Raw genomic sequence first — 46,869 nt, forward strand, 5'->3', positions numbered from 1 at the left:
CCCCTAAGCCGAGTTTTCAAGGTGCTGCGCCGTCCACTTGGTTTTCGAGACTGGCCTTTTAATTCTAACGTAAAGCCAACCTAGAACGGCGGGGTTTCAGACCCAAAATTTCCGATGATTAATAATAAAAGCGCGGCTCAATCTCAAAAATCTATGCAGTGGGAAGAATTAAAACAGCTTTATGATCAGGACTTTGTTTTGTGGATTGAGCGAACCACCGAACAAATTCGAAGCGGGGAGATGAAAAATTTAGATTGGGAACATCTTTTAACGGAGATAGAAGATTGGGGGAGAGAACAAAGAAACCAAGTGGAAAGCTATCTAATTCAAACCGTTAAACATTTATTAATGTATCAGTATTGGCTGATTGAAAAAGGTAATTGTGGCCGGGGATGGGCCGATGAAATCGATAATTTCCGTCTAGAACTAGAAATTTTATTCCAGTCAAAAACCCTCTACAATTATGGGGCTTCTAGGCTAGATATAATTTATAATAAAGCCAAGCGATCGGTGAGCAAAAAAACTGGTTTATCTTTGGATACGTTTCCGCAAGTTTGTCCTTATACCTTTGCAGAAATTATAGATTTTGATTTTTTACCAGTTTAGAACACGAGAATTAAAGGCAAGAAAGAAAATTATCGTTATAATGAAGTTGTGGCTTATTCTTGAATCGGCTTATTCTGTCAGCGATAGAGTATTATGGGTCAAAAATCTTACGAAGTTTTCCAAGCAGTGGAAAATAAAGCTAACCTTCTAGCGGGTTATTGGGGTGACTTCAAAACGGAGATTATTCAGCATTTGCCTGAATCCTATCATGGTGAAATACACGAACTTTCTAGTAACCTAGAGAAAGCTTTAGAAGTGTTAATCAATGAATTGCGCCATCCTACCCTGATTTTAGCGACGACTGGCACGACGAGCAGTGGTAAGAGTACCTTAGTTAATCTCCTGTGTGGTGCTGATATTGTACCGATGGCACAGCGAGAAATGAGTGCAGGAACAGTTACCATTGAGTATAGCGAAGAAAAGACTTTAATTATTGAAGAAACACCTGGAGCATTGTGGGAATGCGGGAAATGGGAAAAGATTAGCGATGAAGATATTTATAGTCGCTTAAAACAGTTAATGAAGGCTTATATTAAAGCCAGAAAAAAACAACCTGATTTAGCTTATCCTCGATCTATTATTTATTATCCTTTTAGACTGGTTAAAGATGAAAGTTTCTTAGAATTGCCTAAAGGGGTTAGAGTTAAGTTATTAGATTTACCTGGGTTCTCTTATGTAGGAGATGAGGGAAATCTTGGGATTATAAAACAATGTCGTGAAGCTTTATGTTTAGTAACATATAACAGCGCAGAAACAGATCCTTACAAAGTTGATAATTTGTTATCAGAAGTTGTTAATCAAGTTAAAGATTTAGGAGGCTCTCCTGCACGAATGCTATTTATTTTAAATCGAATTGATATATTCAGATCAGATGATGATTGGCAAGAAAGTGAAGGTGAGTTTATTGAAGAAACGACTGAAAACATTAAGGAAAAACTGATCGAGAATTTAAGAGAATATACAAAAGATATTGAAAATTTGAGAATTGTAAAACTGAGTACATGGCCAGCCTTATTAGCTTTACAAATTCAGGATAATAAAAAATTGCTTCAGGAACTGCTAGAGGAATTACCTAAGAGAGAAGAAAATTGGTCAGAGCATGATCAAACTAGACTTGAGAAAGTCTTAAAACCCTATGAGCAAGCCATAGATAACTTTCAAGTTTTAATTAAGGAAATGATGAAGCGAGGAAACTTAAGTCTTGATCCTAAACAATGGACTATCTCTCAACAAGAACAAATTGCTAAAGAGTTATTCAAACAATCCTATGCAGAAGAATTTGAAGACAAACTAAGCAAGCACATAGCAGAACATTTTCCTAAATTAGTTATTCCCCAAGCTCTAGAAAAATTTAATGTAGCGGCGGGAAATAGTATTGCACAATGGGCAGTACAAACTACCACGGCAATTCTTAACAGTTCGGAAGAAAATTATCAACAGGAAATCGAAAAAATCTCATGGATTAAATCTTCCTTAGATCAATTTCTTCAAGTGAGTGATGCTAATTTACGAAAGCCTTTTGAAAAAATTAAACAAAACTGTGAGGAGTATTTAAACCAACAAACAGAAGATGATCCCCTTTCTATATTAACAGAAGCTATTACCGATCTTCAATTTACTGAACCTTATAATGAAATTGAAGAAAAATTAGTCCCTCTCTATGATTGGAGAAATGCTCTGGGGAGAGGAGTTGACCAGATTTTAGAAGCAGTTGCAGAATCTTTAGAAAATGGCATAGTTACGCTAGACCATCCTAATTTTAGAAAAGCCAGCATTGCTAATGTTAACTTGCTAGAGCGTAATCTGAGAAGATTAATCCAACTGGGCTATAGTCATTATTTCGCCAAAAATGGACAAAATGTAGTTACAAAAACTCAGGAAGAAAAAGAGAATCTTAAGCAAAAAAATTATGAACTTAACGAACTGTCTATTCATCTTAGTCTGATTATAGCGCAAGTGTTGGATAAAATTTCTACCCAAGAGATTCAGCGAATGTATGAAGCAGTAAATGAATTATTCATCTGTCATCTTGCTTATTTAGAAAAAGGTTCTAATGAACGCGCTCCTGATATTGTGATTAGATTTCCAGAATCCGAGTTAAACAAAGTTACAAATGATCTAAAATTTGATTTTGTTAGGCTTGATTCGGACTTTGAAATTAAAGAAGAACAATATACCGAAAAATGCAGAACTTGGAAACATTGGTTATGGATAGTTCCCAAAAAGGAAAAACGATCCAGTGAAAATGCAAAAATTCCAAGTATAGGACAAATTTTAGCCGACTGGAAAAAACAGTTAAAAGAAGTTGAACCTGAGATGTTAAAACAAGTAATAGAATGGCTATTAGCACAAATTGACGATTTAAAAAAAAGTGTAGATAAAACTCAAAATGATATTCTTGATCAGTATCGAGATAGACTAGAAAAAGCTAGACAGGAGATTACTTTTGATTATGAAAAACAGCAAAATGTGTGGCAACCTATGCAACAAAGAGCGAAAAGATTAGAAGAGGAATTTTCTCGACTAGGAAATTTTGAAAAGGAGGCTGATTCCAGTGGTAGTTGAATACTTTGAAACCAGATATCAGCAAATTTTTGAACAAGTTTTTCCTCACATTAAAAGTCAGGAAGTAGGTACTTTAAGCTCTGTCATTTATTTGATTTTAGATAATAAAAGCCAAGCCCAGGAACTTTGTCAAGAATATGATATTAAAAAAAAGGCTTCTTTAGATGAAGATTTAGATTTATCTGATGATATTATATATACAATTTCTATCAATAAACAAAAACCTGTTAAAGAATTCTCTATCCTTAAAATGGGGGGAGAACTCGTTAAAAATGTCTCCAGACCACTTCGTAAATCAGTAGATAATGATAAGGACAAAATGGAATTAATTGTACTCGCTGCTGTTATCTTAATCGGAACATATTTTACTCAAAAATTGTTAGGGGATTCCCGCAAACAAAACACAATTCATCCTGTACTTCCTAGCCAACCCATTCCTACAGCGATTTGTCTAGCTGTTCCTGCATCAGCAGTTTATGGCTTAACTGTAGGAAAGCGGATAAATAGAGAGAAAATCATTGAACTAATTGAATCTGCCCCAGAGTTTTTATGTATTAGAACAGAGGAAGCTGAACAACAAATGATAGATGTTATTAATCAAGAAATTTTACAAGACAGCCAACTTAAATTTTATATTAGGATTGACATACCCAATGGACAAGATATTATTGGTGCAGAAACTAAATATGTTATTAAAAGGGATATACCTAAGGATACAGAGGGTAAAATTATACAGCTAGGTCGCTTGAGAGATGCGTCTGTTCTCAAATCATTCAACCGTATTTAAGGAGTTAATTTAATGGATTGGAAATCTGCCTCATCCTACTATGAAACCCGTCTCAGTGATGTCTTAAATATCCAACATTTTGCTGTTGACTTAGCCAAACTTCCCCAAGCTGAAGTTCCCTCTCAATTAACAGAAATCCTCATGCAAGAGGCAATACCTGCTAACCGTCAACTCGAAAGACTGAGAAAAAGAGAATTTCGTATCGCTGTTGTTGGCTTAGAAAAGGCAGGAAAAAGTACCTTTATTAACGCCTGGTTAGAATGTGATTTACTTCCTGCCAAAGGAGGAAGATGTACCTTTACCACCACGCAAATTTATTCCGTTAAAAGCGAATCTGAACAAAGATTAGAAGTGCAAACCCGCACCCAAGAACAATTTATTCATCTCCTCAAAGAATTAGAAACCGTTGGCGCAAAAGAAGACTTAAAAACCATTAGAGAAAACGAAATCACCCTACAACAAGTCAGAAAGGAAGGTAATTTAGTTATTCCTTTTACTCGACTCGAAGACATCCGAGAACAACTAAAAAAATACGTTGCCGATGAAAAATACGCCCATGCAGTCCTAGAAGCCCGACTTTATACTAATAAACTCGCTCAAGCAGAAGGAATCGTCTTTTATGATGTTCCGGGTTCAGATTCTGGGTTAGCCAAGCACGTTGATGAAGCCCAACAAATGTTATCCGACTGTGATGCAGTCATCGTAATTCAGCGTTTTCGCAGTATTAGAGAAGCCGAATTAGAAATTATTAAATTTACCGAACAAGGTGATAAGAATGTCACCATTGCTGATAAATTATTTGTCTTTTTAAGTCATATTGACTCTCTCGGTAGCCCAGAAGCCCTTAAAACTCATATTACAGAAGCCTCTCAGGATTGGTTAAAACGCGCTAATTTACCTGTTAATCGCATTGTTTCTGGTTCAGCAGGAGCTTATTTAATCTTAAATAATCTAGCGGAAGAACATACTCAATTAGAAATCGGACAAGCCAGCAATATTCAAGATAAATTAAAAACTTTAACTGGAATTATAGATGATGAAATGTTAAAAACTCAAGCTACAGGAATCCCTGAAATTAAAGAAAAAATCTTTAATTATATTAATACTGAGCGAGTGGCAATTCTCAAGAAACGCTGTGAAGCTTCCATTGATAAAATTGTCAGCACCTCAGAGGACATTCATCATCTTGTCAGTCAAAGATTTCCCGAAAATCCTGAGGAAGCACAACGCTTTGAAGAAGAAAGAAGAAGAATTGATTTTTCAGAATGGTGGCATAGAAAATGGGAACAGATAAAAGCTGATTTACAAAATTTTTATGAAACATCTGTCATTAACAAACCCTTAGAAAAAGTTAATAACGAATCTTCCAGTAGTATCGAAAAATTCAAAGACCGCTATGGCCAACTTTTAGCCAGTGAAATGGCAAAATTAAGACAAGAAACTTTAAGAAAAAAAGAAATTATTTTTGACGCAAATTCTTTTCCAGACTTCGACAAGGTAAGAGCTAATTATGCTTGGCGGGATGACTTGTATGGGGATGTTAGAACATTTTTGGCTGCGCTTGCTCGACAATTAGCGGCAGAATTAAAAGATGAAGCCTTAAAATTAGTCGATTATATGTCCTCTTTATTATGGGGAAGTTCTCAAGTAAAAGAACGACTTATTGGTTATTCAGAACAGGAGTTTTTAACTCGCTTAGAAAATAGTTTATCAGTGTTATTTTTAAGATTTGCTCGTCCCGTTGCTGAAGCATTAATTCGCGGTCCTGTTAACAGTGATACCCGCAGCCAAATTGTCAAATTATTGGGGGCTGATGTGGAACTGATTGATAACTATTATCAAGGAGATGAACCGGCTTTTAGGGTCTTAAAAAAATACGTTAAATATGGTTCTGATTTACTCTTTAATCCTAGTCTTCGTCAACAGGTGTTAGGTGTAACAGAAATTGCCAAAAACTTTATCGGAATGACGGTAGATACAGTTATCGATTTAGCCGACCAATTAACCCCACCCAGAGAGGTTGTTACCTTTGAAGTAACTAATGATATTAACGCTTTTGAAGAATATCTACGCAATGGTATTTTTGAAGCCGCAGGATTTGAGTCCTACTGTATTCAAGAATTAAGAGGATTAGTGGATATTTTTCGAGAAAAAGAAGGAACATGGGCAGGTGTCGCTCAAAACGAATGGTATAAAGAGAATCCTCAGCTTGTAGCAGAATTACCCGCTAATTTGAAATCTCAAGAATTTAATTTAGAAGTTAGTGAACGACTGAGACAATTAGCAATTGCCTTGAAAAGAAATAGTTCCTCTCAGTAGCGTTAGCTATAGCAAAGCACCGCTATTATTGCGACGATACTTCATACATATATACTATAATAACCAAAAACCCTTATCCATCAATGGATACACCCATTAACTTTTCTGTATGTACCCATGTTTATTATAATATTTTTTAATATAGCAATTTCCATAGTTGTGAGGTACAGAGTCTTAGGTTTTGAGGAGCCGGTCGTCAGGAGTTGAGATTTTGGTGTACCTCATGAGATTGGGAAACGCTATAAACAAGTGGGGAAAGTTTAGGGGAAAATTCCCTAATCGTAATTCTCCTCGGCAACAAAAGGCGTTAGATTTATTAGGGGTTTCCTTGATTTGTACCCAGTAACGGCACATTCAGATACGGCACGGGTTATGGTCTTTTGTCAACGGGGAAGTCCAGCTATAGCAATCCTAAATAAATAGATCACTTATGATAATACCCGCTTTTTATTGACTTTATTAGCTATGAAGTCTTAGATATAGCGTTTTTAAATATTACTTCTAGCTTGAACTTCAAGTTTTGCCATGATATCCTGAACTTTCACATAAACATCTGCTGTTTGTGTAGTATCTTCAAGACGTACAACTACTGCATAAGGTACAGGATTAGGATTTTGACGACCCCATTTTTCGTATGCAGCAATAGCTAATGTGTAGCACTGTTGGCTATATTCAGATTTGTGTTTTTTCCATTCGCAGATTCCATGTTGAACTGTTCCTCTAGAACGTAGAGTGATACTAGGTTCAAATTTTAATTCTTTGGGATTTTCTACAGTCTCCTCATCATTACTTTCTTCCTCTGCTGACATGGACTTGATAACTTCTTCTTGAGCCACGTCTCCTCTAAACATTCGCCATTTTAGCGTTGTTCCCAAATAATTTTCTAGTCCCGATCGTTGAACTTCAGGAGCATAAACCACGGTAACGGTTAATCGTTTTACTCCTGTTTGTGATGTTTCTGCTAAACACTCAGGAACAGGAATATCAAAAAACTTTATTATATTGGGTTCAAATTTTTCCTTAATTTTTAAGGGTTTAATTTCATCCTCAAATATTAAAATTGCCGTGTATTTATCGCATTCCGTAGCTTGCAGTAAACTATTGACAACTCGTTTGAGTTCCCCTACATCATTAGGATCATCTCGATTCTTGCCCACTGCGTCAACTTCATCTAAAAGCAGTACCATTGGAGTTGTGTTAGCTAAATTAAAAACACGCTGGAGATGAGAAGCAGTATCTCCTAAAAAACTAGAAATAACAGCACTTAATCTTAATAAACCTACTGGAAGCCCAAGTTCATACGCCAAATATTTTGCGGTAAACGTTTTACCACACCCCGGAGGCCCCCAGAAAAGAAGTTTAGTCTTTGGTAAGTATCCATACTTAGCTAATTTTTGTCGTTGACGATGCTCATCTAAGACTCTCTCTATTTTAGCTTTAGTTTCTTGATTAAAGACAATTTGAGTTGAATCTATAGAGCTTTCTTCAAGTATAACTAAATCCTCGCCACTGCGACGATCTTTAGGGAGTAATCTTAATCCATTCTGTGGAATCTGTTTCAACGGTTGCTTTCCTAAAACTTGCTGTAGCTCTTGAGCAAGAGCATGATGATTAGCGGCTAATTCATCGGCAATAAGAGATTCCGCCGCTCTGTAAAAAGCAACATCGTCACGCTCTTTGAAGGCTTGAAATAGCCTTTTAAGTTGTTTTTCAGCTATCATCATCTCATGTCATGGCTCAAGTTTACACTCAGAGACTCGCCCAACAAGCCAAATGTGTCTCCGATTATCTAAAGGTTCTCTCCACAAGTTATATTAAAGTCGCCTGTTTAAAATTTATTCAATCTTAATAATATTATTGTACTAACTCTAGACCTTCTAAAGCAGCTGAGGTAAACTGTAAATTAATATTATGCCGTGAGACTGTGATACACCTCAAACTTAAACAAGTCTCATTTTTTTTTATTTGTTAATCTTTTCTTTTGCCTAGACAGGTTTAACTATATCTTTTTGTCGAAAATGCCACTAATTACTTTTTGGGATAAATTTACCCTTTACATAGTAACTTTTATATTCTGACTTTTTCAGCCAACAATATGTAACCCAATTAATTGAAGACGGGTTGACTGACCGAGAAAATGACAGTGAACCGCATCCCTAACCATCGATCGCCTCGCTGGGTTTCTAGCTCCTCCGCTTATCCAAAAAACGATTTCTGTACCGGACAAATAAAAAAAAGGGAGGTCTAAGAACCCCCCTCAATAGTTAATAATTAGATGACAGCCAAATTAGTAGCGGCCAGCATTGGGTTTATGAACAATAAAGCTCATGGTTTGACATTGTTTGATGTTATCAAAAGCGATAACGCGGATGTAGCAATCAGAATATTCAGTGCGGCACTCGCGAACTTCATTAAGAACTTCTTGGGGACTAGAAACAGAGAATAAAGGCAGTTTCCACATCGTCCAATGATAATCCGCGGGTTTGGGATCTTTTTCAAATTCCACAGCAGGAATATAACCCTGATCGATCATGTATTGAATTTGTTTAGCAATTTGTTGATCGGTGAGGGGGGGTAAGTAGGAGAGGGTTTCGTAACGCTTCTCTTTAGGTAAAGTTTTCATGGGTTTCTTGATTCCTTATGGGTTGGGTAGATCATCAACATCGAGATTTAATTCCGATGTCTCTGGTTGACTTATAGCAGTACGGGTGAGACGTTCCAAAAGTTGCCGACGATGTTCGGTATTGTCATTAATAATTCCCGTTTTTACCATCTCTGGCAAGAACTCTAAAACCTGTTCGGCTAAATGTTCTCTTACCGTCATGATCCGCAAAACTAACTCTTTATTCTCAGTCATTAACCCCGCAATATAGGCCTCGCCATCCTGAATGGAATGGCTAGAAGTATAGTGACTCAGCCAAATAGCTAAAGTCGGATTAGTTTCTGACAATTGATCGATAATCGTGCGAACCGCTTGGTAAGTTAGGTAACTTTGTAAGACTTTCGCGGTATCTTGAACAACTTTTTTCGGATACATTTTATACAGTTTTCAGTTATTGGCTAGGCAGTTATCAGTGTTGAAATTCTAACCACTGCTTGCCGATTTTGGGCAAGTCCCCGGCATTATTTTCCACCGATAACTGCTAACAACCTTCTGAATGGCTGTATTAAAGGGTATCCATAGCCTCGAACTCGAATTTGATTTCTTTCCAGAGTTCGCAAGCGGCAGCCAGTTCAGGACTCCAACGGCAAGCTTCCCGGATCACGTCGTTACCTTCGCGGGCCAAGGAGCGACCTTCGTTACGAGCTTGGATACAAGCTTCCAGAGCCACACGGTTAGCGGTTGCACCCGGTGCGTTACCCCAGGGGTGGCCGAGGGTTCCACCACCGAACTGTAAGCAGGAATCGTCACCGAAGATTTCCACCAGCGCGGGCATATGCCAAACGTGGATACCACCAGAAGCAACGGGCATTACCCCGGGTAAGGAAGCGTAGTCTTGGGTGAAGAAAATACCACGAGCGCGATCTTCTTCTACATAGTCTTCACGCATCAGGTCAACAAAACCCATCGTGATTCCGCGTTCACCTTCGAGTTTACCAACAACGGTTCCAGAGTGGAGGTGATCACCACCAGAGAGACGTAAGCACTTAGCTAAAACGCGGAAGTGGATACCATGATTTTTCTGACGGTCGATAACCGCGTGCATTGCCCGGTGAATGTGGAGCAGTAACCCTTTGTCGCGGCAGAATTTCGCCAGGGTGGTGTTAGCGGTGAAACCACCGGTGAGGTAGTCGTGCATGATGATCGGGGTTTTGATTTCGGCAGCGAATTCAGCCCGTTGCATCATCTGCTCGCAGGTAGGAGCGGTTACGTTTAAGTAATGTCCTTTAACTTCGTTGGTTTCTGCTTGGGATTTAACGATCGCCTCCTGGACGAAGAGGAAACGATCGCGCCAACGCATGAAGGGTTGAGAGTTAATATTTTCGTCGTCTTTGGTGAAGTCTAAACCACCGCGGAGACATTCATAAACGGCACGACCGTAGTTTTTAGCGGAAAGGCCGAGTTTGGGTTTGATGGTGCAACCGAGTAGGGGGCGACCGTATTTGTTTAATTTGTCCCGTTCAACGGTGATACCGTGGGGAGGACCTTGGAAGGTTTTGATTAAAGCGACGGGGAAACGGATATCTTCTAAACGGAGACCGCGTAGAGCTTTGAAACCGAAAACGTTACCAACGATCGAGGTGAGGATGTTGGTGACGGAACCTTCTTCAAATAGATCTAAAGGATAGGCAACGAAACAGAAGAATTGGTTATCTTCGTTGGGTACGGGTTCGATATCATAACAACGACCTTTATAGCGATCGAGGTCGGTTAAGTTATCGGTCCAAACGGTGGTCCAGGTACCTGTGGAAGATTCCGCCGCTACTGCCGCACCTGCTTCTTCAGGAGGAACTCCGGGTTGGGGTGTCACCCGGAAGCAAGCTAGTAGATCGGTATCTTTGGGGGTGTAGTCGGGGGTGTAGTAGGTCAGGCGGTAGTCTTTTACGCCGGCCTGGAAACCTTTGGATTTGGCTTGCACCATTGGGATTATTCCTCCATAAACTGCATGATTAGTCGCACCTGTAAAATCTCGCCGTCAACCGACATAGATTTTTCTTAAGCTCCTTTCCCCTGCTGCCAAGAGCGAAGTTAGGGAGCAATTTTCACTAATGTTTTTTTCAACTGATCATCTTAACACGAACTTTATCCTATTCTGATCATTTTTTTTCCCTATCTCTAAAATTTTGATTGTTTTTTTTTCTCGGGGGGATTAGTTTCTTTAATCTGTCGTCATCTAACTTTGATAATCTCTACAAAAACACAAAAAAATCAACAAAAATTTACCTGATTGACACGCAGAAACTTCTGCTCATCAGGCTTTGAGCGATTAAAACTACTCTTTAATTGAGGAAGATTATCAATAATTACAACCTCAAAAAATTGTCGGCAATCGCTAAATATTAACTGGATTTATAAGCAATTATACCCAGTACCTAGAGGACAGTTAGACAGCAGTGAACTCTAGATAAATTAGGTCTAATTACTCAGTAATTATTGTTGAGATTTTTGGCTTGTGAACGATTATTTTCCCCTTCAAGAATTATGGTTATTGTTGCCATTAAAACGATGACGTTCTGGAAATAGCGTGACCAATAACTGATTGATATAGACCTTTCCCACCACAGATGCTTGATTCGGTCGGTTAGTAGTAGATGCTTGTTCTCTGGTTTCTGGAGGACTGGCCTCGGCGACCATTTCCTCGCTATCCCAAGGACTGACCACGGTTTCGGCCACCGCTTCCTCCACTGACGGCACTGGGGACACTTGACTGACTACGGGTTGCGGTTCCGGTAGAGGGGGTCTTTCCGGTTCCGATGGGGTCGCTGACACCTCGATGGTAATTTGACGGGAAGTATCTCCGATCAGGGAACCGGACGGCACGATCGACATCGCTGCCACAGAAGCATTAAAAATCGTTGTGGTTGACCCAATACAGGCATTCTCACCGATTTCACCCTGACCGACTATTAGAACTCCTGTACCTAAAATTGCTCCCGCACCGATAGCAATAACACCCTGATAGGCGGTTAAAATCGTTCCCATACCCAGGCAAGCACCCGCACCGATAATTATTTGGCTATTGGGGGCTGCTCGGAGAATCACCCCCGGAGCCACGATCGCACTCTCATCAATGGTTACATCACCATTGACATAGAATTCCGAGCGGCTAATAGGTTGAACGGGGGGTAAGGACATAATTGACAGTGATCAGTTATCAGTGATCAGTGATCAGGGGTTAGGGGGTAGGGGTTAGAGTTTCGGGGATTTTTCCCGATCCGCCAACACCTAACACCTATCTCCCTTCACCGATCGCCGAGTCCTGAAATTAAGGGCGTTGAATAATCGATTCGAGAACACGGCGTTTCGCTTGGGAGTCAATCCCGATCAGACGGACGTATTCCCCTTGATGGTCGCGCAGACAGGTTTCTAAAGCGGCCACCACATCGGATTCGCGACTGCTATCGATCGGGGTGCAGCTTTGCCAAGAACTGGTTTTAAAACGACGTTTATCCGCGTGTTCACTGCCAATTTTGTGACCTTGGTTCAATAAAGAACGTATTTGAGCGATCGTTTCCGCCGTTAAGGTACTGGTTAAAGTGGCAGTACCGCCGCCGGAGGAACCGGCAGCATAGCTTTTGAAACTCGGTTCAGCAACGGTGGCGGTTTTACCGTTGCCATTACTAGCCACCGAACCATCGGGGCGCTGGATTACCGTTTCTAAAACCCGTTTTTTGGCTTTAGCATCGATACCGAGTAAGCGGACATATTCGCCGCTATGTTCCCGTAAACAATCTTCCAAAGCAGTAATTACATCGGATTCGCGATTACTTTCGATCGGGGCGCAACTCTGCCAAGAACTGGTTTTAAACCGGCGTTTATCCGCGTGTTCGGTGCCGATTTTGTAGCCTTGGGCGAGCAGGGAACGAATTTGAGCGATCGTTTCCCCACTTAAGCTACCACTGCTGCTATAACTGGCTCCGTTACTGGCGGGGGTGCTGTAGCTGCTGGCTTTGCCGCTGCCGTTACTAGCGGGGGCGCTGCCGGGGCGGTGAATAATCATTTCGACGACGCGTTTTTTCGCTTGCGGGTCGATCCCGATCAGGCGGACGTACTCATCGCTATTTTCAGTCACGATCGCTTCAATATCGCGAATGATGCCCGCTTCGCTCTTGGTTTCGATCGCCGGTCCAGTTAACCAAGAACTGGTTTTAAAACGGCGTTTATCCGCGTGTTCAGTGGCGATTTTCAGCCCTTGGGCGAGCAGGGAACGCACTTGTACGGACAGGTCTGAATTGCCGTTACCGTTGCCATGACCGCCGTGGACGGCGGTGGTGGTGCGGGCCGGTTCTCCCGGGGTGTCTTCGGGGCGTTGGATAATCATTTCCAGTATGCGCCGTTTAGCGGCGGGATCGACTCCGATCAGGCGGACGTATTCGCCTTGCAGGTCTCTCAGGGAGGCTTCTAGGGATTGGGATACCTGTTCTTCGCGGCCGCCGTCGATAAAGCCGGCACTTAACCAAGAACTGGTTTTAAAGCGGCGTTTGTCAGCGTATTCGATGCCGATCTTGTAGCCTTGGGAGAGGAGGGAGCGAACCTGCGCTCGAATGTTTGTATTTAAACTCATAGGTGTCACCGAATTTCTATATAGCGTCTCATTAGCGATGTTTATAGCGGCTGCCGGTGGCGGAGTCGCTGGTCCTTGGGCTTTGACCGGGACGCTGGGGGCGAGGTCGATATCGACAATGTGACGGGTGAAGGCTCGATCGATCTCTGTGACATCGGGTAAGCGATCAGCCTGTTGTTGGCTGGTGATCACGGAACCGGATGGCACGAATTTCCCGGCGGGGATTTCCACGTCTTGAACGAGGGCGTGCATCATGACGATGCAATCAGCCCCGATGCGGGCGTTAAAGACGGTGGAGCGAAAACCGATAAAACAGCGATCGCCCACATAGGCAGGCCCGTGAATGAGTGCCATGTGGGTGATGCAGCTGCCCCGGCCGATCCACACCGAATATTCTCGGCCGTCATCTCCCACCACACGGCTTTTTTCTAAACCGTGGATGATTGCTCCGTCCTGAATTTTGCTGTCGTCGCCAATGTGAAAGGGGGTTCCTTCATCGGCGCGGATGGAAGTCCCCGGAGCAATCACCACTCGCGCCCCGATCTCGATAGCGCCACTGAGGTTAGAGAAGGTGTGCACTTTGGCACTCTCGTCTATGTGCGTTTCCTCTGGGGATTTGGTCCGCTTTTTCGGACTAGCCGCCGTTGTGCGGACGACCATAGTTAGTCTTCCTCCATACTGAATTTGGCTGGCTGGTTGTTAATTAACTGTGTTTGGGTCCTATCGATGTTTAACCAGATTGGCGAAATTCGTCTCTCTTGCTGTAGAGGGTGCGATTTTCTACGGTTATCGTGTCAATAATCCCCACCACCATCGCGTCAAGGGGGCGATTGTTCTGTCCGTCTTCGATACGGGCGGCTCCTCCCCGGGACACTAGCACCCATTCATTAATCCCTGCTCCGACAATATCACCCGCTACTTCGTATTTAGGCAAAAGTTGCCCTTGCGCGTCGATGAATTGCAAAAGCAGAAGTTTCACTCCCGTCATACTGCGCGGTTTCAGGGAGCTAACGACGGTGCCGCAAACTTTGGCAATTTGCATGGAATTTGTTTACACTAAAAGTTAGTTGCGCTCTAGATTCGTCTTAAAGGTTGCGGGTTAACACTTTCACGAAACTGTTCCACGGCTTCTGTATAACGGATGGGAAGAACGTATTCGAGGTTTTCGTGGGGACGGGCGATGATGTGGGTCGAGAGGACTTGACCACCTTTAACACGATTAGATGCCGCTTCTGTCCCCGCCGATACGGAAGCCTGTACTTCCGAAACGTCCCCCCGGACGATGACGGTGACGCGACCACTACCAATTTTTTCGTAACCTACTAGGGTTACGCGGGCGGCTTTCACCATGGCATCAGCCGCCTCGACGACGGCCGGGAAACCCAAGGTTTCCACCATGCCCACTGCAATTGACATAATATTTTTGTCTCCTAATGGTTGGCTTTCTTCGACTCTATAGATGCTGACCCCGATCAACGGTGTTTAATAGCTGCGGAATTGCTCTACTTCTTCGGTGTAGCGAATGGGCAGCACGTATTCGAGGTTTTCGTGGGGACGAGCGATGATATGGGTAGATAGCACTTGTCCTCCGTTAACCCGGTTGGCGTTTTCCACTCCAGCGGCCACAGAAGCTTGCACTTCTGAAACGTCTCCCCGGACAATGACAGTGACGCGACCACTACCGATTTTTTCGTAACCCACTAGAGTCACCCTGGCGGCCTTGACCATGGCATCGGCCGCTTCCACAACGGCGGGAAATCCTAGAGTTTCAATCATTCCTACTGCAATTGGCATTTTTTTGTTCCTCGCTTGTCAAGCCAAACTAAACTATTAATTTCGTTAGCGTTATCAACTTTGTTTCAGTCAAATTCTTTCCTTGTTACTTTTCCTGCTCTAGCTTTGGTGGCAGTCGGGATCGTGGCAAGGTGGGTAAGACCATCCTGAATTTTATCTCGATCGTGACCGTTTTCATCCACTATTTTTATTTTCTAGGGCCGGTTGGTAAAAATTTGACGAGTCAGGCAAAATTATCAACCTAAAAAAAGCATAGGAAACTATGACACCTTTGACAATATAAAACATTATGATTATTTCTCATCTTCAGGTTAACGAAAGTTAATCATTCCTTGATTTCGCTCATCAGCCTCAGCAATTCTCAGGAGATTTACCGCCGAAACCTTTGCTATGAGCCGATTTTCGCTTTAACTTCTCCCTTGGCGGCTTGCTTGTCTCTGCCAGATTTATTGGCAGATAAAAGCCTTATTTTCCCTGATTTCGCCTTTTTTATAATTTTTTTATACTATATCTGCACTTCCCCCAGACAGAAATACTAAAAAATTGACAAAATCCTTACTGCAGGTCGCTTCTAAGAAAAAATTGACTCACCACTAGGTACATTTTCTGCTTGAAAGTAGAGCGATCTTGTTAAATTGTAGCTTTTGATACTGTTGCGGATGTGATAATGTGTATTGTTGTGTTCAATCGCCCTTGGGGTTAACTACAGAAACCAAAAATCTACCTAAGTTATTGCTCCAATCACCAGTACGGTTAAAAAATACCCAACCAGAATCCCGATTGATCAAAAAAATGTGCAAGGCAGTATTGCCTTAGACCAAATTAGAGCGATTGACAAAACCAGAATCGTCGCCCAAGTTAGCCATCTCGACGAACAAATGGCAATGTTAGTGGCTGATCGCTTGGTTGAATTTTTTCACTACTAATTTTGGGATTATAGTTCGCAAAGAGGAAATATCTCAATTGTCCCAGGTGCATCCCTAGTTAGGGAGAGGAATGTAAAGATTTATTAAATATAGAGAAATTGCGGCATGAGATATGATTGATATGGTTGCCTATTAGTCTAAGTCAAATGAACATTGAACAAGTTATCATTAAAAACCTAAGAAAACTTCCCTTAGAAAAACAACAAGAAGTGTTATCCTTCACCGAATCTCTCACCTCAAAAATTTCCCTCCCTTCCCCAGATTATAGTCTCACTCCCCAGGAAAAAGCTCAAAAATGGCAGAAAGTAATCGCTAAACTTCCTAAAACAAGTGCGAATTTACCTGATGAAGCTTTACACCGTGACACTATGTATGAAGACTAATGACTCAATATTTACTGGATACTAACATTTTGCTTCGGGCGGCTGATACGTCTTCAGCAACTTATTCTCTTGCTAATAATGTAATTACTCAAATCGTTGAAACAGCTAATGAATGTGTTATTATTCCTCAAGTTTTAATTGAATTTTGGGTAGTTGCAACCCGACCCCTTGATGTTAATGGTTTAGGTTCGACTCCAGCACAAGCTACAAATTATGTCAATGATTTATTAGATAACTTTACATTAATTGCAGAAACCCCGGATATTTTTCCCCTTTGGTTTCAATTAGTCACCATCTACAACATTAAAGGAAAACGCACCCATGATATTAGGCTTCTTGCTGTCATGAAAGCTTCTAACATTACCCATTTATTAACCTTTAATCCTGATGACTTTATCCCTATTCCCAATATTACCATCGTTCATCCGCAAGATTTGATTAATTCCCAATAATTAAGCAGCAAATCCGACATACCGCACCACAATCCCTCCCGGAAGCGGATAGGTCGCCCGAGCAGGAGTAAAACAGGGGAAAACACCTGAAACTCCTTCCTCTGTGAATCACTGTTTTATGGCGAAAGGAGAAACAGCAGTCTAGAAAAGAGTTCTGGTATTATTTATAGACATCGCCGCGAGGTTTAATAGTTGTAATGACGTATAGATTGTTATCTCTATCTTCAAAAAACAACACTCGATACTTACCCACTCGCAATCTTAGTTCATCTCTTCCGTAAAGGGGTTTAATATCTAATTTTGTAGAATCCGAAATCAAAGTATCCAAAGCTTCAAGAATACGAATTTGGTCATTTTTTGGCATTCTTTCTAAGTAGCGTTCTGCTTGTCTAAGTAGAATATAATCAGCCAAGTTTATCTCCAAATAGTTTGTATTTTAATTCTGTTGAAGTGATTCCAGTATCTCGACCAGATAAATAATCTTGCCATGCTGCTTGGCTTTCAGCAAGTTCTTCGGCTGGAATGATCTCATCGTCATCTTTTGGCGCTAGGGTCGGCTTGATGATAGTTTTTAAATCCTCTAAAAGTCGCAACCTATCCGTAAGGGGAAGATTCTCTATTTGGCGGAGGATTTCATAGTAAGTTGTCATAGACCTTGATCGTATCAGATAATCCGAACACACCTCGAATAATACCACATCCAGATACTAACCAAAAATGGTAAAAGCGGTGGGCTGTTCACAACCGACTTGGTTCTGCGGTTTCTTTATCGGGATTAAGAAAGGAATATAAAGATTTATTAAACTGTAGCTTAGAATACAGTTGTGGGGGGGGAATGTGTATGGTTTTGTTGTCTGCCTTTGGGGTTGGGTTGCGCTGTTGCTTGACCTAGCTGCGAGGGGGGCGATTACCTACTATTCTTTATTTAGAGATTACTTTATGTCATTAAGGCCTTTATTTGTTGTACTAGCTACAACTTCAACTGCATTAACTACCTTAGTAGCTTTTCCTCAGTCTAGTTTTGCTGATATTAAGGATACTGTTCCCCCTGGTGGTAGTATATTCTTTTGCTGGACAGAGGGAAGATATACGCCTGGTCAGCCAGTTGATTGTCATAGGGATTATTTGGCAGATTTCATAATCAATCCAACAGGTCAACCCAAACCTGTTACTTTCCGGCAACCTAACGATAGAACAATTACGGATTGGCAGCAAGTAATTACAGATTCTAACGGCAAATCAAAAGTCTATGGAGGAAATATTAAACAACAAAGTACTTGGGAGTTTCAACCTCTTTTAGACTTACCTAATATTTCATGGAGGATACCGGATATAGCCCCTTTTAATGCTCCTGATACAACGATTTATACAGAGGTCAATCTGGATTTATATTTGTCGAGCAATCCTAACGGTTTCCTGAATGGTAATTGGTCAATTGGACAGACGCTTGATGAACTGGGAATTAACATTATTAACGGTCAAATTTCAGGTGTTCAAGGAATTTACTTTGCAACATCAGATTTTACTTTTGATCCAAACTCTCCTACTGGATGGATTCCCATTGGTGGCGATTCAGCATGGTTAAACTATTCATCTCAAACTCCTTCTAGTATAACTTTAGGTATCCAGGCTGAACATGATGGAGTACTAATCCCAGAGCCATCTTCAACCCTCAGCCTCCTCGCCCTCGGCACACTAGGAGCAGCCTCAACTCTCAAGCGCCAAATAAAATCATCTAAATCCACCGAAAAAGAAACCACAAAAGTAGGCTAAATTGCTTCTAAAAATACCATAAATGCCCCTTCATTTACTCCCTTGAAGGGGATTATTTTTTCCTTCATCAACAATCTGTAAAACACTGCTGTATAAAGGTGCAGCAACCCAAAATCCTGCTTGATTGATCAAAGCGTCTAGCAAGGGTTTCACCTCAGAGATTAACCCTCGATTTTTAGCCTCAACCAAAATGCCCAGAATTCCTGTGTATCGAAGATTAAGTCTAGTAGCAATTCTACGACCACGACGCTCATCAATCAAAACTTGATCTGCTCTTAACTCAAGTGCCAAAGCAATAGCCTCAGCTTCTCCCCTATCAAGTTCATCAGCAAGAAATTCAATGACTGTGCGGTTAGTTACGGTTCGAGTTTGAATCCAATCTAAGGTTTGGACTTCTATTGAACCTGCTACCGGAAAATCAGGCTCAGTTAATTCTCGATAAACTGCTTCGGGAATAAAAACTATTTCGTAAAGTTGTTGTAGTAGATAAAGTTGATTAATAGCTGCAAGATTGTTGATAGGCGATGTATCACTGACAATAATCACAATCTACCCATCTCCCGCAAGTTCTTAATATCCTGTTCAAAATCTTCGACATCGTAGTGTACTGGAATTTGACGACTTGCCAGTAGGTGTTGAAAAGCAATACGATTCATTCGGGCAAATCGACTCGCTTGAGCAAGGGTGAGCTTCTCTTTTTGAAAGAGCATGACCGCAATTTCCTGCCTCATCTCAGCTTCAGTCATGCGTGTGGCACTGAGAATTTCATCGGAGATATCAATACTCATGGCTATAACCCTATCTATCCCTTCCTATTGGAATAATATCATAACCTCCTTCATTTACTCCCTTGAAGGCGATTATTTTTTGCTCTCTTCCTAAACTATAAAAATTTCTGATTTCACAGCTTATCGCTTATTTAAGATGGATGATTATTAGGATTTTCCATCAGCAATCCCTCACTGATCACAGCGACATTCAACTCATTATCTGCCGAAACAAAAGTTATAGGGGGTAAACCACTGGCTAGACAAAGTATATTAACAGCACGACCTGCTGCTAACTGGATTGCGTCATAACCTCTTAAACCATAAGTTTCCGCTAATACCATTCCTGAATTAATTATACTTTCGGTAATTTCGATGACTTGATAATCTTTAAGCGAATCCTTTCTCAACTGATGAACTATTGCTGTTGCATCCGTAACGCTAATACTTCCAGTGCGGGATCGTCGCGTAATAGCAGCCACAATTTCTACCTTGGCGATTGCGGCAATAAATATTTCATTATTGAAAGCAGCAGCAAATAATCCCAATACCCACACTGAACCAGTTTCGCTGATATAACGCTTGACCAAGGCACTACTATCTAAGAAATAAAGTGCCATTTAACGGCGTTCCTCAATAATCGTTTCTGAAATAGGTTTGCCCTCGATTTCAATCAATCGTCGCTCAGTTATCGGTTGAGATGAAGGACGCTTAATCTGCTTCACTAATCCGGCATCAAGAAGAGATTGATGAAATACCGCTTGTTTGTCAGCTTCTTCTTTATCCATAAGATACTGTTGAATCTTCTGATTAAGCTGCTGAAGTTCTTTTAGCTCAAGAGTCTCAAGCTGATTCAAGATTTGAGTAAGGATTGCCTGTGTCATAATCTGCTACTTTTTTGGCTGAATCTCTTATTACCGGGGATGAAGACTTGTTAGTCCTGAACCCATTTAGAAACATTAAAATCATCACCGCATTAGCATTTTTGGATACTTATTCCATCAGTTGATTGGGTTTAGTTTTTTGCCTACTTTCCTGGCTACACCAAGATTAAAACGTAACTCAAAACACCATGCTATGGAACAAAAAACTATAGAAGGAACTTGGGAGGAAACTTTACAATACCTACACCTGTCAGGCGCGGAGAGGGGAGAATAAATAAAAATAATCTCCTGACTCCTGACGACCGACGGTTCAAAAACCGATAACTGATTCTAGCGATCGATCTCGCCTTCGTAGGGTTGGACACCGATCGAGGGATAATTATCGTGGTTAGGACTGAAAACTTCTAACACTGCATGAGCTAACTTTTGGAAAAAGTCGGGACTCTCGTGCAAGGATTTGAGCGCCGCTTCTAATTCAGGACGGGAGAAATCGAAGCCTTGCGAGCGAGCTATCTCTAGTAATTGCTGAGGATCTTGGGTTGAGCGCATTTTTTGACCCAATTCTTCGTTTTTAGCGGCTAAGGCGAAGAAGTCGAACACTTGATTTTTAGACATATAAATACTTTTCCTTTGATGATTAAAGGTGTGGCCTCGGCGGCATCGAGGCTAAACTGCCTAGTATGGTTTATTTTTATCCTACCAGTCAGGAGATATCCTCAAAGCAAAAGTTTCGTTTTTCTTTGCTTGTATGGCTGAGTATGCTTTTTCTGGGAAGTGGGGACGTGGGGACGTGGGGACGTGGGGACGTGGGGACGTGGGGACGTGGGGACGTGGGGACGTGGGGACGTGGGGACGTGGGGTGTGGGGACAATAAATAAAAATAATCTCCTGTCTCCTGTCTCCTGTCTCCTGTCTCCTGTCTCCTGTCTCCTGTCTCCTGTCTCCTGTCTCCTGTCTCCTGTCTCCTGTCTCCTGTCTCCTGTCTCCTGTCTCCTGTCTCCTGTTTCAAGTCAGAGGATAAATAGCCTAAAATAGAAACCTGCACTCTTGTTTCTGTAGCCAGCATCATGAATAAGTCCCCACGTCGTTACCATATCACCACCTTTGGTTGTCAGATGAATAAAGCTGACTCCGAACGCATGGCGGGTATTTTAGAAGATTTGGGGTTTCAATGGTCTGAGGATGCCAACGAAGCCGATTTAATCCTCTACAATACCTGTACAATTCGCGATAATGCCGAACAGAAGGTGTATTCCTATCTCGGTAGACAGGCTAAACGCAAACAAACTCAACCCGATCTTACTTTAATTGTCGCTGGCTGCGTGGCTCAACAGGAAGGGGAACAATTATTAAGACGGGTTCCCGAAGTGGATTTAATTATCGGTCCCCAACACGCAAACCGCTTGGGAGACTTATTACAACAAGTTTTTGACGGTTCCCAGGTGGTGGCCACCGAACCCATCCACATCATGGAAGATATCACCAAACCGCGCCGGGATAGTAATATTACCGCTTGGGTGAACGTTATCTATGGTTGTAATGAACGCTGTACCTATTGTGTGGTTCCGGGGGTGCGCGGGGTGGAACAATCTCGCACTCCTGCGGCAATTCGAGCAGAAATGGACCAATTAGGACAACAGGGTTATCAAGAAATCACCCTTTTAGGTCAAAATATTGATGCCTACGGACGGGATTTACCCGGAGTGACGGCAAGCGGCCGAAATCTGCACAATTTCACCGATTTACTCTACTACGTTCACGATGTGGCCGGCATTGAACGTCTCCGTTTTGCCACCAGTCACCCCCGCTATTTTACCGAACGTTTGATTAAAGCTTGTCAGGAATTACCTAAAGTTTGTGAACATTTTCATATCCCTTTTCAATCGGGGGATAATGATATCCTCAAGGCCATGAAACGGGGCTATACTCAGGAAAAATACCGACAGATTATTGCTAATATTCGCGATTTAATGCCGGATGCTGCCATCAGTGCCGATGCGATTGTCGGATTCCCCGGAGAAACAGAGGCACAGTTCGAGAATACTTTAAAATTAGTCGATGAGATTGGTTTTGATCAATTAAATACGGCTGCCTATTCTCCCCGTCCCGGTACTCCGGCCGCTATTTGGGATAATCAATTAAGTGAGCAGGTAAAAAGCGATCGCTTACAAAGATTAAATCATTTAGTGGCCACAAAAGCTGCTGAACGTTCCCAAAGATATTTAGGCAGAATTGAGGAAATTTTAGTGGAAGACGTTAACCCTAAAGATGCTGGTCAAGTTATGGGAAGAACTAGAGGTAATCGCTTAACTTTCTTTACGGGAAATATTGAGGAATTGCGAGGCACATTTGTTAAGGTTAAAATTACTGAAGTCCGTCCCTTTAGTTTGACGGGAGTAATATGTTAATAGTTAACAGTGACCTCTCAACAGTGAAAAAAGGCAATAGCTATCGGGAATAATTTGGTACTTTATGGATATTATCGCTATTTTGCAGCAAGATTATCAAAGATTTCCCCTCGATCAAACCTATGACATTTATGCTGATAACGTTTATTTTCAAGACCCTCTCAATCAATTTCGGGGGATTAAACGCTATCGGGAAATGATTGGTTTTATGAGTCAATGGTTCCAAGCTATCAAGATGGATGTCCACGCAATTGAACAGCAGGGAAATATTATTAATACCCGTTGGACATTGCACTGGACAACCCCTTTACCTTGGCGGCCCCGCATCGCTATTTCTGGACGCAGCCAATTAACTCTCGATGACAATAATCTGATTATTTCTCATATCGATTATTGGAATTGTTCACCCTGGGATGTGCTGCGTCAGCATTTACCTTTTTCCAGTTCTTAACTAGATTTTTTAACCAGAAAATGCCGACCAACGAGCGCTCGTTTGCTTGACAAAATCCTGTAAAAATGCTAGGCGTTGATTTTGTTCCCAGACCTGTTTAACTTTATTCTGCAAACTCGTCCAATTCCAATCATTATTCAGCTGCTCGTTAATTTCCTGTTCTTGGAAATATTCAATTAAACTTAAACCAGCTAAACGAGTTAGATAGGCTGCTCCAATTCCCTGCACTGTACCACCGGCAATATAAGTAATCGCATTTCCCTTGAGAATCGTTCCTAATGCCTGGGTGGTCACTTCTACCATGCCCAATTGTATCATCATTTTCCCCAGGGTAGTCATGGCTGTTTTTGCTTGTTCAAGGGACATTTTTTGTTGATAAATTGCCCCTAAATCCACTAACATTTGAGCGTTAGTGGCTGCCGCTAAAACTAAATCTAGGGCCGCAAGAGGATTAGCAAAAGTGGCAGTAGCGGCTATCCATTGGTATTGTTCGATAACAGGTAAAGCCTTTTTGCGTCGGGATTGATTAAGTAATTGTTTGGTTTCCTTTTCTAATTCTAGCGCTTGTCTCCAGATAGTTCCCAGAACTAATTCGGACCTTTCTCGCTCGATAATTTGTTGGAGATGATTATCTAAAGGATCGATAACTACCGTTTGGGTTTCCGTCCATTCCTTGATTTCTCCACTGCTTTGATGTTGACGAACTTTTAGGGGTTCAGGGGCAGCGGCTATGGCTAAAATATGATGAGAGGGAATAGTTTCTTTCAGTCTTTGTTTTAGGGAAAGGAGAATTTCTTCTCTGGTTTCGACGGGTAAACGATCCTGTTTATTGAGTAACAGGATAACACGCTGGTGCATTCGATCGAATTGCTGGAGGATTTGCCATTCGGAATCGGTTAAATCCCCATTGATAAGATACAAAACTAAGTCGGCTGCTAGGGACTTTTTCCGGTTAGCGGTAGAGTCGAGAGTCAGAAGGGGTTCCGTTTCCAGAAAAGCGATAGATTCTCCAAAGTTGCCGCTTTCTAGTAGTTTTTTTAAGGCAGTTTTACCGGTTTTTCTAGCGCCGGTAATGGCAATTTTCAGGTCTTGGCGACTAAATTCTTGGTTTAATTGGGTTAAAGTGGTTTTAAGTGGGGTTAAGTCTTGATTGGGGTCTTCTTTGGCCAGATAATTAATTATCTTCTCGGCCTTGCTAATCGCTTGTTTAACCTTTTCTAGACTCAGGGGAGTGGAAAGGGAAAAATCGATTTTCGAGTTGGGTTTTTGCCAAAACCAGATACCGGCACCAAGGACAAACGCACCTAAAATACCCCAGGAACCGATTTCGCTCAGTCTGCTATTGAGAGTTTCCCCCAGGGTGAAAGCGATGGTAATGCCTATCCCCGTCACTAAAATCGGTTTACCCAATCTTACCGTCATTTTTCCTCATCCTCGCCAACTGCTGTGATTATTCTAGCTTTTTTGTGCTGGATTTCATCCCAAGCCAAACTTTTTAGCCGACAATTCCCTGCGTTGCCCTGGCCGCTCTTGCCTAAAAAGCCCTAGATATGTCATAATGATCGATTGCGTGTAAATTTACCCGATCCCCTGTTGTTATGGCTAGTAAAAAAGGCGTTCGCCTGATCATCACTGTAGAATGCACGGAATGCCGCAGTAATCCCGATAAGCGTACCCCCGGCGTTTCTCGCTACACCACCAGCAAAAACCGTCGCAATACCACCGGCAGACTGGAAATCAAGAAATACTGTCCCCACTGCAATAAGCACACCGTCCACAAGGAAATTAAGTAAGCACACTTTAGTTAAAAAGTCAAGTAATCTTTACAAATCTATGAGCTACTATCGTAAACGTCTCTCTCCCATCTCCCCCAGTCAACCGATTGACTACAAAGACACCGAACTCCTCCGCAAATTCATCACCGAACGCGGCAAAATTCTGCCTAGACGTATCACCGGTTTGACTTCTAAACAACAGCGAGATTTAACTGAAGCGGTGAAACGCGCCCGTTTAATGGCTTTATTACCTTTTGTCAACCAAGAAGCCTAAATTCAGTGATCAGTAATCAGTAATCAGTGAACAGTGATTACTGAAAATAACATATATAGTTAACTAATTACAGCAGTTATCTTAAATGGTGAGGTAGGAAGTTCTCCTTTTGGAGAGCCGGTCGTCGATACCAAATTAGGTCATGCGTCATCTTGATGAGAAACGCTGTAATTGAACTCTGATAAGTAATAGGACAAAATTAACTTCTTGGTGAGGATAGGCACTCATACAATATGTGTAATTAATTGTGTCTAGCTACTTAACTTAAAACTTAAACCTGATCACTCATAACTGATAAGCGATCTCAGTATATTGGGGTTGCTTTCTCGTTTTTGCAAAGAAATATATCAGAATCGGCAGCGGATAGGAAAATTCGTGCGAGAATCTTAAGAAATTGTTAAATCGCTCTAGGAGTAGCCAACGATTTTGTGATTATCGATCCAAATCCACCAATTAGCACAATGGGAGGCTCTTATGGAAAAGCAGCCATCAGCAATCGAGACCGAGTTAGATGGACAGCTACAAGAGGAGGATTCCGAGCAGTTTCTGCGTAGTATATTTAATTCCGTGCAAGCGTCGATTTTTGTAGTGGACGTGCTGGAAAATAGAGATTTTCGCTATGTGGGAGCAAACCCCGTTCATGAACGCTGGACAGGACTGCGCTCATCAGATATTAAAGGCAAAACTCCCGAACAAATCCTTCCCCCCGATGATGCGCGTAGTGTGCGGCAACACTATAGTGATTGTGTACGTTACGGAACAACTATTTCCTACGAACAGTATTTACCTTTTCAAAATATACCCTACTGGTGGCTAACAACTTTAACACCCCTACGGGATAACAATGCGCGCATCTATCGTTTAGTGGGAACCAGCACCAATATCACCGAACGCAAACAGGCCGAAGAAGCTTTAAGATTGCAAGCAGAACGAGAACAACTGCTGGGGGTAATGCAGGAAAGAATCCGGCAATCATTGGATCTTGATCGCATTCTGCAAAGAACCGTTAAAGAAGTGCGACAATTTCTCAACTGCGATCGAGTGTTAATTTATCGTTTATTCCCCGATCATAGTGGCATGATTGTGGTGGAATCCCATACCCCGAGGATTAATTCTGTCTTAGGAAACAGGATACAGGATCCCTGTTTTAATTTATCCCCAGAACGTCTGGAAAATTATCGTCGCGGGAGAATTCAAGTTATTGAAAATGTCCATAATTCGGGACTTGATCCCTGTTATCGCAGCCTACTAACCTCTTTGCAAGTACAGGCTAACTTGGTGGTGCCAATTATCTGCGATAACCAACTCTGGGGGTTACTAATTGCCCAAAATTGCCAAAAAACTCGCTCTTGGCAATCCCAAGAAATCGATCTGCTCAAACAATTAGCCATTCAAGTGGGAATTGCCATTCAACAAGCAGAACTGCACCAACGGGTAAAATGCTTGAATACTGCCCTAGAATCGGAGGTTCAGCAAAGAACCGCCGAATTGCAGATGAGTTTGAAGTATGAAGCATTAATCGGACGGATTACCGAAAAAATTCGCGATAGTCTCGATGAAAATCATATTCTGCAAACCACCACTAGGGAATTAGTCCAGGTTTTACCCGTAGAACGCGCCCAAATTGAGCTTTACGATCCCAGTCGCAGCAAAGCCACTATTGTCCATGAATATACCACTCAAAAGCTTATCTGTCAGGGAATTACCCGTCAAATTAGCGATTTTCCCGAAATCTATCAACCGCTGCTGCAAAAACAAATTTTACAATTTGTCGATCGTCTTCCCCTTGGCAATCCGCAAATTGGTCGTGTTAACCGTTGTGCTTGTCCTATCTTTGACGATCAGGGTTTTTTGGGCAATCTTTGGCTAATTCGACCAGCTAATCAGATTTTTAACTCCTTAGAAACTAATTTGATTCAACATATTGCCGCCGAATGTGCGATCGCTATTCGACAGGCGCGACTTTACGAATCTTCCCAAGCACAAGTGCGGGAATTAGAAAAACTGGAAAGATTAAAAAGCGAATTCCTGAAAACCCTTTCCCATGAACTGCGAACCCCGATTACCAGCATTCGTCTAGCGGTGGAAACCCTGGAAAGTCTCCTAGAATATCAAGGGATCGAGATTGATCCACAGGATTCGATCGGTCAACTGTTGCAAATTCTTAACATTGAATCTCAACGTCAGAGTAAGTTAGTTAATGATCTCTTGACTTTAACCTATCTGGATGCCGAAACCGAACCCCCGGCGATCGAAGCAATCGACTTACTTTCGTGGCTACCCTTATTAGTGGAACCTTTTCGTCATCTCACCCGCGAGCGACAACAGCAGTTAATTTTAGATATAGATGGGGATATACCGGAGATTAACACCAGTCTGTGCGCTATCGAGCGCATCATAGCGGAATTACTGACCAATGCTTCTAAATATACCCCAGAACGAGGAATAATTAGGGTAAATGTCAGGCGTGCGGGCGAGCAAATATTAATTAGTGTGAGCAATGGGGGTGTAGAAATCGCCCCAGAGGAATTATCAAGAATATTTGCCCCTTTTTATCGCATTCCTAACCACGATCCCTGGCGCTACAGTGGTACCGGTTTAGGTTTAGCTTTGGTCTGCAAACTGATTAAACCCCTGAATGCCACCATTGATGTCACCAGCGCCAACGCTGTCACCACTTTTACCCTCACCTTGCCAATCTAGTCGAGCAGAAAACTTTTTAGAAAAAAACCTTGCAATTATTTAGAGAGGGTGCTATATTGAGAAAGGACTGAAAAACGCCGAGATAGCTCAGTTGGTAGAGCAGAGGACTGAAAATCCTCGTGTCCGCGGTTCAAATCCGCGTCTTGGCATCAGAAAAACACTAAATACGGACAAGGTTTTGAGGTACACCCCTAAATGTGGAGATGTCCAAAAGCGCGCCTAAACTTAAAGCTTTTAAGGAATTGGCAAGGTTAGTCCAGTTTTAGCCTATGAAAATCAGAGGTCATTATTTATGCCAATGGATAGAAGCCGATATCCTAAAAATTGGACATCAATCGCTTTAGCTATCAAAACTCAAGCACACTGGCAGTGCCAAGAATGTGGACTTGATTGCACACCTACCCCGATAGCCGACCGTTCTCTTAAAGCGAGAAAAACTTTGACGGTACACCACCAAGATTACAATCCCGGGAATAATCACCCCGATAATTTGATAGCCTTATGTTCCGCTTGTCACTTAAGGAAGCATTCAGGCAGAAAAGGCAATATAAACATCGGACAGTTAGCTTTATTTACATATGGATCTGATTAAAAGACGACTTGAGGAAATCAACCGACGATTAAACGTGGCAAGGATCGGGGTCGCTTTGGAGATTAGGGGAAAAAGGCTTTATCTCCGGGGAACTTTCCCCCCTAAACCAGGTAAATCTGCTTACTCTCAGCAGAGAATAAGCTTGGGAGTTTACGCTAACAGTGATGGGTTAGATTTCGCTGAATCAGAAGCGAAAATTATCGGGGGATTACTTGCTCAAAACAAATTTGATTGGTCGCATTTTTTAGCAGAGGAAACCCCCCCAGTATGCTTGGTCGGGTATTGGATTGATCGCCTAGAAAATAATTATTTTTCCACTCACCAAAGGAATCCTACCAGCGAGCAGACTTGGAAAATTGATTATTATCAACCTTTAGCAAAATTGCCACAAGACCAGCAACTATCAAAAGAACTACTAGAACAGGCTTTATTCTCTGAGACTAGACCAAACACGAGAAGCCGGCGGCGATACGCTCTCGCTTACGCCTTACTTAGCGATTTGGCAAAAATCGATCACCGCTTTCGGGAATTGGTGGGCAGCTATTCTATCAAGGCAGTCTCACCGCGATCACTCCCTGACGATCACACTATTGCTGCCGTTCGAGATTCTTTTGATAGCCCATCGTGGCAGTGGGCTTACGGAATGCAGGCGACTTTCGGGCTGAGAAATCATGAAATATTTTTCACTGATCTGGATGACTGGCCAATTGCGTATGTGAATCGGGGCAAAACCAGCGAGCGCTATATGTGGCCGCTTTTCCCCGAATGGGCTGATCGGTGGGAGTTGGGAAATATTCTCAAGCCAGAGGTCAATGGAAAAAAAAATAGCGACTATGGCAGCCGCGTGACCCAAGCTTACAAGCGGCTAGGCGTACCTTTTTCGCCTTACAACCTCCGGCACTGCTGGGCTAGAAGGTCGATCGAGTTTGGCCTAGATGTTTCCCTTGCCGCTTCTCAAATGGGTCACTCGATTGGGGTTCACACGGAAGTCTATCGGCTCTGGATTGATCGGAAAACCCACGAACGGGCTATGAGTTTAATTCTAAGTAGGGCGGATCGGCCTTTACCTCCTAATATTTAATCTTGTTGTACCAGAAATCTTCTTCATCGTAATCATCAGAAGAATCACAACTGACAAAACCTTCAATTATTTTTTTACCGTCAAAATTTGAAAAATGCAAATTTTCTAACCATTCCTGAAAAAGCTTGTCAAATTCGCTGTTAACTTCAACAGTCAAAAAATAGCATTTTGTTTCTTCCATGGACAGTAATTAGAAAGCGACTAAAAAAGCTTTTAACATTATACACGATAGAATGATTTTATCGACTAAAAAACGAATAAAAGACGGCTTAAACCGTCTTTTTGATTTAACTGTCTAGGTTTGAGTTTACCCACTTTTTTTCTAAGGTCACGGTTTTCCACTTCGAGAAGCCGTGGGGATACCCCAATAATTCCAGTAATTTAAAAAGATCGTTCCATCTGGCTTGACCACGATAGGAAGCTTCAATTTCCGCTTTGCTCATCACTCTGGTTTGAGGGGGAGCCTTGTAAATTTTCAACCTGTTGGGGTCATCATGGTACTTTCTACCATCCCAGAAACCCTTGATCTTTTTATCCTCAACCAAAACGACCCCATAGAGATATTGGAGAACAGTGTCGGGGTGATCTTCTAATGACTTACTTTCGCGGTGTGGTGTGTCACTTACTTGGTGACTCACCAGTGACTCACTTACTTGGTGACTCACCAGTGACTCACTTACTTGGTGACTCACCAGTGACTCACCAACGAGAGAAGAAAGAAGCTCGATCGCCTTTTGGAGAGTTTGGCGATCGAGCTTTTCTTTGAAAGTTGATTGATCAAAAAAGGAAATCAGTATTTTTTCCACGGACTGACTCACCGATAAACCCTCCGACTTAGCAAAAGACTCTAGGTACTCAGACAAGGGTTTATCTATATAAGCTTGGATTCTGTATTTATTGGTAGTCATAGGCTTTATCCTTTTTACAGGTACTTTATAGGTTATATACCTATACCTATACTAACACAGGTAGTTTTAGAGGGCAAGGTATTGACCATAGGTAGTTTATAGGTATAATGATTATAGGTATATCATAGGTATTCAAAATGCCAACGTCTCCAAACAATTTACAGTTCTCTCTCTCTAGCGAATACCTAGAGAAATTAAAGACTCTCTCTAAAGATAGAGAATCTTTAGGCTTGACAGCAAAAAGGATTTTAATCGAAGCCCTTGACGGTTCCAGTGGTGGGGAAGGGGTCAGCAACGATCATGATTTGCGACTGACCGCTCTAGAGTCGTCATATCAAGATTTAAAAAATGAAGTCGAGGCACTGCGGCGGTTGTTTTACCAGTCAACCTCACCAGTGAAAAAAAGATAGGTCAGGTGTTGGGTCTTGGGTGTTGATCGATCGCTGTTTAGCGATCGTTTTTTTTTTGCGTGTGATTTAAAAAAAGTTTTTGGACACAAACGGAGGATCAGGATGATCATCTTAATGATCAAAAAAAAAAAACAAGTAAGAGTAAGGGTTTTAAGGGTGATCGTTTAGGTGATCCTCTGGGTGATCCTCTGGGTGATCGTTTAATTATTACGATCACCCGTTTGTTTGTACTAAAAAAAAGCCCTCTACAGGAGAGGGGTTACGAGGTTGTTGGGTTAAATTATGAGGTGCGTTTGGCTTGAAACTTCGCACCGATAAGGCTGGTTCCTGGGTAGAGTAACAAAATTTAACAATTAGAGATCGTCGGGTAGGTCTTCAATATCTAACCCAATTTGTCTCATTGCCTTCTGTAAAGCTTTTATCTGTGCCAGTGACAACATGGCCTTAGTTTCCCCATTTTCCCATCTGACAACAGTTTTTTGGTAAGTACCCAATGCTTCAGCAAACTTTCGCTGACTCATTCCTAGTGCTTGCCGAATTTGTTTCAAAGCGTTTTCACCTTCAACCAGCTTGACTTTTGCTACAGGTTCCATTGTACAATAATGATGTCTGTCTGACATCACGTTAGACATATCAAAAAGAGGACAAGTCGCTTTAGTTCCCTAACTGGCTTGTCTCTCTCAAAAGCGATCGCATCTTCTAGGCAAAGTGTGATCTATCTCCATCTTGAATGATGATTACCACTTGTGAAGCAGTCGGAGGTATGAATATGGCGTAACGACCATTGGATTTATTTGGGTTTTCCATCTTTTTAGTGGCGATTTCTCCCAGTCGCCACTTTTATCCCTTCCCCCTCCCATCAGGGTTATCCTTTCGCTTTTCCTTCTGAGGTGAAATGAGCTATTTCTATTTGATCGAGGTCGAGCCCCGGAGTCCTTTTGATATGGATATCCAGAGCAAAATATCGGGGGCCGTTTACGGACAAGGCGAGCGAGGTTATAGAGATTACTATCGGGTCACGGCTGACAGTATTCAGGAAGCTGTGGGCAGAATCTTGATTAACGATCGGTTATTAGTTCAGCGTCAATCCGATTTAAGTTCGGTCGATCTGACTCAACCTTGGAATATAGGAGAGTTAGAAGAATGAAGGCACTAGAAAAGTGTCTGACTTGTGACCGGCGATTTCTTTGGATTGAGGAGCTTAATGCCTATGTTCCTTTGACCATAGCCAATTGCAATCATGATGATTGCTTGTACGGTGATAGATTCGACGATTTGGAGATTGATGAGGAGATTAATTATGATCCTGAAAATTATCAATTATGAACAATAAGGGCAGTAAAACACGGAAGACAAGCAATAAAGATAACAGCTTTTTGTTTGCTGAAAAGGAATCGCCGCGGACAGAAAGCCATATTATCCTTGAGCTTCGCGAAAAACGCCGTCGTGCTAGTGATGCTTTTGATCGGCTCAATGCAGATCATCGAGCGTATGTAGCGAAATTTGGTAGAACTTGGTTAATGGGAGGTTAGTTATGCGTTTTTTGTTTGATCATGGGTGGTTTTATGGGAAGGTTGAGATTTGTTTCTCCCGTCACGAGATTTATTGTGAGTGTACTTTTGGACGCGATGTACTTGCTTTTTTTAATGGTGGGCGTAGAACGGAATCTGGTAGTGGGTACTCCTTTCTCAGTAATGCCGGCTTGTTACACTTTGCTTTCTTGATTGATCAGATGAATTATCCCTATGTTGAATGGCTGTTAAGGACAAAGTTTTCCTGTAATCCGGCCAGTTAATCAAAAAAAGGACAGCAAAAACGGTTTTGCTGTCCGAAATTAATCTATATTTCATTTATTAATTATGAATCATTTTAACACAAAATCGCTAACTTATCCATCTCCATGCCCTCACTGTGGCAAGAAAAACGAGAATAAATGGTGTTACGAGTACACTTCCGAGAGTGGGGTGCTGTATGGGGTGTGCAAGCGAGAGTCCGAACCAGCTGCCGGCTGGGAATCGACTGAATATTTCGACAAGGACGGAACGAGGAAATATCGAATGATTCAGGAAAGATTTACTAAGCAGGTTTGTCCGAAAGCATCAAGATCCTGGACTTATTACGATATATCCGGTAAAAGATTAATTTTAGTCAAACGAACCGATGATGGCCAAGGTAAAAAATCCTTTTCTCAGTGGCATTACTCGGAATCGGGGGAGTTGGCTAGGGGAACTGGCCCGATCGATCGAGAAACCGTGCCAGTGTATGGGTACTCGGCAGTAAGAAAAGCTATTGAGCGAGGTGACACTATTTGGATTGTCGAGGGGGAAGCTTGTTCTGATGCCCTTAATCGACTTTTCCTTAAAAGTGGGCATATTGCCACTACTAATTTAAGGGGGGCGGGGAAGTGGTCGGGCTTCAATACGGAAAATTTGATCGGGGCCAAAAAGGTGATCATTTGTCCCGATCGAGATGTACCGGGGAAAAAGCACGGGGAAAAAGTAGCGAAGTCGCTCCAGCAGGCAAGTATTCCCTTTTCGTGGTGTTTTCCCGATTTTTCTAATTGGGAGTGGATTGATCTTCCTGATTCAAAGGGGTTTGATGTAGCAGATTGGCTCAAACAAGGATCGAATAGTCTTGATGGATTAATCGGATCGATCGTAGATCGTCCAATTTGGGATAAGCCCATTAAGTCCGCGATCGATCTTGAGGAAAGAAAGCTGTCAAGAGGTTTTGATCTTGAGGATACAGACAATTCAGAGCCGTTGCTCAGGTTAGACGTTAGAAAATTATATCAGTACGTTAGTTCGACTTTTGGATCAAGATTGCGTTTTAATGAAATGACCAGAGAAGTTGAGTTGGATCGAGAAGAGTACGATCTTGACAATGCTTATTTAGAGCTAGGAATTCATCACGGTATTAAAGCCTCTAAAGCCTTGGCCTTGGATGTGTTTATGTTGGTGGCTAAGGAAAATTCGTGGCATCCCGTCCGTTCTTATTTGGAGGCTGTAGCCAACAAGGTTCCTCCGATATCTTTAGATAATTTGGCCGAAAGATACCTCGGTACAAAGAATCCTCTATACAATATTTTTCTGAAAAAAACCTTGATCGCTGCTGTGGCTAGGATTTTCGAGCCGGGCTGTCAAGTTGATACCGCTTTAGTTCTACAAGGTAAGACCGGTGTTAGAAAAAGCAGCTTTTTTAAATACTTGGCCGGTCGCGAATGGTTTAACGACGATTTCAAGACTGGGGATACTAAGGATGAGCTTTTAAAGTTGCATCGAAACTGGATCATTGAATGGTCGGAAATTGAGTCGGTTTTGAATAAGAAGAAATCAGGAGAAATTAAAGCTTTTATCACTTGTACATCCGATTGTTTCCGGGAACCCTACGGGCGAAAAACGGCTAATCATCCACGGCATCAGATTCTTGTGGGAACCACTAACGAGGGTGAGTTTCTGTCGGACCCGACGGGGAACCGGAGATATTGGGTTATTCCCGTGGAGGTCGAGAGGATTGACACTGATCTTTTGATTCAAGAGCGCAATGCTATCTGGTCAGGGGCGGTAGCAGCTTATGCGGCGGGTGAAAAATGGTACTTAACCGATGAAGAGGAGCAACTAGCCAAAGAGAATAACGAGCATTTTCTAGAGACAGACACATGGGAAGAGGTTATACTAGAATGGCTTGCTGCGGGAGAAAAAACTCAGGTAACAATTCGGGCGATCCTATCAGAAGCCTTAAATATTGATATTTCGATGCAAGACAAGCGGGTACAAGGCCGGGTTGCTCGGTGTCTGACTAAGAACGGATGGGAACGCAAAATCGTTGGGAAAGCGCGTCAGCGAGTCTGGGTAAAATCTTTAAGCAGTACAGATGAACAGGTGATCGTTCCCATAAAAGAATTAACCGATCACCCCACGATCACCCTAGTGGATCACCCTCAAAACGGTCATGGTGAGCGGGTTTCAGGCTTGGGCGATCCACCTGATCCTCTGAATTCGGGAAATTTAGAAAAAAATATTTCTGATAATTTTCCCTCTCCACAGCAAAAAGAACCACCAAAAAGCGATCGGCTAGAGATTGGCGATCAGGTTGAATACAAAGAGATACTTTTTGATGAGCTACGAAAGAGCGAAGTGATAGGCATTAGGGAGGGAACTGTCACCGCTACGGGAGAGACATGGACTCTTTACCAGTTAGCCGACGGGTCCACTTATTCTGGCGAAAGTTTAAGGTTCATCGGGAAAAAGCCTAAATGGTATGAGAGTAATGGCAATGGGCATAAAGTCAAGCGGGAATGATCGTCGCTACACCCTGATCCACGACGACCCGACTATTGGCGTGGATCAGGACTCCATTAGGGGGAAAGAGCAAGTTGGTCTCGTGGACTAAAACACTGCGATAGGGTGTTTTGGCCTCGATACTCGAAACCGAAAAATATTTGCCAGTAGCGACTACGCCAAAACGCCGTAAAAATATAGGCTTGGCTTGATAATGGACGATCACAAAATCGTCAATTAACCCGCTGGCTTTAATAACTGGGTTAAAGTCTAAAGTGATTTTGCTTCCTAAAATCAAGTGTCCTAAGTCATTCTGCCATTGAGAAACAAAAGTGTTAGGAGTTTTTCCGTTAGTGATTATTTGTGAAGGCATTATTTTCCTTGTGGATAAATTTAATAATTGAATCTTAGGCTTTCAAACGAGTGCGTTAAGATTTTTCCGGTTAATTTGTAGTTTATTTATCTTCATCTTCATCTTTATTTTGGCTTACCGACCATGCAGCTAATCCTCCCCCAACTACAGCATTGGGCGAGACTAAAGCCATAGCTAACTTTTCCTCTGACAGAATTACACTCAATACGATTCCAGTAATTAGTCCGGCCAAAATAAGAATTAAGGCAATTTTATTGTTTTTTGAAATTCTTGACATAATAAAAGAAAGATAATAAAGGAAAGACAAGAGATAACAAAATAATAATCATTTTAATTCATTAGTCTGTGACTAAAGGACGACGATTTCTAAACGGGTGATCGGCTGCCAAAAGACCTTGCATATTCCACTCGTGCATTAAATATCCCTCCGCTTTTTGTAAATTCTTCATTGACAAAGCAGTGGAAAAACCCAAAATTTCCCTAACTTCTATATTACTGGCGTAATTATTTATATCGTTAATCCACGAGCCAACAGAAAACCCGTTACCTGTTGGGCTTAGCATCCCCCCACCACTAGGGGTATAACTATTATTTCTCCCATCTCTACCCAAAAATACATGGCTTCCCCCCGACAAGGCTGTATTCCACATCTCAAAAAGATGAAAATCTCCCCCAATATCAGCAGAATAATTTGATGTTAAAATGTCGCGGAACCATCCATACATTCCTAAAGTTGTCGCGTTGTTTGCTCTATAAAGGCTTCTTATTCCTCCCGTGCCATCTCCACCAAAAGCAATCGCTAAGTCGTCTCTCCCCCCACTAACAAACCGAAAAACTGCCAAAATCGTGACATTAGCCAACCCTGCTGTTCCGGTAGTCGCATTCCTTAAGATATCATCAACGCCATCAAATCTTAACAATGGCAAACCATCAATTGCTGATGGAACCCACAACGGTCTGTTAGTTGCGGCAGGAGCGGAAATATGTCGGTCATAGCCACTTTTATCGCGCCATTCCTGTGCGTTCGATCCGTTTAAAATGATGCTACTGCTATCTTTGACGGTAAACCAAAAAGCTAAGGATGGACCAATATCACGAGGGAAAAAAGCACGACCCACAGGATTGATAATAAAAATTTTAGTCATTATCCTATTGCTAAAGAAAGTTTGATAATTCCTTTTAGAAGTAACTCTTTGATTAAAGAATCGTCGGCTAATTGAGAAGCCACAGCATTGTGGATATCATTTTCACCGGGAGGGATTAATTTACCTTCGGGAGATAGCTGTAAATTAATTTTAGGATTGCTTCCTATCACGGCTTCTCTCATCGCCAGTTCAGTAATTCGATAGGGAATCACTTGGTCAAACCGTAATAAATCAGCCAGTTTAGCCTTGGCTGCAGCCAAGAAAATGGAATCAGGAGAATTAAGATTAGGCTGGATTTCTGCCAAGAAATAAGCAGAAGTATTAATTGCTTGAATAAATTCTTGACAAACACTCTGTAAAGCCAAAAGATAAAGCTCTTTTACTATGGGAGTATCTTCCCCAGAAATAAATTTTCTAATTGAGTCTAAAGTATTAGCAGTCATAAAGCCTCCGAAATATCTAAGCGAAAAAATAAATTTAGTGTACCCGTAATTGAGGTAAAAAGAATCCTAATTCTATTACCTAAAGGAATAACATTATTAGCTGAAGCTATTTGATCAGCAAGTTCCGACGTGGTGCAGGCTAAAGTGGAAAGCCCTGTAATGTTAGTAAAGCTAGTAATTCCATACTGAATAGTAATAATTGCAGTTCCTGAAGATAGAGTATTAATTAATCCTGCTAATTTGGATACAGTGGTCTGCCTACCTAAAGCTCCCGTTATCGTCAGTGTTTTTGGGAACGATGCTCCTTCTAATCTTGGATCGTTTTCTGTTAGTGCGAAAATAGGAAAGTGCCAAGACTCAGAAGGGGGTAATCCAGGTAAACCTTGCAGACCTTGTGGGCCTTGAATCCCCTGAATACCTTGAATACCCTGCGGACCAGTAATACTAGAGAGAGAGATTAAGTTAGTCCATATTGAATCACCGATTAATCTCCATTGAATATGAGTAGATGTAGTCTGTAATTCAATATTCTTACCATCAATCCCCGGAAGTCCTGGTATTCCTTGCGGGCCTAGTGGTCCAGGTAAGCCAGACTCTCCTGGTTTTCCAATGGGAATTAAGTTTATCATGGTTAATTGGGATCATAGATAAGTGATGGATTTACAGTATCTAGCCAGCATTCACGCCCAATTAAGTAGATAATTTCCACTGGGACATTTGCTTGTGCTTTAAGCGCGAGACCTTTTTGAATGATCGTTGTAGGCGGTGAGTAGTTTGCCCAAGTATTTAAAGAATCAATTTGTTGCGCTTGCAAATTTAAAGTTAACGTCGGCGAAAAATTATCACCAGAAATTACTATGTTAGACAAAAAGTCAATCTTGCTCGATTGTGTCGGAATATTGGCAGTTTTAACCCAGATTGATAAAACTTCAAAATTCACGGGTATTTCCCACACTACCCCCTGATTGGCAACTAATAGATTAAAATTTGATAGCTGAATGTAAGATTCTATCCCCTGCGCTTGTCTAAAAATATTATTTTCTTGATAGCCTCTTAGGGTAACTTGCCCTGCAGGAATGATTGAAGGAGTAATAGCCATATGAATTTAAGGGGGAAACAGTGGGGTGTTAAATGTTGACTCGTCTGTCCCAACAATGTTAGACCGCTTTAATACTTCGCTGACAATTTCTTGCACTAAAGATGCTGATAAAGGACGAATTTCTCTCTCAAAATCGGGTAAGGGCTGAAATTCTTGGATGGTTAAGGAGTACCTAGAATCAATATTAATCCCGTTTCTTAAATATTTGTACCACTTTAAAGCTTGAAATCCTCTCACCACTTTTTGCGTTTTTAGTTCGTCAGGAAAATCAAAAAAAACAATTTCAGAGCCTTGTTTGGGGAAAAGCCGAAACCATTTAGACCCAGGGACACTAAACCCAGACCGATTGTAAATGGCGCGTAACTGTACACGGCTCCGAACATCGCTCAAGTCGCCGCTCCATGCTATTCGAAAAACAGACAACCCTTGTTTTGCTTCTCTAGGGAAATTTTGCCAGTCACTATCTGGCAAAATCGTACCTAAATCATTCCAGATTCCGAGATCGTCCAAGAGGGCAACCATAAGCCATAATCATCCTCCTCTAATTCACTTTCGTCATCGTAATCGTCTAACTCATCAGCGTTTATAACTTGAAGAATTCCATTATTATCAGGAACAAGATAAGCAATGTCGCCCTTAATATTATCCCGCCAATTAGGAGGAGGGCTCGAATGAAGAATCGCCCAAAACTCAGGATGATTTGATGTTATGATAAATCCATCCATGATTGTTAAATAAGCCTTTCTTGTGTTATCCTCTTAAATCCTCCGCCAAGTGGAGCGTCGTGTGAGCAAAAAGTACTGAAATCAGACCCGTTTTCTAGCTTAAGCTTCGCCTTTCCTGGTTTAGGAAGACTTGATCCTATAACCAGTTTTTGTCGTTCTGCATCAGTTGTAAGTGACTCTGGACCTTCTAAACCTAACGGAGTCTTGTACGTTTCAAAATCCCTTTTGTTTAAGGAAAAACCGTATAAAACGCCATTAGAAAGCTTTGCGATTGCTGTAACTGATTTAGGGCCAATTTGAGCCCCGGCTGCACGACCAGGTTTAACAAGGTTCCAACCGGCCCTCAAAGATGCTGATAAGGCATCAGGCGCGCAAAAAGTAGAAATACTCCCCTGTACAGTAGGCTCTTTGCTCAGTTGTTTGCTTACGCGCGGAGGTTTTGGAGCGTTTGCTCTTAGAAATACTATGGAAGACTTTGGAATTCCTCCCCCGTCATTGCTTATTTTTACGTGCTTTAGCACTGCCAGGTCTCCCTCGCCCACACCAGGAACCTTTGATAGGTCTTTAGTTTTAAATTGGTAATAAACTCCTTTAAACAGCAAAACTGCTACATCTTGATCTCGCTGTTTACCTCTTGTGTATTCTGGCATAGCTTCTTCTCCTTAATTGTCAGTAGGATTAAACGATCCGCACGTCAAATGTTTGTGATTGTTCGTTCAATAAATATTGAATATTGAACGAAATTGGTTTAACATAAATATCGTTTGCGGTTGTTTTTTCGGGATCGAGGCCTGTAGTTGGGTTAGTTGTTGCGAGAGCATTATCGGCTAAAGTAAATTCGACAATATCTCCCAGTGTTTTTGTGATTACAGCCGAAGACGTTGTGTTTACTACCCGTGCGGGGACTTTGTCAAACAAATATCGAGCAACGGAAAGAAACCACTTTCGAGATTGAGAGTCATCATCTGGGTCGGTTGCGGATTCTGCCCCATAAGAATTTATATCGCTGTGAGGAAGTAAAATTCCCGCTTCAGAGATTGCTCCTGCGCTCGCTATAGCGATAGCGTCGGGAAAAACATCCGTAATTTTCAATACGCCTTTTCCGATATTCGTTCCTGTGATAGGAACTGGAATCGGGTAAAAACTATCTGTGCTGTGATCGATGACATTCGCAGCACTAATCGTGAAAAGCTGATTGAAAATTCCAGGGCTAACTCCAATAGGATTACCCTTTGTGACGGTAAAACCTAATGCAGTCGCCAAAGAACTAGGAACAAGTCGATTAGAGGCAATGGTTGACTGTAAAGTAGCCAAGAAACCAGCTAAAAATTTGCATTGTTTGTTTATTTCGGGTTCCGAGGATGCTAACTCAGTAGATGCCGTCAAACCAGCAATATTGTCGCGAGGGATAAAAATCCCAGCAGATGCGGCTGTGCCAGCAGTGTCAAAATAAGCAATGGGCATAAAACACTTCCTTGTAAAACGTCAGGCTCAAACTTGCCTGCTAACCGTTATAGCCCGCTTAAGGGTTCGTTTGCAAGAGGGTTCGGGGATGTTAGGGTGAAAACAGAACCATAGGTGATGCTAATTGCACATTGCATCAAAAAATATGCTCTTGATCTGCTATTCCAGAATGAATCTCCGAAGCCGTCGGGCTATTTTGCGGACTCGCAAACGATGGGGACATCCTGTGAATTACAGCCCGCGACGTGCTTTGGTAGAAAGATTAGCTGACGAATTAAATTTGCCCACAGAGGCTGTGCTAGTCCAATTGCAAAAAGAACGAGAATTTCTGTTGAAGAATATTCGCTATTTTCGCTAAGGACTGTTAGGGATTGGCTCCCCGTGTAGATAAAATCTGGGTTTTAATGTCGTCAAAGTCTGGGGGAGCGTCATTAGTCCATAAAGGGATGCGAAAGCGACGCTCTTTATAAACACCAGAGAGAGTCGCCCTTCCTTGTTCTTCTAGCAGCACTTTTTCTCGGTTAACAATGGTTAGAAAAGCAGGATAAACTCTAGTCGTTTCTTTGTATAAAGCCTTATCAAACTCGCGTCGTCTTCCTTCTTTTTTTTCTTCTGCAATTGTTAGAGTGGCAATTTCTAGGTCAGTCAGATCAATAAAAGCCTTAGCTCTATCTTCCACTTCGCCACTGGTAGCACCATAAATTTTTAAATTAGGAACTCCAGTTTGCTTAAACCTGACAGTCGCTAAAAATCTCCCCCATAAGTAGCCATTTGTCCCACCACAAGCAAGCTTGATCACTTCCCAGTCTAATTTACTTCTTTTAATCATAGGAATAGTATAATTAACTCGCTTGCTAGTGCGGAATGGCGGTTCTTTTTCGCCGCGAAAGTTAATCTTAATTGCAATACCTTCAATAAAATTTTTAGTCATGGATTCTCGATGAATTTCACCGACAAACTGACCAATATCCCGGTTATCAATTAACTGATGTTGGGTAACAATATTCACTAATTGCGTTTTAACTAATTCCATTGGTCCAGCGACTAAGACTCGCTCTTTTTCGGCTTCCCTATTGGGCGTGACCTCTAATACGGTATCATCACCTAACAATTGATTTTTTGCTAATCGCTGTTCAGCGTACCAACTATCCAAGCTTTGAGCCACCACGAAACCAGCCTCATCGCACCCTTCTAAGAAGCCTTCATAAAAATTCTCTACAAACTCCTCAATATATCCATCGGGAAGGCTTTCGATTGCCTCTTCTACGGCAATCGCAAAAGACCACGGCTTAGAACTGGGAGCGCCCCAAGCTCGTATCCAATTATTAAAGTTAGAGCCAAAAATGGCTTGAGCAGCTTGTGATTGCTGACTGTTAGGATTTCGGAAAACCTCTTTAATTGTTCTGCGAATATTTTTATAAGCGCCATACATAATATGAGCAGCAATCGTGCGAGTAGTTTGAGATAGTAATACTCGTAAATTTCCCATTAATTCATCAAAAGCTTCTTCTGAGACTTCTTTTAAAACGTAAGCACCTAATGGTTTATTAAATTTGGCAATAATTAACCCAGGGATAACACCACAAGCAAGAAAGCCGATAAAATTACCAGCAGTTTCTCCCATCTGTCCAACTAGCATTAGTCGCATTTGTTTAAGCTGCTGATCTATTTGTTGGTCGGTGATATTCCAATTAAAATTATAAATAAAACTAATGCCACTTCTAAGCCAATTGTAGAGCGTGACAAAACTAAATCCTATCGCTCCTAACGCACCAATAATAAACCCAGTAAGACCGGTGATGCCCCCCCAAATAGATCCAAGAATATTGGTAAACCAATTTCCTTGATCAGGTTGAGACCTAGTAATCTGCCGAGTTCGACTAGCCCCTGCGATAGCTGTACGAACTTGTTCTGATTTCAAGGCGGATCGCGCTAAATTAATTACCCCCATTATTGCCTCCATTGTTATTGCCAATTTTACGAATTCTAGGGCGCTGGTCGCGTGGGCGACCATAAGGATTAGCTGAGTCTATGATGCCTGTTTCACCAGTAAATCCTTCTTCTACTTTTTCAATAAATTCGTTTAGCTCATTTTCCTCTGTTTCTTTATCAGTAGAAAAAGCGTCAACTAAATCTTTATACTCCTTGACAAAATTACCCCATTTAGATAAGTTATTCGGATTGACTTTTTCGTAGAGTGCTGTTTGGATAATTGCGGCACTAAAAAGCAACTGATCAAGTTTTTGCTCAAAAGACTGCTTTTCAGTGCATTGTTCAATATCGACATCAATTTCAGTCTCTTTGAGCATTTCTTCAAAATTGGGTTGTTCGCCTTCTGTTATGTCATACTTAGGATTGTAAAGAAATCGGATTTTTTCTTTAGATTTTTGGTTTTCAAAGCCAAGATAATCAATAATCTCCTCGACCATTTTGTTAGTACTATAACCTTGTAATTTAGTACTACCTTGTTCATTTAATAAACGGAAGTTAATGTTGACCAACAAATTGAGCATTGCCTCATTAAACAAGGTTTTGCCCGTCAACTCTGCTAAGGTTTCCGCAAGGTTAGGGAGTTCTATTTCTAGCGGGTCGTCTCCAGTTTTTATTAAGTCATTATCCTCAATTTTAATCTTGATGGGGAACTGCCCAAATAAGGCATCTAATTGCTTGAATCGCCACTCTTCAAATTGCGATTGATAGCTAATTTTTTTAATAGTATCATCGGCAACTTTTTTAGTTACATCTTCTACGACATTAAAGGGATACTCTTGAAGTCCAGACCTAAAATAATTACACGATAAAAATCCCGAAACTACATCGATAATATTTCTCAGTTCTAAATTTTCGGTTTCTTTTTCCGCTTCTAATCCCCATTGGGACTTTATTAAATTTCTGATTCTTTCTTCAATATTTAATGTGATACAAGGGGTATTGCTTTGCGTAAACCAGTCATCACCTCCAAGAATTTTATAAATTTTTTCAATTAAATCAGATTCATCTTTATTTTCTTTGTTACATACTTGTTTCTGCAAAAATGCGACCTGACTGTTAACAAGTTGTATAGCTTCAAATACATCATTAACAGTTATAATTATTTCTTGATAACTTGGATTATTATCCACACAAATAATATTAATCAAATCAAATTGCGGAGGCGGGAGTGGGTCTTCTTCTAATAAATCTTTAATTTTTTCGCAGCAGTTTAAAATTGTTTTAATATTGTTATTAATAGTTGATGCCAAGTTCAAAACTAAACTCACATTACTTGATGTAGTATTAGATGCGTTTAAAATTAAGTTTAAATTTGTTTGAGTATTAGCAAGCAAGCTGTTGGCGTTAGAAATATTTAAATTAATACTATTAGCTATAGTTTGAACATTAGAAACAGAAAAAACAAGCGAATTAATAGCAGTACTAACTTGAGACACACTTGAAATTAGGCTGATCACTTATTGAGACACTAACGATAAATCATTTTTTATTGTCGAAATGTTTTGGTTAATGCTGGTTACAGTGGCTTTAACATCAATAACATTTTTATTGACTATATCAATTTTTGGACTAATTTGATTAGTTAAATTGAGATTATTATTAACATTTACGTCAATCCCTCTTAAAATAGGCAAAGTAACATTTAAGCCATTATCACAGTCAAAATCGAGTTTTAATATTTCATTGAGAATTTCTTGAGATTTACTAATATGTTGAGTGTGATTCTTGCTTGCTTGCAAGCTAATCGCGCGACTTGTTATTTGAATCTCATTAATTATTCGTTGAATATCACAAAGCATAGATACACTGGTAGTGATGGAACATTTATCGACTCTTAAATTAGCCGTGAGAACACAAGAAATGGGATTGAATATCAAAGATAATCCGCAGTTAATTGGCTGTGACTTTGGAATTTCTCCCTTCTCGCCTTTATCTCCCTTCTCCCCTTTATCTCCTTTTTTCCCCGGGCTCCCATCTTTCCCAGGCTTCCCATCCCTTCCCGGTTGGCCTGGATCGCCTTTATCTCCTTTTTTCCCCGGGCTTCCATCTTTCCCAGGCTTCCCATCTTTCCCGGGCTTCCCATCTTTCCCGGGCTTCCCATCCCTTCCCGGTTGGCCTGGATCGCCTTTATCTCCTTTTTTCCCCGGGCTTCCATCTTTCCCGGGCTTCCCATCCCTTCCCGGTTGGCCTGGATCGCCTTTTAGCCCTTTAAAAACACAATTAACCATAGTTTATCAAATATAAAATATAAATTTCCAACAAAGTATATCCAATCCATCCCTTAACAGATTTATCTAACAAAATCAAGTAATTAATCATTAATAAAGGAACAAGATTAACCACAAATACAATCATAACTGTTACATCCCGGTTTATATTTTACAGTTTTCAGCACACACCCAACAGAATCAACACAGGCTATATTACCTCCTAATAATACCTTAATAGCAGTTCCCGGTGGACACTGCTCACATTTTTCCTCGCATTTTTTGTCAAACCGAATTCTAGGCGGTGGACAACTAGGATTATCAGAACATTCTTTGTATATTTCCGTAGCAAAGGGTAAAGGTGGGGCATCACGCCAAACGGTAGCACAATTGCCATTATATTCAGTTCTTAGATTCTGAAGAAAGCCAACTATAACTCTTCGGACTAATCGCTCATTTTCGGCTTTATAATAGCATCTTTCAGGGACTACTATCACCTCTGGGCAAACATCTCTAGTGATTGATAGGATTTCTTCATTGAAAATATTAAATACCTTAAAAACACATTGAGTTAGGGGAGCATCTTGATTATTCTTTAAATCTTTAATCTTATAATTAAATGTACGATATCTATTACAACTATTATTTCTAAGGAGAGAAGGCCATCTATTACTCGTGGCAGTAATCAGGCTCGAAAAATTAAGGAGCTTGATCTGATAAGTATTAGTATTATTTCCACCTGTCCGGCTTCCCATCGGTTGTGGAATGATTTCCTCTATCTGACGATCGGTTACGACACGATCGGGAAAAGTGACCGTGCCAATCCCCAGCAAATTATCATCACTACATCTCAGAGCTTCCAAAGTGTAGCTGACATCATAAATAAACCAATCGGACACATAAGAAGTAAGAGGATATTTTGGGATACTTCCTAAAGTATATCTATCCCCCGCTATTTCTTGCCAACTTTCTCCCGGATACCTGTAGCGAATTTTTTTAGGCTCCCAGATAGGAGCGTTGGCATAAATACAAACTGTTCCTTTTAAATCTCTATCCGTAGGCGGTAACAAAGTAGGCGGGGAGAAGATGGGGGCGACTTGCGTAGGCGGCAGCCGATTCGGCCCCGGCGGCCGAAAGGGAGAAGGGAACGGGGGACGTAAAGGGGAGAGGGGCGGCCTTACAAGCGGAGGGTTATAAACCATTAAAGATCAGTTGCGGGCGGGCGAACGGGAGAAGGGTCGGGCGTGTAGATCGTGGTGGTAATTTGATAACCCACTAGGTCAACACCAGATTCAAAGTTTCCATTATCAAGCCCTTTACCATTTATTTGAGTTATAAATCGGCGGCTTGCGGTGAGTTTTTGTTGTGTTGTGGGATTGATATCTGTCAAAGATCGATCGACGAGGGTATAATTGATAGCCGCGATCCAATCTTCCAAGGTATTAGGTGTGGAAGATCCCGATTGTAAAGCTGAGGAAATTTCGGACCAAGGCACAACCAGATAAGTTTCAGTGGGTACTAAATTGGTGATTGTACTACCGAGAAGGGATTGACTATTGGGAGAAAGAAAAGTGACAGGAACGCCCATAAATCTACATAAATTTTTTTACAATACCAATTTTACCGATCACCAGCCAAAATATACACTTGTAACACGAAAATTACAGGCTTTTTAGTTCAAATTTAGGTATAAAATAAAAAGGTCATCCCAAAACGCTTGTTTGGTTTTAGTTTTCAGATTTTGCTTTTTGGTCTGAAAATCCTCGTGTCCGCGGTTCAAATCCGCGTCTTGGCATCAGAAAAACAATAAAATTTACCCTGTATTTACTTCCTATTCTGCTAGGTTTTGTAAATGTAGCCTTTCTCGTCAAGATGAAGTGTAACCTAATTTGGTAAGCTGAAAGCTTTGATGTACTTAGTTTCTAACCTTCTTTTTAGGTAGGGTCTGCTGAATAAATCTAAAAACCTTGTTGGGTAAGACTTTTAGACTTTTTGTCAATCAAAAAGTACCAGGCATGGGAGTGATCAGGGGGAAAATTCAGGTACTTTTTCCCTGA

Annotated in this window: 56 protein-coding genes and 1 tRNA gene; 23 read left to right on the forward strand and 34 right to left on the reverse strand. The window is 41.5% G+C overall.

The genetic code is table 11. The annotated features are described in order from the left end of the window. The first annotated feature begins 114 nt into the window (after positions 1-114). The 4 genes from EWV84_RS13990 (at position 115) to EWV84_RS14005 (ending at position 6,277) form a co-directional block, all read left to right on the forward strand. Positions 115-606: a DUF29 domain-containing protein gene (locus tag EWV84_RS13990; RefSeq protein WP_287078464.1), complete on the forward strand. Its 492-nt coding sequence runs from the start codon at positions 115-117 to the stop codon at positions 604-606. Positions 607-699: 93 nt separating this feature from the next. Beyond that, positions 700-3,171, forward strand: coding sequence for a dynamin family protein (locus EWV84_RS13995; protein WP_287078466.1), 2,472 nt, complete (start codon positions 700-702; stop codon positions 3,169-3,171). Further along, a complete protein-coding gene (locus EWV84_RS14000) occupies positions 3,161-3,958 on the forward strand; it encodes a hypothetical protein (RefSeq protein ID WP_286823701.1) in 798 nt (265 codons plus the stop codon). The genes EWV84_RS13995 and EWV84_RS14000 overlap by 11 nt, the downstream gene beginning before the upstream one ends. Before the next feature lie 12 nt (positions 3,959-3,970). Beyond that, a complete protein-coding gene (locus EWV84_RS14005; RefSeq protein WP_287078467.1) occupies positions 3,971-6,277 on the forward strand; it encodes a dynamin family protein in 2,307 nt (768 codons plus the stop codon). Between the two features lie 488 nt (positions 6,278-6,765). Here EWV84_RS14005 and EWV84_RS14010 read toward each other — a convergent pair whose 3' ends face one another. From EWV84_RS14010 to EWV84_RS14050, 9 genes are all read right to left on the reverse strand, one after another. After that, the gene (locus EWV84_RS14010) at positions 6,766-8,001 is read right to left on the reverse strand and encodes an AAA family ATPase (RefSeq protein ID WP_287078468.1); all 1,236 of its coding nucleotides are present in this window, start codon (positions 7,999-8,001) and stop codon (positions 6,766-6,768) included. Between the two features lie 563 nt (positions 8,002-8,564). Further along, complete coding sequence (locus EWV84_RS14015) at positions 8,565-8,900, reverse strand: ribulose bisphosphate carboxylase small subunit (protein WP_286823697.1); 336 nt, start codon at positions 8,898-8,900, stop codon at positions 8,565-8,567. A 15-nt stretch (positions 8,901-8,915) separates the two neighbouring features. After that, complete coding sequence (gene rcbX, locus EWV84_RS14020; RefSeq protein WP_002732424.1) at positions 8,916-9,314, reverse strand: RuBisCO chaperone RbcX; 399 nt, start codon at positions 9,312-9,314, stop codon at positions 8,916-8,918. 130 nt (positions 9,315-9,444) lie between these two features. Next, positions 9,445-10,860, reverse strand: a complete 1,416-nt coding sequence (locus tag EWV84_RS14025) for a form I ribulose bisphosphate carboxylase large subunit (protein WP_002753365.1) — start codon at positions 10,858-10,860, stop codon at positions 9,445-9,447. Between the two features lie 551 nt (positions 10,861-11,411). Then, positions 11,412-12,074, reverse strand: coding sequence for a beta-carboxysome scaffolding protein CcmN (gene ccmN / locus EWV84_RS14030; RefSeq protein WP_287078470.1), 663 nt, complete (start codon positions 12,072-12,074; stop codon positions 11,412-11,414). Between the two features lie 130 nt (positions 12,075-12,204). Further along, on the reverse strand, positions 12,205-14,163 hold the full coding sequence (locus EWV84_RS14035; protein ID WP_287078471.1) for a RuBisCO small subunit-like domain-containing protein: 1,959 nt from the start codon (positions 14,161-14,163) through the stop codon (positions 12,205-12,207). 70 nt (positions 14,164-14,233) lie between these two features. Further along, the gene (ccmL, locus tag EWV84_RS14040; RefSeq protein WP_002759323.1) at positions 14,234-14,545 is read right to left on the reverse strand and encodes a beta-carboxysome shell vertex protein CcmL; all 312 of its coding nucleotides are present in this window, start codon (positions 14,543-14,545) and stop codon (positions 14,234-14,236) included. 32 nt (positions 14,546-14,577) lie between these two features. After that, the gene (locus tag EWV84_RS14045) at positions 14,578-14,919 is read right to left on the reverse strand and encodes a carbon dioxide-concentrating mechanism protein CcmK (RefSeq protein ID WP_002733426.1); all 342 of its coding nucleotides are present in this window, start codon (positions 14,917-14,919) and stop codon (positions 14,578-14,580) included. Between the two features lie 66 nt (positions 14,920-14,985). Continuing rightward, positions 14,986-15,297 carry a carbon dioxide-concentrating mechanism protein CcmK gene (locus EWV84_RS14050; RefSeq protein ID WP_002734613.1) on the reverse strand — a complete coding sequence of 104 codons (312 nt, stop codon included), beginning with the start codon at positions 15,295-15,297 and terminating at the stop codon, positions 14,986-14,988. Between the two features lie 740 nt (positions 15,298-16,037). On the opposite strand from EWV84_RS14050, the gene EWV84_RS14055 reads away from it, so the two are divergent. The 3 genes from EWV84_RS14055 to EWV84_RS14065 all read left to right on the forward strand — a co-directional run bounded on the left by EWV84_RS14055 (position 16,038) and on the right by EWV84_RS14065 (position 17,058). Next, positions 16,038-16,223 carry a type II toxin-antitoxin system PemK/MazF family toxin gene (locus tag EWV84_RS14055; protein ID WP_287078515.1) on the forward strand — a complete coding sequence of 62 codons (186 nt, stop codon included), beginning with the start codon at positions 16,038-16,040 and terminating at the stop codon, positions 16,221-16,223. Positions 16,224-16,369: 146 nt separating this feature from the next. After that, positions 16,370-16,606, forward strand: coding sequence for a hypothetical protein (locus EWV84_RS14060; RefSeq protein ID WP_286823690.1), 237 nt, complete (start codon positions 16,370-16,372; stop codon positions 16,604-16,606). Then, entirely contained in the window at positions 16,606-17,058 is a 453-nt protein-coding gene (locus tag EWV84_RS14065; protein ID WP_287078472.1) for a type II toxin-antitoxin system VapC family toxin, read from the forward strand. Before EWV84_RS14060 ends, EWV84_RS14065 begins: the two co-directional genes overlap by 1 nt. 160 nt (positions 17,059-17,218) lie before the next feature. Here EWV84_RS14065 and EWV84_RS14070 read toward each other — a convergent pair whose 3' ends face one another. Both EWV84_RS14070 and EWV84_RS14075 read right to left on the reverse strand, forming a co-directional pair. Further along, positions 17,219-17,422, reverse strand: coding sequence for a type II toxin-antitoxin system RelE family toxin (locus EWV84_RS14070; protein ID WP_416361014.1), 204 nt, complete (start codon positions 17,420-17,422; stop codon positions 17,219-17,221). A gap of 40 nt (positions 17,423-17,462) precedes the next feature. After that, positions 17,463-17,708, reverse strand: coding sequence for a hypothetical protein (locus EWV84_RS14075; protein WP_158198478.1), 246 nt, complete (start codon positions 17,706-17,708; stop codon positions 17,463-17,465). Positions 17,709-17,895: 187 nt separating this feature from the next. On the opposite strand from EWV84_RS14075, the gene EWV84_RS14080 reads away from it, so the two are divergent. Further along, positions 17,896-18,831: a PEP-CTERM sorting domain-containing protein gene (locus EWV84_RS14080; protein WP_287078474.1), complete on the forward strand. Its 936-nt coding sequence runs from the start codon at positions 17,896-17,898 to the stop codon at positions 18,829-18,831. Between the two features lie 30 nt (positions 18,832-18,861). Here EWV84_RS14080 and EWV84_RS14085 read toward each other — a convergent pair whose 3' ends face one another. The 5 genes from EWV84_RS14085 to EWV84_RS14105 all read right to left on the reverse strand — a co-directional run bounded on the left by EWV84_RS14085 (position 18,862) and on the right by EWV84_RS14105 (position 21,097). Continuing rightward, on the reverse strand, positions 18,862-19,377 hold the full coding sequence (locus EWV84_RS14085; protein ID WP_287078475.1) for a PIN domain-containing protein: 516 nt from the start codon (positions 19,375-19,377) through the stop codon (positions 18,862-18,864). Continuing rightward, positions 19,374-19,619, reverse strand: a complete 246-nt coding sequence (locus tag EWV84_RS14090) for a UPF0175 family protein (RefSeq protein WP_002751850.1) — start codon at positions 19,617-19,619, stop codon at positions 19,374-19,376. Before EWV84_RS14090 ends, EWV84_RS14085 begins: the two co-directional genes overlap by 4 nt. 131 nt (positions 19,620-19,750) lie before the next feature. Next, positions 19,751-20,218 (reverse strand): type II toxin-antitoxin system VapC family toxin, encoded by a 468-nt coding sequence (locus EWV84_RS14095; RefSeq protein WP_287078477.1) that lies wholly within the window; start codon positions 20,216-20,218, stop codon positions 19,751-19,753. Continuing rightward, on the reverse strand, positions 20,219-20,482 hold the full coding sequence (locus EWV84_RS14100) for a hypothetical protein (RefSeq protein ID WP_287078478.1): 264 nt from the start codon (positions 20,480-20,482) through the stop codon (positions 20,219-20,221). 330 nt (positions 20,483-20,812) lie between these two features. After that, positions 20,813-21,097 carry a Nif11-like leader peptide family natural product precursor gene (locus EWV84_RS14105; protein WP_002741693.1) on the reverse strand — a complete coding sequence of 95 codons (285 nt, stop codon included), beginning with the start codon at positions 21,095-21,097 and terminating at the stop codon, positions 20,813-20,815. Between the two features lie 133 nt (positions 21,098-21,230). Between EWV84_RS14105 and EWV84_RS14110 the strand changes: the two genes are divergently transcribed. From EWV84_RS14110 to EWV84_RS14120, 3 genes are all read left to right on the forward strand, one after another. Beyond that, positions 21,231-21,356: a hypothetical protein gene (locus tag EWV84_RS14110; protein WP_287078480.1), complete on the forward strand. Its 126-nt coding sequence runs from the start codon at positions 21,231-21,233 to the stop codon at positions 21,354-21,356. Positions 21,357-21,549: 193 nt separating this feature from the next. Beyond that, complete coding sequence (gene miaB / locus EWV84_RS14115) at positions 21,550-22,890, forward strand: tRNA (N6-isopentenyl adenosine(37)-C2)-methylthiotransferase MiaB (protein ID WP_287078482.1); 1,341 nt, start codon at positions 21,550-21,552, stop codon at positions 22,888-22,890. Positions 22,891-22,954: 64 nt separating this feature from the next. Beyond that, positions 22,955-23,341: a C6orf136 family protein gene (locus EWV84_RS14120; protein WP_287078484.1), complete on the forward strand. Its 387-nt coding sequence runs from the start codon at positions 22,955-22,957 to the stop codon at positions 23,339-23,341. Positions 23,342-23,350: 9 nt separating this feature from the next. Here EWV84_RS14120 and EWV84_RS14125 read toward each other — a convergent pair whose 3' ends face one another. Beyond that, positions 23,351-24,763 (reverse strand): slr1306 family protein, encoded by a 1,413-nt coding sequence (locus tag EWV84_RS14125; protein WP_287078485.1) that lies wholly within the window; start codon positions 24,761-24,763, stop codon positions 23,351-23,353. Between the two features lie 176 nt (positions 24,764-24,939). Here EWV84_RS14125 and rpmG point away from each other — a divergent pair, with 176 nt between their 5' ends. The 6 genes from rpmG (at position 24,940) to EWV84_RS14155 (ending at position 29,766) form a co-directional block, all read left to right on the forward strand. After that, complete coding sequence (rpmG, locus tag EWV84_RS14130) at positions 24,940-25,134, forward strand: 50S ribosomal protein L33 (RefSeq protein WP_002734724.1); 195 nt, start codon at positions 24,940-24,942, stop codon at positions 25,132-25,134. A gap of 40 nt (positions 25,135-25,174) precedes the next feature. Next, positions 25,175-25,390 (forward strand): 30S ribosomal protein S18, encoded by a 216-nt coding sequence (gene rpsR / locus EWV84_RS14135; RefSeq protein WP_002770735.1) that lies wholly within the window; start codon positions 25,175-25,177, stop codon positions 25,388-25,390. A gap of 474 nt (positions 25,391-25,864) precedes the next feature. Beyond that, a complete protein-coding gene (locus EWV84_RS14140; protein WP_287078486.1) occupies positions 25,865-28,093 on the forward strand; it encodes a sensor histidine kinase in 2,229 nt (742 codons plus the stop codon). A 76-nt stretch (positions 28,094-28,169) separates the two neighbouring features. Next, positions 28,170-28,242 (forward strand) — tRNA-Phe (locus EWV84_RS14145). 149 nt (positions 28,243-28,391) lie between these two features. Further along, the gene (locus EWV84_RS14150; protein WP_287078516.1) at positions 28,392-28,685 is read left to right on the forward strand and encodes an HNH endonuclease; all 294 of its coding nucleotides are present in this window, start codon (positions 28,392-28,394) and stop codon (positions 28,683-28,685) included. Then, a complete protein-coding gene (locus EWV84_RS14155) occupies positions 28,672-29,766 on the forward strand; it encodes a site-specific integrase (RefSeq protein WP_287078487.1) in 1,095 nt (364 codons plus the stop codon). Before EWV84_RS14150 ends, EWV84_RS14155 begins: the two co-directional genes overlap by 14 nt. Here EWV84_RS14155 and EWV84_RS14160 read toward each other — a convergent pair. Continuing rightward, positions 29,756-29,947, reverse strand: a complete 192-nt coding sequence (locus EWV84_RS14160; RefSeq protein WP_287078488.1) for a hypothetical protein — start codon at positions 29,945-29,947, stop codon at positions 29,756-29,758. The genes EWV84_RS14155 and EWV84_RS14160 overlap by 11 nt on opposite strands. Before the next feature lie 106 nt (positions 29,948-30,053). Then, positions 30,054-30,584, reverse strand: a complete 531-nt coding sequence (locus EWV84_RS14165) for a hypothetical protein (RefSeq protein ID WP_287078489.1) — start codon at positions 30,582-30,584, stop codon at positions 30,054-30,056. A gap of 227 nt (positions 30,585-30,811) precedes the next feature. Here EWV84_RS14165 and EWV84_RS14170 point away from each other — a divergent pair, with 227 nt between their 5' ends. Next, positions 30,812-31,084: a hypothetical protein gene (locus EWV84_RS14170; protein WP_287078490.1), complete on the forward strand. Its 273-nt coding sequence runs from the start codon at positions 30,812-30,814 to the stop codon at positions 31,082-31,084. A 353-nt stretch (positions 31,085-31,437) separates the two neighbouring features. On the opposite strand, the gene EWV84_RS14175 is transcribed toward EWV84_RS14170, so the two are convergent. Continuing rightward, entirely contained in the window at positions 31,438-31,677 is a 240-nt protein-coding gene (locus EWV84_RS14175; RefSeq protein WP_287078491.1) for a helix-turn-helix domain-containing protein, read from the reverse strand. A 350-nt stretch (positions 31,678-32,027) separates the two neighbouring features. Here EWV84_RS14175 and EWV84_RS14180 point away from each other — a divergent pair, with 350 nt between their 5' ends. From EWV84_RS14180 to EWV84_RS14195, 4 genes are all read left to right on the forward strand, one after another. Then, entirely contained in the window at positions 32,028-32,231 is a 204-nt protein-coding gene (locus tag EWV84_RS14180; RefSeq protein ID WP_287078492.1) for a hypothetical protein, read from the forward strand. Then, positions 32,228-32,410: a hypothetical protein gene (locus tag EWV84_RS14185; RefSeq protein ID WP_287078494.1), complete on the forward strand. Its 183-nt coding sequence runs from the start codon at positions 32,228-32,230 to the stop codon at positions 32,408-32,410. Before EWV84_RS14180 ends, EWV84_RS14185 begins: the two co-directional genes overlap by 4 nt. After that, positions 32,407-32,616: a hypothetical protein gene (locus tag EWV84_RS14190; RefSeq protein WP_287078495.1), complete on the forward strand. Its 210-nt coding sequence runs from the start codon at positions 32,407-32,409 to the stop codon at positions 32,614-32,616. The genes EWV84_RS14185 and EWV84_RS14190 overlap by 4 nt, the downstream gene beginning before the upstream one ends. Before the next feature lie 525 nt (positions 32,617-33,141). Then, positions 33,142-35,385 carry a virulence-associated E family protein gene (locus EWV84_RS14195; protein WP_287078496.1) on the forward strand — a complete coding sequence of 748 codons (2,244 nt, stop codon included), beginning with the start codon at positions 33,142-33,144 and terminating at the stop codon, positions 35,383-35,385. On the opposite strand, the gene EWV84_RS14200 is transcribed toward EWV84_RS14195, so the two are convergent. The 9 genes from EWV84_RS14200 to EWV84_RS14240 all read right to left on the reverse strand — a co-directional run bounded on the left by EWV84_RS14200 (position 35,372) and on the right by EWV84_RS14240 (position 40,613). Beyond that, positions 35,372-35,737: a hypothetical protein gene (locus EWV84_RS14200; RefSeq protein WP_287078498.1), complete on the reverse strand. Its 366-nt coding sequence runs from the start codon at positions 35,735-35,737 to the stop codon at positions 35,372-35,374. The genes EWV84_RS14195 and EWV84_RS14200 overlap by 14 nt on opposite strands. A 338-nt stretch (positions 35,738-36,075) precedes the next feature. Continuing rightward, positions 36,076-36,882 (reverse strand): hypothetical protein, encoded by an 807-nt coding sequence (locus EWV84_RS14205; RefSeq protein WP_287078499.1) that lies wholly within the window; start codon positions 36,880-36,882, stop codon positions 36,076-36,078. Next, entirely contained in the window at positions 36,882-37,325 is a 444-nt protein-coding gene (locus tag EWV84_RS14210; protein ID WP_287078500.1) for a hypothetical protein, read from the reverse strand. Before EWV84_RS14210 ends, EWV84_RS14205 begins: the two co-directional genes overlap by 1 nt. Further along, a complete protein-coding gene (locus EWV84_RS14215; protein ID WP_287078501.1) occupies positions 37,322-37,954 on the reverse strand; it encodes a collagen-like triple helix repeat-containing protein in 633 nt (210 codons plus the stop codon). The genes EWV84_RS14210 and EWV84_RS14215 overlap by 4 nt, the downstream gene beginning before the upstream one ends. A gap of 2 nt (positions 37,955-37,956) precedes the next feature. After that, positions 37,957-38,424: a hypothetical protein gene (locus EWV84_RS14220; protein WP_287078502.1), complete on the reverse strand. Its 468-nt coding sequence runs from the start codon at positions 38,422-38,424 to the stop codon at positions 37,957-37,959. Positions 38,425-38,430: 6 nt separating this feature from the next. Then, positions 38,431-38,946, reverse strand: a complete 516-nt coding sequence (locus EWV84_RS14225; protein WP_287078503.1) for a hypothetical protein — start codon at positions 38,944-38,946, stop codon at positions 38,431-38,433. Continuing rightward, complete coding sequence (locus EWV84_RS14230) at positions 38,904-39,149, reverse strand: hypothetical protein (protein ID WP_287078505.1); 246 nt, start codon at positions 39,147-39,149, stop codon at positions 38,904-38,906. The genes EWV84_RS14225 and EWV84_RS14230 overlap by 43 nt, the downstream gene beginning before the upstream one ends. A gap of 5 nt (positions 39,150-39,154) precedes the next feature. Beyond that, positions 39,155-39,799, reverse strand: coding sequence for a hypothetical protein (locus tag EWV84_RS14235; protein ID WP_287078506.1), 645 nt, complete (start codon positions 39,797-39,799; stop codon positions 39,155-39,157). A gap of 28 nt (positions 39,800-39,827) precedes the next feature. Continuing rightward, positions 39,828-40,613: a hypothetical protein gene (locus EWV84_RS14240; RefSeq protein WP_287078507.1), complete on the reverse strand. Its 786-nt coding sequence runs from the start codon at positions 40,611-40,613 to the stop codon at positions 39,828-39,830. A gap of 169 nt (positions 40,614-40,782) precedes the next feature. Between EWV84_RS14240 and EWV84_RS14245 the strand changes: the two genes are divergently transcribed. Continuing rightward, the gene (locus EWV84_RS14245; RefSeq protein WP_287078508.1) at positions 40,783-40,971 is read left to right on the forward strand and encodes a hypothetical protein; all 189 of its coding nucleotides are present in this window, start codon (positions 40,783-40,785) and stop codon (positions 40,969-40,971) included. A gap of 6 nt (positions 40,972-40,977) precedes the next feature. Here EWV84_RS14245 and EWV84_RS14250 read toward each other — a convergent pair whose 3' ends face one another. The 5 genes from EWV84_RS14250 to EWV84_RS14270 all read right to left on the reverse strand — a co-directional run bounded on the left by EWV84_RS14250 (position 40,978) and on the right by EWV84_RS14270 (position 46,400). Then, positions 40,978-42,627 carry a hypothetical protein gene (locus tag EWV84_RS14250; RefSeq protein ID WP_287078509.1) on the reverse strand — a complete coding sequence of 550 codons (1,650 nt, stop codon included), beginning with the start codon at positions 42,625-42,627 and terminating at the stop codon, positions 40,978-40,980. Beyond that, complete coding sequence (locus EWV84_RS14255) at positions 42,551-44,041, reverse strand: hypothetical protein (protein WP_287078510.1); 1,491 nt, start codon at positions 44,039-44,041, stop codon at positions 42,551-42,553. The genes EWV84_RS14250 and EWV84_RS14255 overlap by 77 nt, the downstream gene beginning before the upstream one ends. Before the next feature lie 21 nt (positions 44,042-44,062). Beyond that, positions 44,063-44,833, reverse strand: coding sequence for a hypothetical protein (locus tag EWV84_RS14260; protein WP_287078511.1), 771 nt, complete (start codon positions 44,831-44,833; stop codon positions 44,063-44,065). Between the two features lie 107 nt (positions 44,834-44,940). Next, positions 44,941-45,882, reverse strand: coding sequence for a hypothetical protein (locus EWV84_RS14265; protein ID WP_287078512.1), 942 nt, complete (start codon positions 45,880-45,882; stop codon positions 44,941-44,943). Between the two features lie 131 nt (positions 45,883-46,013). After that, positions 46,014-46,400 carry a hypothetical protein gene (locus tag EWV84_RS14270; protein ID WP_287078513.1) on the reverse strand — a complete coding sequence of 129 codons (387 nt, stop codon included), beginning with the start codon at positions 46,398-46,400 and terminating at the stop codon, positions 46,014-46,016. Positions 46,401-46,869: the final 469 nt, after the last annotated feature.

The organism is Microcystis sp. M_QC_C_20170808_M3Col (assembly GCF_007095505.1).
Taxonomy (GTDB): domain Bacteria; phylum Cyanobacteriota; class Cyanobacteriia; order Cyanobacteriales; family Microcystaceae; genus Microcystis.

What these genes read in the sequence shown, in the direction of transcription:
- EWV84_RS13990 (WP_287078464.1), top strand. Translation starts at nt 115, where the DNA reads ATGATTAATAATAAAAGCGCGGCTCAATCTCAAAAATCTATGCAGTGG.
- EWV84_RS13995 (WP_287078466.1), top strand. Translation starts at nt 700, where the DNA reads ATGGGTCAAAAATCTTACGAAGTTTTCCAAGCAGTGGAAAATAAAGCT.
- EWV84_RS14005 (WP_287078467.1), top strand. Translation starts at nt 3,971, where the DNA reads ATGGATTGGAAATCTGCCTCATCCTACTATGAAACCCGTCTCAGTGAT.
- EWV84_RS14010 (WP_287078468.1), bottom strand. Translation starts at nt 8,001, where the DNA reads ATGATGATAGCTGAAAAACAACTTAAAAGGCTATTTCAAGCCTTCAAA.
- EWV84_RS14015 (WP_286823697.1), bottom strand. Translation starts at nt 8,900, where the DNA reads ATGAAAACTTTACCTAAAGAGAAGCGTTACGAAACCCTCTCCTACTTA.
- rcbX (WP_002732424.1), bottom strand. Translation starts at nt 9,314, where the DNA reads ATGTATCCGAAAAAAGTTGTTCAAGATACCGCGAAAGTCTTACAAAGT.
- EWV84_RS14025 (WP_002753365.1), bottom strand. Translation starts at nt 10,860, where the DNA reads ATGGTGCAAGCCAAATCCAAAGGTTTCCAGGCCGGCGTAAAAGACTAC.
- ccmN (WP_287078470.1), bottom strand. Translation starts at nt 12,074, where the DNA reads ATGTCCTTACCCCCCGTTCAACCTATTAGCCGCTCGGAATTCTATGTC.
- EWV84_RS14035 (WP_287078471.1), bottom strand. Translation starts at nt 14,163, where the DNA reads ATGGTCGTCCGCACAACGGCGGCTAGTCCGAAAAAGCGGACCAAATCC.
- ccmL (WP_002759323.1), bottom strand. Translation starts at nt 14,545, where the DNA reads ATGCAAATTGCCAAAGTTTGCGGCACCGTCGTTAGCTCCCTGAAACCG.
- EWV84_RS14045 (WP_002733426.1), bottom strand. Translation starts at nt 14,919, where the DNA reads ATGTCAATTGCAGTGGGCATGGTGGAAACCTTGGGTTTCCCGGCCGTC.
- EWV84_RS14050 (WP_002734613.1), bottom strand. Translation starts at nt 15,297, where the DNA reads ATGCCAATTGCAGTAGGAATGATTGAAACTCTAGGATTTCCCGCCGTT.
- EWV84_RS14060 (WP_286823690.1), top strand. Translation starts at nt 16,370, where the DNA reads ATGAACATTGAACAAGTTATCATTAAAAACCTAAGAAAACTTCCCTTA.
- EWV84_RS14065 (WP_287078472.1), top strand. Translation starts at nt 16,606, where the DNA reads ATGACTCAATATTTACTGGATACTAACATTTTGCTTCGGGCGGCTGAT.
- EWV84_RS14070 (WP_416361014.1), bottom strand. Translation starts at nt 17,422, where the DNA reads ATGCCAAAAAATGACCAAATTCGTATTCTTGAAGCTTTGGATACTTTG.
- EWV84_RS14075 (WP_158198478.1), bottom strand. Translation starts at nt 17,708, where the DNA reads ATGACAACTTACTATGAAATCCTCCGCCAAATAGAGAATCTTCCCCTT.
- EWV84_RS14090 (WP_002751850.1), bottom strand. Translation starts at nt 19,619, where the DNA reads ATGAGTATTGATATCTCCGATGAAATTCTCAGTGCCACACGCATGACT.
- EWV84_RS14095 (WP_287078477.1), bottom strand. Translation starts at nt 20,218, where the DNA reads ATGGCACTTTATTTCTTAGATAGTAGTGCCTTGGTCAAGCGTTATATC.
- EWV84_RS14100 (WP_287078478.1), bottom strand. Translation starts at nt 20,482, where the DNA reads ATGACACAGGCAATCCTTACTCAAATCTTGAATCAGCTTGAGACTCTT.
- EWV84_RS14105 (WP_002741693.1), bottom strand. Translation starts at nt 21,097, where the DNA reads ATGTCTAAAAATCAAGTGTTCGACTTCTTCGCCTTAGCCGCTAAAAAC.
- EWV84_RS14110 (WP_287078480.1), top strand. Translation starts at nt 21,231, where the DNA reads ATGGCTGAGTATGCTTTTTCTGGGAAGTGGGGACGTGGGGACGTGGGG.
- miaB (WP_287078482.1), top strand. Translation starts at nt 21,550, where the DNA reads ATGAATAAGTCCCCACGTCGTTACCATATCACCACCTTTGGTTGTCAG.
- EWV84_RS14120 (WP_287078484.1), top strand. Translation starts at nt 22,955, where the DNA reads ATGGATATTATCGCTATTTTGCAGCAAGATTATCAAAGATTTCCCCTC.
- EWV84_RS14125 (WP_287078485.1), bottom strand. Translation starts at nt 24,763, where the DNA reads ATGACGGTAAGATTGGGTAAACCGATTTTAGTGACGGGGATAGGCATT.
- rpmG (WP_002734724.1), top strand. Translation starts at nt 24,940, where the DNA reads ATGGCTAGTAAAAAAGGCGTTCGCCTGATCATCACTGTAGAATGCACG.
- rpsR (WP_002770735.1), top strand. Translation starts at nt 25,175, where the DNA reads ATGAGCTACTATCGTAAACGTCTCTCTCCCATCTCCCCCAGTCAACCG.
- EWV84_RS14140 (WP_287078486.1), top strand. Translation starts at nt 25,865, where the DNA reads ATGGAAAAGCAGCCATCAGCAATCGAGACCGAGTTAGATGGACAGCTA.
- EWV84_RS14150 (WP_287078516.1), top strand. Translation starts at nt 28,392, where the DNA reads ATGGATAGAAGCCGATATCCTAAAAATTGGACATCAATCGCTTTAGCT.
- EWV84_RS14155 (WP_287078487.1), top strand. Translation starts at nt 28,672, where the DNA reads ATGGATCTGATTAAAAGACGACTTGAGGAAATCAACCGACGATTAAAC.
- EWV84_RS14160 (WP_287078488.1), bottom strand. Translation starts at nt 29,947, where the DNA reads ATGGAAGAAACAAAATGCTATTTTTTGACTGTTGAAGTTAACAGCGAA.
- EWV84_RS14170 (WP_287078490.1), top strand. Translation starts at nt 30,812, where the DNA reads ATGCCAACGTCTCCAAACAATTTACAGTTCTCTCTCTCTAGCGAATAC.
- EWV84_RS14175 (WP_287078491.1), bottom strand. Translation starts at nt 31,677, where the DNA reads ATGGAACCTGTAGCAAAAGTCAAGCTGGTTGAAGGTGAAAACGCTTTG.
- EWV84_RS14180 (WP_287078492.1), top strand. Translation starts at nt 32,028, where the DNA reads ATGGATATCCAGAGCAAAATATCGGGGGCCGTTTACGGACAAGGCGAG.
- EWV84_RS14185 (WP_287078494.1), top strand. Translation starts at nt 32,228, where the DNA reads ATGAAGGCACTAGAAAAGTGTCTGACTTGTGACCGGCGATTTCTTTGG.
- EWV84_RS14190 (WP_287078495.1), top strand. Translation starts at nt 32,407, where the DNA reads ATGAACAATAAGGGCAGTAAAACACGGAAGACAAGCAATAAAGATAAC.
- EWV84_RS14195 (WP_287078496.1), top strand. Translation starts at nt 33,142, where the DNA reads ATGATTCAGGAAAGATTTACTAAGCAGGTTTGTCCGAAAGCATCAAGA.
- EWV84_RS14200 (WP_287078498.1), bottom strand. Translation starts at nt 35,737, where the DNA reads ATGCCTTCACAAATAATCACTAACGGAAAAACTCCTAACACTTTTGTT.
- EWV84_RS14205 (WP_287078499.1), bottom strand. Translation starts at nt 36,882, where the DNA reads ATGACTAAAATTTTTATTATCAATCCTGTGGGTCGTGCTTTTTTCCCT.
- EWV84_RS14210 (WP_287078500.1), bottom strand. Translation starts at nt 37,325, where the DNA reads ATGACTGCTAATACTTTAGACTCAATTAGAAAATTTATTTCTGGGGAA.
- EWV84_RS14215 (WP_287078501.1), bottom strand. Translation starts at nt 37,954, where the DNA reads ATGATAAACTTAATTCCCATTGGAAAACCAGGAGAGTCTGGCTTACCT.
- EWV84_RS14220 (WP_287078502.1), bottom strand. Translation starts at nt 38,424, where the DNA reads ATGGCTATTACTCCTTCAATCATTCCTGCAGGGCAAGTTACCCTAAGA.
- EWV84_RS14225 (WP_287078503.1), bottom strand. Translation starts at nt 38,946, where the DNA reads ATGGTTGCCCTCTTGGACGATCTCGGAATCTGGAATGATTTAGGTACG.
- EWV84_RS14230 (WP_287078505.1), bottom strand. Translation starts at nt 39,149, where the DNA reads ATGGATGGATTTATCATAACATCAAATCATCCTGAGTTTTGGGCGATT.
- EWV84_RS14235 (WP_287078506.1), bottom strand. Translation starts at nt 39,799, where the DNA reads ATGCCAGAATACACAAGAGGTAAACAGCGAGATCAAGATGTAGCAGTT.
- EWV84_RS14240 (WP_287078507.1), bottom strand. Translation starts at nt 40,613, where the DNA reads ATGCCCATTGCTTATTTTGACACTGCTGGCACAGCCGCATCTGCTGGG.
- EWV84_RS14245 (WP_287078508.1), top strand. Translation starts at nt 40,783, where the DNA reads ATGAATCTCCGAAGCCGTCGGGCTATTTTGCGGACTCGCAAACGATGG.
- EWV84_RS14250 (WP_287078509.1), bottom strand. Translation starts at nt 42,627, where the DNA reads ATGGTCGCCCACGCGACCAGCGCCCTAGAATTCGTAAAATTGGCAATA.
- EWV84_RS14260 (WP_287078511.1), bottom strand. Translation starts at nt 44,833, where the DNA reads ATGGTTAATTGTGTTTTTAAAGGGCTAAAAGGCGATCCAGGCCAACCG.
- EWV84_RS14270 (WP_287078513.1), bottom strand. Translation starts at nt 46,400, where the DNA reads ATGGGCGTTCCTGTCACTTTTCTTTCTCCCAATAGTCAATCCCTTCTC.